This is a genomic window from Arthrobacter sp. R4-81, assembly GCF_054792365.1.
In genome coordinates, this window is sequence record NZ_CP096445.1 from 2061305 (window position 1) to 2117568 (window position 56264).

A 56264-nucleotide genomic window follows, 5' to 3' on the forward strand; every position below is an offset into this window, starting at 1 on the left:
CCGGTGCCGGCACCGGTGCCGGTGTTGGTGGTGGTGAGGGTGTCGGCGTGGCGGGTGAGGGCGGCGTGGACGGCGACGCCTGCGGTGACGGGGAGCAGGGCGGTGAGGTAGGTCATGGTGTCCGGGGCCGGGCGGAGGCTGACGTGCCGGTCGGTGTGGGCGTTCGCGGCGCGGGTGACCAGGGAGCGGGGATCGGTCCGGTAGGCGGCGGTGCGGGCCGCGGCGATGAGGGCGCGGTCCCCGAGCCCGGAGAGCGCTCCGGTGTCTGCGGCGAGTTCTTCATCGACCGCGCACCTGTCCTGGGCGGTGAGGCAGGCTGTTTCCCTGGCCAGGAGGGTGGCGCGCCATTCGTTGAGCTGTCCGGTCTGCAGGGCGGCGAGGGTGTGGGGCATTTCGGTGGCGAGGGCTTTGGCCAGGCCGAGGAGCCGGCCGCCGCGGGCGGGGGACTCGCGCCGGGCCAGGGCGATCTGCGCGGCCACGCCCTTGCCCAGTTCGGCAGCAGGCACCCCGGCCGCCCGCTGGGTGCGGCGCTGGTCGGCGTCGAAAGCCACGGCGATGCGGGCCTGCAGCGCTGCCGCGGCGGACTTCAGGTCCTCCAGGTCCCGCAACTGCCCAATGAGCCCGGCACCGTCACCGCAGGGACGCACCCCCGCCAAGGCCGACAGCACATCGCCCACAGACGTGCCGCGGCTGCCCGCCAAAGCGAGTACCGCCGTCGACCCCTGAATATCCCCCATGGACAGAGTCTTCCAGGAGGCTCTGACATTAAAGCGGTGTCCCGTGAGCATTAACAGTGCTACGCCACCTCAAACTCAAGGAGTACGCCATGCGTCATGCTAATTGGCTCCCCGATCAGAGGATCACGGAGCCAGCGGAGGGCGTGTTCTTCGTCGAGGGCCCGGCGTCGAATTGGATCATTGTTCGTGAGGGGAGTGACTTCATCCTCATCGACGGCGGCTACCCTCGGGATCTCGAGCACGTTCTGGCCTCGCTCAGATACGTCGGTCTCGAGTCTGCAGAGGCCAAGGCGATGCTGATCACTCACGGCCATGTTGACCACACAGGTTCGGCTGCCCATTTCTCCAGGGAGTACGGCACCCCGATCCTCTGCAGTCCGGAGGAGGAGGCGCATGTTCGCGGTCAGGAAAAACACCAGGTGACGCTGGGCCAGGTCCTGCGACGGGTATGGCGGCCCCGGGTCTTCCGCTGGATGCTGCACGTTATCAGGGCCGGCGCCTTGTCCGCAGAGCCTGCGACCAGGGCACGAGCATGGGCCGCCGATGAGCTCCTGGCGCTTCCCGGCTCGCCGCGGGCCGTACTTGTTCCTAGCCACACACCGGGCCACACTGTTTTCTGGCTGCCCAGCGCCCAGGCGGTGGCTACGGGTGATGCCCTGGTGACGGGCCATCCGGTGAGCAAGGAGACAGGTGTGGTTCAGATGCTGCATCCCATGTTCCATAGCCGGCCCGGCGACGTTCGGGAGGCACTAAGGCGCCTGTCCGACGTCGATGCCTCCTTGATTTTGCCGGGGCACGGGCCGGCGTTGCGGATGCGTCCGGCGGACGCCGTCGTCGAGCTCTTAGGACGCCGAAGGTAGTCTTTATAGATGAGTTCTGTAGCCCAGACAAACGTCGCTTTTGACGGCCGCTTCGCCCGTGAGTTGCCTGAAATGGCCATTCCCTGGCAGGCGGAGGAAGTCTCTGACCCGAAGCTCCTCGTACTCAATGAGCCCCTCGCCATTGAGCTGGGCCTCGATCCCACCAGCCTGCGGAGTTCCGACGGGTTGCTTCTGCTGATCGGTAACAGCCTTCCCGAGGATGCCACTCCCGTAGCGCAGGCTTATGCAGGCCACCAGTTTGGCGGGTACAGCCCCCGTCTCGGCGACGGACGGGCACTCCTGCTCGGGGAGGTAGTGGACGCCAACGGCCGGCTTCGCGACCTCCACCTCAAAGGCTCGGGGCGCACACCGTTCGCCCGCGGTGGTGACGGATTGGCAGCAGTCGGTCCCATGCTGCGCGAGTACGTCGTGAGTGAGGCCATGAATGCCCTTGGCATCCCCACAACCCGGTCCCTCGCCGTGGTGGCAACGGGACGGCCGGTTCAGCGCGAAAAGCAGTTGCCAGGGGCTTTGCTCACACGCGTAGCGAGCAGTCACCTGCGCGTGGGCAGCTTCCAGTATGCCCGGGCAACGGACGACGTCGACCTGCTCCGCCGCCTGGCCGATCATGCCATCGCGCGTCATTACCCTGAGGCGGCCGAGGCCGAGAACCCGTACCTCGCGCTGTTCCAGGCCGTGACAGCGGCACAGGCGTCCCTCGTCGCCCAGTGGATGCTCGTGGGGTTCATCCATGGAGTGATGAACACCGACAACGTGACAATCTCAGGCGAGACCATCGACTATGGCCCCTGCGCCTTCATGGAGGGGTTCGACCCCGCCACGGTTTACAGCTCCATCGACCAGACCGGACGCTATGCCTACGGCAACCAGCCGCTTGTGGCCGAGTGGAACCTGGCGCGCCTTGCGGAGGCCCTGCTGCCCCTTCTGCACGACAATCAGGACCAGGCCGTCGCCCTGGCGGTGGAGTCACTTGAGGCGTTCCGTTCACAGTACAGCGCCGCCTGGTTGGCTGGCATGAAGGCCAAGTTGGGCCTGCACAAGGAGGTGGACGACGACGTGACGTCGCCTCTCGTCGATGAGCTCCTGGCTCTCCTTCAGGAGGGGCGCGTCGACTACACATCGTTTTTCCGGAACCTCGGCAAGAGCGCCCGCGGCCAGGCTGAGCCGGCGCGGGGCATGGTTCTGGACTTGGCGGCATTCGATGCCTGGGTAGAGCGTTGGCGTGCCTTGCACCCGGACGCTGACGCGATGGACCGGGTCAATCCTGTGTATATTCCCCGCAACCATCTCGTTGAAGAAGCCCTCGGGGCTGCGACGCTGGGCGACTTGGGTCCGCTCGAACAGCTCCTGGATGCGGTGACCGACCCGTACGACGAGCGGCCTGGTCTGGAGCGCTACGCAGCCCCCGCCCCCGTGGACTTCGGCCCCTACCGGACCTTCTGCGGAACCTGAGCCAGCCTGGGCCTGCGGCCCTTCAGTGGCTATTCCAGAGGTGTGGCCCTTGGCGCAAGGACTCGGACGAAGACGATGACCAGCAGGCCTGCGACGGGGACAACAACCAGGCCGAGGCGCAGGGAAGAGGCATCTGCAATGGCACCGACGAGGGGAGGTGCAAAGAGGAAACCGAGGCGGAGCAACCAGCTGACGATGGCGAGTCCCGCGCCCGGACGGAACCCGGGCAGTTCGTCGGCAGCGTGCATCGCCGCCGGGATAAGGGTGGCAACACCGAATCCCGCAAGGCCGAATCCTATGACGCTCCCAACAACTGTGGGGAACATGAGTGCGCAGCCCATTCCCAGCAAGACGATGAAGCCCCCGGTGCGCGCAACGGCGCGCTGACCGAAGCGGTCCACCATCCGGTCACCCAGTATCCGGCCCACAAACTGCATTCCCTGCAAGGCCACAAAACCAGCGCCTGCCATAAAGGCAGAGGCTTCAAGGGAACCTGCGAGGTAAATGGCAGACCAGGTGCTGCCCGAGTCCTCTACGAGCGCCCCGGCTGAGGCGATCATCACCAGCGCAAGAAGGACTCCGTACTTGGCCATGGATTGACCTGAGGCACCATCCGATCGCTTCGCGTCCCCGCCGGGCGGGCCTTCGCCCGTATCCCCTTCGCGGACATCCCCTTCCGCGGCGGGCTCGGCTGGTTCCTGCCCGGGAAGCAGCAGCCGGTAGGAAAGAACAGCCATGAGGCTGAAAATCACGGCCGCCAGGGCGAGGTGAAGGGGACGGGGTAGGGCCATCCCTGCTGCAGCGGCACCCAGGAGGCCTCCCATTACAGCCCCCACACTCCAGACCGCATGGAAGGAGTTAAGAATCGATCTTCCGTAGAGCCTCTGGACTCGAAGGCCGTGGGAGTTCTGCGCAACATCCGTGATGGAGTCCATCGCGCCGGCGACGAAAAGACCGACGGCAAGGGCCACCCAGGCTGGAGCGTTTCCCGCGAGGAGGATCCCCAGCGAGGACAGCACTGTTGCGACGATTGCCACTCTGGAAGAACGAAACCGGCGAACCAGCGGGCCTGCACTCAGGCCAGCCAGGACCGCGCCCACCGGAAAAGCAGCAATGGCGAAGCCAAAGGCAGCGTTCGTCAGCCCGAGATCGGCTTTGATCTCCGGATACCTCGGCAGAAGGCTGGCGAAGATGGCGCCGTTGGTGAAGAACAGTACGTTGACTCCAAGGCGGGCATGACGCAGGGCCTTGGTAGGGAGTTGATCCAGAAGCGGAGCAAGCGACATAGGTTTCGATTCTTCTTTTCGGCTTGGCGGTTTCAACGGCATTTGGGATCGGATTGCAGTTTTTGAATCCCGCCGTGCGGGCGAAACGTGAACGTTCACGAACTTGTTGCAACGGTACGCGAGCAAGCATCTATCTGCAATGCTGTTCAGCATGACCACCTTGGAATGGCGCGGCACGTTTCAGAACGAAGAGATCAACCAACTGCACGCAGAGGGCTTCAACCATGAACCCGGCGACGACGATTGGACTGGCATGCTCGCGCGCTTCAGCCTGGGTTGGGTTACAGCACGCGACGAGCAAGGTCTGGTGGGGTTCGTCAATGTGATCTGGGATGGACAGGTGCACGCGTTCATTGAAGACACGTTGGTCGCGGATCGAGCGCGCCGCCAAGGCATTGGCAAGAAACTCGTCTCCGTGGCAACGGAGCAAGCTAAGGCGGCCGGCTGTGAATGGCTACATGTTGACTTCGACGATCATCTCAAGAGCTTCTACTTCGAGGCCTGCGGTTTCCGCCCTACGAATGCGGGGCTGATCCAGCTCCGCTAGACGCAGTGCTCCGCTAGCCGGCCATGCCCCGCTGCCTCTTGGGAAATGGGATCCGGTCGAGGTCGTTCGCGGCTAGGACGGTGGTCCGGCCTGCGCGGGCTTTGGCCTGCCCGGCCAGTGGCGCGACGTCCTCGTAGCGGGCTGAGAAGTGCGTCAAAATGAGAGTGCCAACGTCCCCGCCGGCCGCCAGATCACCAGCTTGGCCGGCTGTGAGGTGACGGTATTGCTCAGCGAGCGCGGCGTCGTCGTCACTGAACGTGCACTCCGCCACCAGCAGATCGACGCCGTCGGCAAGCTCCTCCGCCCCAGCGCACGCTGCCGTGTCCATCACAAAAGCAAAGCGCTGCCCGGGCCGCGGCACGCTGACGTCCTCCAGACGCACGCCGGCCAGGCGTCCTTCCCGTTGGAGCCGGCCGACCTCGGGTCCTGAAATCCCAGCCGCGGCCAGCCGCTCAGGAAGGAGGGTGCGGCCGTCGGGTTCCACGAGCCGGTAGCCGTATGTCTCGATCCTGTGGTTGAGCGGCCGCACCTCCAGGCCAGGAGCCACCATTGCGTTGGCGCCGTGCGGACGCAGCCGAAGATCAAGGCCGGGGGAGGCGAGGATACCAGGGCCCGGACCACGTCCTCGCCGGAAGCGGGAAAGTGCAGATGAACCGGGTGCTGGACGCCGTCCAGGACCATCCGGGAAAGCACTCCCGGCAGGCCGTAGCAGTGGTCGCCATGGACGTGGGTGAGGCAGATGCGGGTGATTTGGGTGGCCGAAACGCCTGCGAGCATCATTTGGCGCTGTGTACCCTCGCCGGGGTCGAAGAGCAGGCCCTCACCGTCCCACAGCAGCAGATAGCCGTTATGATTGCGGGTCCGGGTGGGGACCTGGGAGGCGGTGCCGAGGACCACGAATTCACGCATGGAACCGAGTGTGCCACGGCTCCGCCAACAAGCGAGAATGGACGCGTGACTGATCCGGGCGAATTCGTGGACGCCGCCCTGCAACGGGAGGGCTCTTGGTACCGGGCGCAGGATGCACAGGACCGCTTAGGTGGTGACCTGCGTTTCTATGGCGCCTCTGTTGGCGCTGTCCGAGGCGCGATCCGCGATGCTTCCCGCCGATACCGTGGCCTGACCCATGACGAGATCACTGCGCTGAGCTCCGAACTATGGGAAGTCCCGGTCTTCGAGCGTCGGCTGGCTGCGATAGTCCTCCTGCAATCCCATGTCCGTCTTTTGAAGAATACCGATCTGACACGGCTTGAGGGCTTTGTGCGGGACTCACGCCTGCCTGAACTGGTGGATCCGCTTGCAGTCGACGTGATTGGCCCGTTGGTGACAGGGTTGGACGTACTGGGACGCGTGCGGGCCGACAGCGTCCTGGACCGCTGGGCACGGGACCCCGACAAGTGGCTACGGCGGGCGGCCATACTCTCCCAACTTCGCGAGCTTCGACGGAGCGCGGACAGTTGGACCGCCTTTGTCCGGAGGGCGAGCCTGGCGCTTGAAAACGCTGAGGAGATGTCCGACGGCGGACTGGCAGTCAGGGCGGCTATCTCACGTGTTGTTGGGGAAACTGCGAAAAACGGACCAGGACTTGAATTCTCGTTCCACGACGGTTGATCCTCCTATTCGCGGCTTCTTGACCCTGTTCCGGTGTCCGGCCACCATGAGGTATGAGTGATTCTGCAGCCGATACCGGAGATGTTCCTTCAGGCGTAACAGAGGGCCTGGACGTGGGGAATCCCGCCCGCCCTGCTCGTGAAGACAGCGCTGAAACCGTGGAAAGAATCGCCGAGGATATTCGCGACGATGTCAGGCTGGGCCATGTCCAGGATGACGTGAGCCATGTTCTTGAAGAGCGTCTGGATGAGGCAGGCATAGAGATGCGCCCCGAAGACGTCGATGATCTCGCCGAGGAGATCGAGAAGGACGCCTCGAGTTGAGCAGCAAGTAAAACGGTAGTATCCTGCCGATTAGCGCTTGGGATATGTTCCAGCGTCACCCGATCCTCTAATTCGGCAAAATATTGCCGAAATGCCCTCTTTAGGGAACGATGGGAGTACAAGATGCCCTAACCGGCAAAATTCTGCCCCTATCGGAGGCCTTTGAGGAGCGAAACCATGGAGGACGTTCAGTCCATCGCGTCAAGCATTCGTGCTGCGCGGAAAGAAGCGGGCCTCACTCAGGAAGACCTCGCGCATCTGGCCGGAACGTCTGAACGGACCGTGCGTGGCCTGGAAACGGCAACGGGAAACCCGTCATTGCGGGCCGTCGTAGCGATCGCCAATGTGCTTGGGCTCCATCTGGCGGCAGAATGACGGCGCCGCTCATGCCGCAGGATCTGCAGCAGCTCAAGTTCGTCAGGACGGCCGATGTCTACAAGAACGGCGTTCTTGCCGGTCAACTCGCAAGGACTGATCACGGCGGCGTGAGGTTCTCCTACGAGCGGAAGTACCTGAACGGACAGGGACTGCCAGTTGCCATCTCGTTGCCATTGTCGGAAACGCCTGTAGAAACCCCTGCCGGCGCCCTGCCTCCCTTCTTCGCGGGGCTGCTGCCCGAAGGGCACCGACTGACCGTGCTGAAGAACGCCGCCAAGACCAGCTTCGACGACGAACTGACCCTCCTGCTTGCAGTGGGAGCAGATGTCCCCGGCGATGTGCAGGTGGTTCCGGCTGGTGCATTGCCGGAGGAACCTCCGCCCCTGGCCGATACCACCCGGCCCGAGGAGCTCGATTTCTCCGCCTTGGCGGATGTTGTGGATCTTCACGGACTCCCAGGGGTGCAGCGGAAGACCAGTGCCTCCATGCTCACCACGCCGTTGGCTTTGAGGGGCCAGCGGTATCTGCTCAAGCTTGATCCGCCGGAACATCCGCATCTAGTGGTGAACGAGTCAATGCACCTGTCAGCCGCGAGGGCACTGAAGATTCCGGTGGCGGTGAGCTCGGTGATCTCGGACAGGAACGGGCTTCCGGGTTTGCTCGTGCAACGCTTTGACAGGGTCAAGAGTGCGGACGGGAGCTGGGTCCGGTTGCCGTTTGAGGACGGAACCCAGGTTCTAGGCCTCCCGCCCGCTTCCAAGTACGCCGTCAACTCCGAAGACGTGGCAACGGCCCTGATGCGGATCTGCCAGGCACCGATGGTGGCGGGACGTAACCTGTATCTGCAGTTCGTCTTCGCCTGGCTCACTGGCAACGGAGACCTCCACGCCAAGAACCTCGCGATCCTGGGCGGAAGCAGGGGCTTTGTGATGGCTCCCATCTATGACATCCCCTGCACCTTGGTTTATGGGGATGACAGCCTTGCCCTTCCGGTCGCCGGGAAGACGAAGAACCTTAAGGCCAAGCACTGGGCGGAGTTTGCTGCATCCATCGGCTTGCCGGACAAGGCAGCAGCGTCAGCCAACCGTCTGGCGATAACGGCCGCGACTGCCATCGATCTGGATTCCTTGCCATTTTCCGGGTCCCCGCTGCGTGGTGCCCAGCGTGAACTGCGGTTTCGCCGCAGCCAGCTGCAGGACTAGCGGGAGGCTTCCCGTTCACACATTGCCTTAAGCTTGTCCAGAGCCTTAGGCCACAGGTCGTTGAGCATCTGAACGAACTCGTCGTCGCTGTCCGCGTCCACATCGATCTCAACGTCGAGAACAGTCATCCCGTCGGACTGCCTCAACGTGTAGTTCTCGTGCGTTCCGGCGAAGCTCTTCGCTGCACCTCCACCAGTTCCACGTTCCAGAGCGTTCCGTCAGCCACGGTTGCGGCCATGTAGGTGCACACTGGTTGGCGACGGCGGTCTGTTGGCGACCCTGGATTCAGCAAGCGCAGGCCACGTTGCGACGTTGTGTCCCAGGGAATGTGGCTGTGTCCGAAGACGAGGACATCCGCTTCCGGAAACAATGCTTCGCATCGCTGCTCACGGCCCGCGGCCTGCCCCGTTTCATGGATCATGGCGAAGTGGACGCCTTCAAGAGTGACTGCTGCGGTTTCCGGCAGCCTGAGGCGGAGGTCCTCGCCGTCGTTGTTGCCGTAGACGCCAACGAGCCGGCGGCTGCGCTTCTCAAACTCGTCCAGCAACTCCACTGACACCCAATCGCCGGCATGAAAAACCACATCGGCGGAGGCTACCGCGGCCCACACCTGCTCCGGAAGCTTCCGTGCACGTACAGGGACATGGGTGTCTGAAACCAACAAAAGCCGGACGGTCATAGGGCATATTCCCATGGGCCGCGATTCCCTGTCAGCATCCTGTTCCCCCGGCACATGGGCGCGAAGTACTCTATGGCTGGGAGGTAAATTGCCATGAAAGCAACCCAAGGCGACCGCATCACCATCCGCGGCAAGACCGTCGAGTTAGCGGACCGGCACGGCCAAATCATCGAAGTCCGCGGGGCAGACGGCGCTCCACCGTACCAGGTGAGGTTCGACGACGGTCACGAGACTATCGTCTTTCCCGGCGGGGATTTCGTCGTCGACCGTAAACAGCCACCTGCTGAATGAACGGATCCATTCACCAGCCATCAGAAGGTCCGCCCCGACGTCCTGGTCCCCGTGACCCCGGCGACGCCTGGGTGGAAGGGGAGCACGGCAGATATTGGGGCCGTTTCGGTGCTGCCGGCGTACTGGTCCATGACGTTGCGCGCGGCATCCTGCTGCAGCACAGAGCGGTCTGGAGCGACCGCGGCGGTACCTGGGGCCTGCCCGGCGGAGCCCTGCATCAAGGCGAGGATGCGGTGGAGGGTGCGCTCCGTGAGGCGTTCGAGGAAGCCGCCGTTCCCCCTGACGGTGTGGAGGTTCTGTTCACATCAGTGCTCGACATCGGCTACTGGTCCTACACAACAGTGGTAGCCCGCGCGCTGGAGCCCTTCGAACCCGCCATCAACGATCCCGAGAGTATTGCCCTCGAATGGGTTCCACTCGATACGGTCCACCAAAAGGAGCTTCACCCGGGCTTCGCTTCATCCTGGCCTGAACTTCGGGCGAGGCTGCTGGAGGACGCCCGTCAGGACTCAGTTATCCCCTGGATGGGCCCGTAGTCTTCGCCGTACTGCGCCGTGACGAGGATGGGCAGGTGATCCGAAGCGCCCCGGGGCAGGGTCTCAACACTTTCGATGTTGAGCCCCAGCGACGTCGCAAAGTCGAAGTGACCCTTGAAGACCTTGTACCGCGTGTACGTTCGACGGTCGCTGAGTGACAACTCATACCCGGAGTTCTTCATGTGTTCGGTGAGGTTCTTGGTGAAGAACGGGTAATTGAAATCGCCGACCATCAGGGTCATCAGGCCGGCCCCCATGCCGAGCAGTTCGGCGTGGGCGGCATGAATCTGGTTGCGCCGCAAGGAATTTGACGCCGTCAGGGGAGCCGCATGGAACGAAGCAATCACCAGTTCGTGGTCGGTCTCCTTGTCCGTGACGCGGATGCCGATCAGCCGCTCGTGGGCAGGCGCCAGCACGAGGTCGTGAAGGGACTTCTTCAGCGCAAACGTCTTCGTTTCATGCGAGGCGAAGCGGTCCATCCTGTAATAGATGGCGAGGCCCAGGCGGTTGCCCTTGGTTGCATCGGCCAGATGCAGAGGCCCCAGGATTTCGGGCAGGTCTGTCGTGTCGCACTCCTGCAGGCAGAGGATGTCGATCTCGAAGTCCTGGGTCAGGTTGAGCAGTTCACCGCTGGCCTTGTGCTTCCGGAGGTTGTAGCTGATGACTCGTATCAGGGTGAGCACCTCTTCGGAGGGAAGTTGGATAGGAAACCAGTCACCGAGTCTACCCAGTCAAAAGCGTGCGTGCCGGAAATGTCTTCAGCGCGTCCGGGTGTGCAAGGCCTGTCCCGGCGGTCACGGCGATCCCCATCGGCCACCGACGGCGGAAGGACGCCGCGGAAAGAGATAGTGTGTTCTGGAATCTGCAACAGCGAGGCGAAAGGGTCACCGTTGACTGCTGCTCTCCCGGAACTTGCCGAAGGCGACTTTTACTACCAGTCCTTGGGTGGCGGACGCTTCCGCTCCACCATTCACGCCCAGGGTGCCTGGAATGAGCATGAACAGCACATGGCTCCGGCGTCCGGGCTGATGGCGGAATGCCTGGAACGTCACGAGCCGCGGACCGGATTGAGGATGGCCCGTCTCAGCTACGAGATCCTGGGACTGATTCCCGGCGGCGAATTCAGCATCGTTACAACAACCCTGCGCCCGGGACGGACCATTGAGCTGGTCCAGGCCGAGCTGGTGGCAGGCGGCCGCGTTGCAATCCGGGCCACGGCCTGGCGGATGATGACAAGCGACACCTCAGCTGTAGCGGCCATCGAGGAGACCCCGATCCCCGCGTTAGAGGATTGCAAGCCTTACGACGGCGCCAGCGTTTGGCCGGGCGGCTTTATCGCTTCACTGGAAATGCGGGTGGCGGAGGGGCATCGTCCCGGGTCCGGCAAGGTGTGGCTCCGCACGTCCCATCCGCTGACCAATGCAGTGGACAGCGGCGATGTCGCACGGCTCATTGGCCTGGTAGACACAGCCAATGGCATCGCCGCACGGGTGCCCCCCGGCGCCGGTAGCTATGCCTTTCCCAATGTGGACCTGCAGATTCATATGTACCGCGAACCGTCGGGTGAGTGGCTGGGGCTGGATAACGCCGTCTCCTTCGGTGCCGACGGTATTGGGCTGACCTCAACGGTGTTGCACGATCTCCAGGGTCCCTTCGGCCGGGCAGAACAGATCCTGACCTTGCGTAAAACCCCATGACAGACGGGCCGCCGCCGACGCTCACAGTGTTCCGGCAGGAGGAGTCGCTTGGGGCGGCGCGGGACCTGGAGTTTGGCATCGAGCTCCTTGGCAAGGTCAAGACCGGGGAGGTCGGCCCAAGCCTCAGGCTCTACCGCCCCGCACCGACAGTTGCGTTCGGCCAACGGGATGCCAACCTCCCCGGATTCGAGGCCGCCGCTGAGGCCTGCCGGAAACTTGGATTCGAACCGCTGGTCCGCCGGGCCGGGGGGCGGGCCGCTGCCTATCACGAGGGCACCCTGATTATTGATCACGTGGAACCGCACCGGGACGCCATTGCCGGGGCAAAGGGAAGGTTTGCATTTTTTGGTGAGCTTCTGGCCGAGGCTCTGCGCAGCGTCGGCGTGCAGGCCGCGGTCGGAGAGATACCAGGGGAGTACTGCCCCGGGGAGTTCAGTGTTCACGGACAGGCTGCCGATGATCCTGGCAGGCAGGTCAAGCTGATCGGCACAGCACAGCGTGTTGTGTCGGGCGGGTGGCTGTTCAGCTCGGTGATCGTGGTGGAGAATTCAGAGCCGATCCGCGAGGTCCTCACGGCCAGTTACGCCGCCCTGGGGCTCGACTGGGATCCCAGGACGGCGGGAGCTGTGAACGATCTGGTACCCGGCCTTGATGTGCCTGCCATCGAGGCAGCTGTCATCAATACCTATGGCGGCTACACAGGCCTGAACCTCGGGGCCTTCGCAAGCGTCCACCCCTAACGTCCGGCCTTAACGTTCAGGCGGACACTTTCCTAGAGCGCCGCCAGGGCCCCGAGCCGGCTCTTGACCTCTGCAAGTGAGGGGTTGGTGGCCGCGGTGCCGTCCGGGAACAGGACGGTGGGGACCGTCTGGTTGCCGCCGTTGAGTTGCTCCACGAGTTCGGCGGTGCCTGCTACTTCCTCGATGTTGATTTCGGTGTAGCCGATGCCTTGACCATCAAGCTGCTTCTTCAGCCGGTTGCAGTAACCGCACCAGGTGGTCGAAAACATGGTGATGGTGCCGTCTTCCGGGGTAAAGTCCACGGGTTTCTCCTTCAATCAGGGGGTTCCTTTGCTTCAACGGTAACCTGCAGGCCGGTATTCCTTTGCTCTTGAGGGCCCTACATGACACCGGACGGGCAGTGATGGCATGCTGATCGGATGTGTGGACGCTATGTGATGGCCCGGGCCGTGGGAGACCTTCTTGCCAGGTTTGATGCTGAGCTGGACCAGGAACTTACGGTGCGGCCCTCGTGGAACATTGCTCCTACCACTGACGTTCCCGTTGTGCTGGAAAGGCTTATTGATGGCGGCGTGGCACGGCAGTTGCATTTGGCGCGCTGGGGTCTGGTTCCCTCGTGGGCGAAAGATCCGGGCATCGGCGCCAAGATGATCAACGCCCGCAGCGAAACAGTCCTGGAGAAGCCCGCCTTCCGGGAAGCTGTTACCTCCAGGCGCTGCGCGTTACCGGCCGACGGTTACTACGAATGGAAAGGCTCCGGCAAGGGCAAGCAGCCGTACTACGTGCGAGCGGCCGACGACGGCGGAATGGTCTTCGCCGGGGTGTACGAATGGTGGAGGGACCTTTCCAAGGCCGCGGGTGATCCGGCTCGCTGGATCCTCTCGACCTCCATCCTGACAACGTCCTCCAAGACGGAAGGATCACGGCGGGAAGGATCCGAAGAGCCGGTTTTGGGGGAGCTGGCCGCGCTTCATGATCGGGTTCCCGTGGCCATGAGCGCCGCGGCCATGGCTGAATGGCTGAGCCCCGGAGCTGTTGATCCGGCGGCGCTGGTCCACTCGGTTCGTTCCCAGGCCCACCGGGTGGCGGAGGGCTGGAGAATCGATCCGGTGGGCGCCCCCGTGGGAAGTGTGCGCAACGATTCCGCCGAACTCATCCAGCGAGTGGAACCGATCGAGACGGCGGAGGCTCTGTTCTAGCTGCTCTGCCGCCGCCCGCTGAATGATTGACTGCACGAGTAAGGCGTTCTAAAGTCAAAGTAACTTGTTTTAGAAGAGTCGATGTCAGTGGAGGCGACTGAGATGGACTGGCAAGGCTGGGCGCTGTTCGGTCTGCTCGCAACCACCGCGCTGACCGTCGTCATGATCGTCGCGCAAATGGCTGGTTGGACGCGGCTTGACCTGCCGCTGGTGCTCGGCTCCTTGCTTACACCTGATCCGGACCGCGCGCGGATCGCTGGTTTCTTCATCCACCTCGCCGCGGGCCAGGTCTTCGCCTTGGGCTACGCCGCAGTATTCACCCTCCTTGGCCAGGCAACCTGGTGGCTCGGAGCAGTGCTTGGACTTCTGCATGTAGCGGTTGCCCTGACCGTGATCCTGCCGCTCCTGCCGGCAATCCACCCCCGTATGGCTTCCACGAGGGCAGGCCCGTCCAGTACCGCTGTGCTGGAACCGCCCGGCTTGCTGGGCCTTAATTACGGCATTCAGACGCCGGCTGTCGCCATAGTCGCCCATGTGATCTACGGCGCTGTGCTCGGACTCCTGCTGAGGGCATCGTGAAGCCGGCAAACAGAGTTCCGGAAGGACTGAACTACCCGCCCATTGGAGATTACGGGCTGCTGGGCGATACACGCACGGCGGCCCTTGTCTCGGCAGACGGTGCCATAGATTGGTTTTGCGTCCCCTCATTCGACGGGGAACCTGTATTCGGCGTACTCCTCGGTGGGGCCGAAGCAGGAACCTTTCTGGCCGGACCCGTCCTGCCTGCACGGCGGGTGACGCGCCAATACCGCCACAACAGTGCAACCCTGGAAACGGTATGGAGCCGTGGAGAAGGTCGCCTTGTTCTCACTGAGGCAATGGTGTCCGAGGTGTCCGGCCAATTGCTGCCCACGACTATTCTGGTCAGGCGTCTCCGGGCAGAAGGTTCGCCCATGCCGGCAGTGGTGAACTTCGACCCCCGGCTTGGCGAAAAACACCGCCGCCCGCGCGTCCGCCCCGGACCGCATCTCGTCTGCGAATGGGGCCCCCTGGCTCTGTCCCTGGGCTGCAGCCAAGAGCTGCAGCTGGAACCAGGCAAGCCCGCGTCACTGACCGTCACACCTGGCCAGCCGGTGACACTCGTCATGGCTGTGGCATACGGCGAGCCGCTTATCTATGTCAACCCGGCAACAGCCTGGGATCTGGTCGAAGCCGACGAACTCCGTTGGCGCGACTGGATGGACGGGATCGATAGCGGCAACACGGTTCCCTTCCGCGAGGCTGTCCTCAGGAGCCTGCTCACGCTTCGGCTGCTGACGTATTCTCCCTCAGGGGCGCCTGTTGCGGCCCCCACCACGTCACTGCCTGAAGCGGTGGGCGGGATACGCAACTGGGATTACAGATACGCGTGGCCACGGGATGCGAGCATTGGGGTCGGTTCCTTCCTAGGCGTAGGAAAGTCAGCTGAAGCTGTGAACTTCCTCGGCTGGCTGTTGCACGCCAGCAGGCTCCAGCGGCCACGGCTGCCTGCCCTGCTGACTTTGGCCGGGGGTCGAGTCCCTCGTGAACGCATCCTCGAGGAGTGGCCCGGATATGCGGGCAGCGCGCCGGTCCGCACAGGCAATGCGGCTGCAAGCCAACACCAGCTGGACGGCTACGGCTGGGTCCTGGATGCCGCCTGGCTTTTTGTGGAAAGCGGTCAGCGGCTCTATTCGGAAACCTGGAGGGCAATGCGGGGATTCACCGATCTTGTAGCCTCACACTGGCGGGATCCGGATGCCGGCATATGGGAGATCCGGGCGGACGCATCCCACCATGTGCACTCCAAGATGATGGGATGGCTGACGCTGGACCGCGCCCTCCGGATCGCTGAAACCCATCCTCTTCGCCGGTCGCAACGACTGCGATGGGAAAAGGCCAGGGACGATGTTGCCGCCGAGATCAGGAGTAAGGGTTTCGACCCCATCTTGAACTCCTACACCCGTACCTTCGGATCCTCTGACCTGGACGCCGCGCTGCTGGTTCTTCCGGTCATCGGTCTTGAAGAAAGAGACTCGCCCCGCGTCAACGGAACAGTCGACGCCGTTCGGAAGGAACTGTCTGCAGGTTACCCGCTCCTCTACCGTTATCCGCCAGGCCGGGATGGTCTTCCGGGAACGGAGGGTGCCTTTTTGCCTTGTTCATTCTGGCTTGTTCAGGCCCTGGCATTCACCGACAGACGGTCCGAAGCCACTGAACTCTTCGAAGCGCTTTTGGGTGTGGCCAACCCGCTGGGCCTGTACAGCGAAGAAATCGATCCTTCTACTGGAGCCATGCTCGGCAACTTTCCCCAGGCCCTCACCCATGCCGCGCTTGTCCAGGCAGCCCTGGCGCTTCGCGACGCGTGATTACCGGCGTCGTGCCTGATTAAAAAACCTGATTAAAAAGTGGGGGCGCGGGTGTTATGCCCGCGCCCCCCAGTGTTTCAGCTACTCCTTTACGGTGAAGCCCTGCTCGGAGCCGTACTTGACCGTGGCCTCTTGCCAGGCCGTCAGCCCCTCCGTGAGTTTCGTGTCGGAGACGTAGGCCTGGCCAACGGTGTCGTTGAAAATGCTGTTGGCGTACACCTGGAACGGCAGGTAGGACCAGCCCTGGACCACGTCCTGAGCGGATTCGGCAAAGACCTTGTTGGCCTGCTGGCCGCCGAAGTACTTGAATTCCGCGTTGAGGAACTCGGGGGAAGAGATTTCCTTTGCCGTGGCGGGGAACGAGCCGCCGTCAATGCGGGTCTTCACGCCGTCATCGACGTTGGAGTATTTGAGGAAGCCGTAGGCAAGGGCAGCCTGGCTGCCGGCGGCCGGGATGGCCAGTGAGCTTCCGCCGTTTTCGGAGCTGCTCTTGCCGCCTTCCTCCCACAGGGGAAGGGGCGCCGCGCGCCATTTGCCTTCTCCCTCGGCCACACCGGAGGAGAGGTTGCCGGGCATCCAGGCACCGATGGGCAAGGTGGCGATAGTGCCGCTGCCAAGGCCCTTGTACCACTCATCGCTCCAGGAACCGACGGGAGCCAGGAGTTCCTCGTCGATAAGCTTCTGCCAGGTTTCGGTGAATTTTTTGGAGCCTTCATCGGAGAAGTCGACAGTGACGTTGCTGCCGTCCACCTTGTACGGCTTTCCGCCGGCCTGCCAGATCATGCTCGTCGTAAAGCCCGCATCGCCGGTGTCGTTGGCGATGTACGCGTTTGGATCCGCCTTTTTCAAGGCGCGGCCGGCTTCCAGGAATTCGTCCCAGGTCTTGGGCACGGCTATCCCGTGTTTGTCGAACACCTCTTTGTTGTAGAACAGTGCCATGGGACCTGAGTCCATCGGCAGCCCGTAAACCCCGCCTGCGGCCTGCACCGAAGCCCACGGGCCGGGCGTGAAGGTGTCCTTCAATTCCGAGGCGCCGAACTGGGAGAGATCAGTCACAGACTTGGCAAGCGAAAACTGGGGGAGTGCGTAGTACTCGATCTGCGCAACGTCAGGGACGCCGGATCCTGCTGAGATGGCGTTCTGAAGGGCGGTGTACTGGTCATTGCCCGTACCGGCGTTGACGAGTTCAACGTCCACGTTGGGGTACTTGGCTTCGAAGCCCTCTACGACTTTCTTAAGCGTCGGCTCCCAGGCCCATACAGTGAGCTTGCCGCCCTTTTGAAGGGCTTCTTCGACGGCGTTGCTGCTGACGGTCTGTTGGGCTGCGGGGGCGCCGCCCCCGCAGCCGGTCAGGCCCAGTGCGAGTGCTGCTGCGACTGCCGAACCTTGCAGCAGGCCGCGACGGGTCAAAGTTTTATTCATGGTCTTCCTTCTACTTGCGTTAGTGGTGCATGTACGGAGCGCGGTGGTGCCGAGTGCGTTCTGGGGAGCCCGCTGCGACGGACCCATGGTGGGAGGAGGACGTTATTCTTTGACGCTTCCGGCCGAAAGTCCGGACTGCCAATAGCGCTGCAGGAGCAGGAAGGCGGCGATGAGGGGCAGGATGGTGAGCAGCGATCCGGTAATGACGAGGTTGAAGATTGATTCACCTCCGGCGGTGGCGGCCTGGGCGTTCCACGCGTTCAGGCCAAGGGTGAGGGGGTACCAGTCCGGGTTCTTCAGCATGATCAGCGGGAGGAAATAGTTGTTCCACGTCGCGACCATCGTGAACAGCAGCACAGTGACAATGCCCGGCGTCAGCAGCGGCAGGCAGACCTGGAAAAACGTGCGCACTTCACTGGCTCCATCAATGCGGGCGGACTCCAGGATCTCGGTGGGGATCGCTTCAGAGGCGAACGTCCACATCAGGTAGAGGCCGAACGGGGAGATGAGGGAGGGAATGATCACGGCCCAGGGAGTGTTCGTCAGGCCCATTTGGCTGAACATGAGGAAGGTCGGAACAGCCAGCGCTGTACCTGGTACGGCGACTGCGCCGATGACTACGGCGAAAACACCCCTCTTGCCAGGGAAGTCGAACTTCGCGAGCGCGTAGCCGCCAAGCACGGCAAGGAAGGTGGCACCGCCGGCGCCGAGGACCACGTACAGGACGGTGTTGGCGAGCCAGCGGAGGAATATTCCGCCGTCATACGTGGCAGTACGGGCAATGTTGTCCCACAGGGCGAAGTCGTTGTCGAACCAGAGGCCGAAGGAGCTGAAGAGCCCTTCCTGGGTCTTGGTGGAGTTGACGAGCAGCCAGAACAGCGGCGCAAGGCTGTAGAGGAGAACCAGGCCCATGGCGAGAGTCAGCCCTATGCTTCTCCGCGGTCGGCGCTTCGGGGAAGTACGGGAGGACCGGAGGCGCACTGGGGAGGCGGATCGTCCGGACGGGGGGATGGTGCCGGGGCGGGTGGCCGTGGGGGCGCTCATGGTCAGTGTTCCTTTCGCATGCCGCGAACCTGAACGGCGAAGGCGATTGCCATCGTGAGCAGGCCCATGATGATGGCAACTGTGGCGGAGTAGTTGTACTGCTGGCCCGAGAAGGAGAGGGAGTAGGCGTACAGGTTGGGGGTGAAGTATGTGGAAATGGTGTTTGGCGACAGGCTTTTGAGGATGCTCGGTTCGTTGAAGAGCTGGAAGCTCCCGATGACGGAGAAAATCGTCGCAACCACAATGGCGCCCCGGATGGCCGGCAGTTTGATGGCTGTAATGACCCTGACCTGCCCCGCCCCGTCGATTTCGGCTGCCTCGTAGAGTGACTTCGGAATCACCGTAAGCGCGGAGAAGAAGATCAGCATGTTGTAGCCGATGAACTCCCACGTCACGATGTTCCCGATGGAGAGAAGGACGAGTTCGGCGGACAGCGGGCTCGGCAGGGACAGTCCGAGTGCCTGGTTGATGTTCCCGACCAACCCGAAGCGTGTTCCGTACATGAATCCCCACATAAGGGCAGCCACCACAGCGGGTACTGCGTAGGGCAGGAAGATCGAGATGCGGAAGAAGGACTTCCCGTACAAGCGGCCGCTGTCCAGCGCCAGGGCCACAAGCAGGGCGATAAAGAGCATCACCGGTACCTGGACGGTGAGGAACAGTGAGACCCGCCCCAGGGCAGACCAGAACTGCGGATCAGTCAGGGCGCGGACGTAATTGTCCAGGCCGACGAAGGTGGTCCCGCCGATGAGCTGGTTCCGGAAGACGCTCAGGTAGATCGAGTAAGTGATTGGCGCGAGGAATACCAGGGCAAACACCGCCATAAAAGGGCCAATAAACCACCATCCTGCCCAAGATCTCCGGCGGGGTTTCCGCTCGAATGCAGCGGAGGCCGCGGGCGCGGCCAGCGTAGGGGACGCCGTTGTCATGAAAGGTCCTTTGCGTTCTCAAATGAGTGGAAGCAGGGCTTTGGTTACGTAAACATGCGTTGGCTCGTAATGTGGTGTTTACGTAAACATGATTGGGTACGATGTTGGCATGCTCACAAAGTCTGGTCAACCTCGCCCTGCTGCCACGGAAGTCCAGCAGGGATCTCCGGCCGGTGACCGGAAGCGGCGGGTATCCATGGCCGATGTGGCAGAGCTTGCCGGTGTGTCGTCGCAGACAGTCTCCAGGGTCTCCAACGGCAGCCCGGATGTCATTGAGGCGACCCGCCAGCAGGTCATCTCCGCTATGAACGAGCTCGGATACCGGCCCAACAGCGCTGCCCGTGCCCTGAAACGCGGCAGCTTCCGCACCATCGGGGTTATCCTCTTCTCCCTCTCCTCGATCGGTAACGTCAGGACGTTGGAGGCCATCGCCGTTCATGCCGCCAAAAAGGACTACGCCATCACGCTTATCCCGGTGACAGCACCAACTCAGGCAGAGGTTCAGGGGGCTTTCTCACGAATGGGGGAGTTGGCCGTCGACGGCGTTATCGCCATCATGGAGATCCATCTCCTGGATGCCGCCACAGTCTCGGTGCCCCCGGGAGTCAAGGTGGTCGTCGTGGATTCCAATGCCGGTGAGTCGTACAGCGTGGTGGATACGGATCAGGCTGACGGCGCGCACAAGGCCGTGGAGCACCTCCTTGGCCTGGGACATCAGACTGTCTGGCATGTGGCAGGACCGGAGGAATCATTCGCGAGCGGCCGGCGCCAGCAGGCCTGGCGGGAAACCCTGCTGGCTCACGGAAAGGACCTCCCGCCGGTAGTGCGGGGAGACTGGTCGGCCGAGTCGGGGTACCAAGCCGGACTCTGGCTCGCCGGGCAGGAGGGCTGCACGGCTGTTTTCACCGCCAACGATCACATGGCTCTTGGCGTCCTCCGGGCGTTCCGGGAGAAGGGCAAGGCAGTCCCTGGGGACATCAGTCTGGTGGGATTCGACGACGTGCCGGAAGCGTCGTCCTACAGCCCGCCGCTGACTACAGTTCACCAGGACTTCGCGCAGGTGGGGCACCGCTGCGTGGACGACATCCTCCACCAGATCCGGAGTAATTCCACTGAACCCGGCATGGTCCTCGTCCCCACGAGCCTGGTGGTCCGCGAGAGCACGGCAGCCCCGCGGGACCTCGACGTCAATGCGTGAGTATTTTTAGGTACTCATCTTCGGCACCGTAGTCGAAGCGGCCTTCAAAGAAGGGCAGGCCCTGGGCTCCTGTACCATCCTTGCGGAAGGCGCCAGCGAGCCAATCGAGGGTTTCGGACACGGTTTGCCCGTACGTTCCCACGGGAACATAACCGAGTTTGGCGGCGGCGCTCATATCCAGCACGATTGGCGAGGCGGTATCCCAAGGCGTCCGTCCGACGTCGGACGTGGAGTCCTCTTCCAATAGCACTTCCGCCCAGGAGTGCCGGAAATGTCCGGCAGCGGTGCGCGCAATCTCCAGGACAGTGGGCGCATCAGGATCTGCTCCATTGAGCACGCGGGATCCAGGCAGCCCTGCGACAGTTTCGATCAGTGCTGCGAGGTTTACGGCAGCGCTGGTGTGATCGATTGACGTTCCGCCGTTGCGGAGGAAAATAGCGGATCGACCATCCAGGATCCGCTTCACGAAGAACCATTCGCGTCCGGGAGCGGCACCCTGGCCATGAACTTTTGAGGCGCTGATGACGGTAACCGGACTCCCGCTGGCGAGGAAGGCCTGTTCTGCCGCTACTTTGTTGGGGCCGTATCCCTCGGCGGTGTTGTAGTCACCGCTCCCTGCAGCCAGCGTCGGGTTCGTCTCAGAGATGGGGCTGTTGAATTGCGGGCGCACCTCAGAGTTGACGTGCCTGCCGTCGCCGTCGACGTAAACAGCCTTGCTTGAGATCATTACCGTCGACCCGACGGACCCAAGGAACGGGATCACGAGCCGGGCGTCTGCGGCAGTAAAGGCAAGGCAATCGACCAGCAGATCGGCGCCATTGTTCAGGACTGACCGAAGTGATGAAGCATCGGCCCTGTCCAGGATCCTGTGCCGTGCACCGTTCGCCGCCAGATCCGCCGGCATCCGGTCAGGGTTCCGGCTGCACACATCGACCTGCCAGCCGGCGGCCAGAAACCGGCGCGCCGCAGCCTGTCCAATGACCCCGGTTCCTCCCAAAATCACAGCTTTTGACATACGCCGACTCTATCGGCTCAGCTGCTGCCTCCCGCCCCTCCCGTGCCCGACGGCGACGGCTCGGTTGTGTTGTCGGGTCCGGACCCTGTCGGGGACGGGGAGACAGTTACCGTACTGGTAGGTGAGCTTGTGGCTGTCGGTGAGGAACCGTCGTCGGCCTTGTCCAGGGCATCGTTAATGAGTTTCTCCAGTTCCTTCTGATCGGCGTCGCCAAGGGAGGCACCGCTCTTCGTAGCCACGACGAGCAGCCTGTCCTTCCCGGCTGAAACCTGCATCAGCATGTCCGATGTGCCTTCGCCACGGGTGCTGAGGGTGGCGAACGTTTCGTCCGCGTGAGTTTGGGCCTGGAGTTCTTCACTTTTGACATCGAGCCGTTGACCCGCGACGTCGACCGTGAATTGGGCGCATTCGCCCATCTTTCCCCGGATGTCCCTGACCAGTGACTCGGCGTCGGGTCCTCCCGGGCCGGACTGTGCTGACAGGGTGCGGGGTTCCTCGCTTTCGGAAACTGCCACGGCTACTTCGCCGTTTTCCACGCTTTCAAGCAACCCGGCGGTGGCAATGGACCTGCAGCCGCCGGGATTCACGGTTGCTGTACCCATCAGGAGCCGCGCAATCCTCTCACCCTGGTCGACCTGCTCCGGGGAGTAGAGCCGGAGCTCGTTCCCGTCGTCGTCCTTCATTCCTGACACCAGATCCCGGAGTTCTTCCTGGCTGTAGACCTTGCTTTGCGCCTCTGTCGGGGTAGGGCTGCCGGGGCTGGTGGTGCCGGAACCGCCACCTCCGGTGCAGGAGGACAGGGCGACGGCGGCAGCTGCGGCCAGGCTGAGCACGGACAAGTTTTTCACTTGAACCACCCCTAAATAATCGAAAGCATGCTTATGAATCCAAGATTAGGGCTGATCGTAGTGCCGGGATAGAACTTCCGGGGCTGTGGGAGTTTTTGTATTCAGACCGTGACGTTGGCGCCGGGCGGAAGGTGAGACTCAGGTCTCGCCTTCGACATCCTGGACGGATCGGGATAACAGACAGAACTCGTTTCCCTCGGGATCGCTGAGAACCACCCAACTGACGTCCGGCCCCTGACCCACGTCTGTGCGCCGGGCGCCGAGGGCGAGCAGGCGCTCAAGCTCCTCCGCGGTGGACACGCCGTCAGCCCGGAGGTCGAAATGCAGCCGGTTTTTGACGGTCTTGCCTTCGGGCACCGCGATGACGTCAATGGAAGGCGAGCTCCCATCCTGCGGTCCGATGCTGATGATGTCCGTATCCTCGTCAACAACATGCCAGTCAAGGACGGCACACCAGAATTCGGCCACCACCTGTGGGTGGATCGCGTCGATGGCGATAACAGCTAATCGGCTCGGCATGGCACCACGATAGCCGACTGCGGGAGGGACATCACACAGCCCTTGCCCACCCCGCCGGATCGTCGCCGGGGGGGATTGCATTGATTCCCTGCCATAGTGCGAGAATGTGTAGCCACTGGCGTTCAAGCTGTGTGAGTGGCCTCACTGTTTCGTATCCATGCAGAAGGGCCTCGCGGACCCTGGGCGGTGTTGGTTGCCAATTGGTGAACCGGGTTCCGAGGAAGACGAAAGCGTACGCGAGGTCGCTGACGCAGTAGTCCAGGGCGACCTCGTCGAAGTCGAGAACGGCGATGACCCCTGTACCAGAGGTGAGCAAATTGGAGGCCCTGTAGTCGTTGTGGATCAGCTGCGGATCGCTGTCGATCGGCGGCAGCGACGCTATCCGGTCACGAAGTCTTGCTGACGCTTCCGGCGCCCTCCCGATGTCCGCATGCTGCAGCCAGGTCCCTATCCGCCGCCGCAAATCCAGCGTTCCACCAGTGTGTCGCCCTAGCTTGGTCAACCGGCTGTCTCCCTGCGTTGCCAAAGCGCAGTGCAAGCGGGCCAGAGAGGCCCCGGCCTTTCGGACCGCTGTGTCAGCAGTGACGTCAAGCAGGTCGCCGTCTATATGAGGTTGCACCGTGACGGACGAGGAATCGAAGATCACTCGGTGCCTGCCGTCAGTGGCCGCCAGCGGGGGCGCCACTGGCAGCCCTTCTTTGTGCAGCGCAGCCAGCAGATCTGCGGTTCCGGAAAATTTGACGAACTGATCCTCATCACGGGACCACTTCGCCACCAAGCGTCCGCGGTCCGTGCTGATCCAGGCGATGGCGTTGTGGTCGCTGATGATGATTCGCTCGCAGGCCTTCACCTCAATCGCCCAGGATTCGGCGAGAACCTTGGTGAGCCAGCCGGCTGCTTCGTCGAAGCTGCCAAGGCCAAACCTGTTCTTCAGCGCGATTTGTGGTTCTGTCGATTCCCAAAGCATCGATAACCCAGGTGGAAACATCTTCAGAAGTCTAATACTGCCGAATTGATTGCCTTTGACGTCGCGTCTGAAGGAAGTCATGTCATCCCGCTTGACTGGACGGTATCCTCGTGGCCGTGAGTTACTACGTCAGAGCGTTTTGTACCCATGACGACCCTCCGCCGGTGTGGCCGGTCCTGTTGGAAGTCCATGGTGAAGATGGGGACGACGGGTCCCTCATGGGCGAAGAAATCGAGGAGTTTATGGATTTCCTCGAGGATGCGCCCAAGGGTAGGAACCGAAGACGCGTGGAGAAACATCTGCGGAAGACCCCTTTTCATCGTTGCGGCCCGGTTGCCGGTCTTCGACTTTGACTACGATGGATACACGCTGTGACGTCCCTGCGGCGGCTCGGCAGGGGAGAAGGACGCGACGAGGCGGGCGAGCGGCAGGGGTGCGTGGCCGGCTGGCAGTGCGTCGGCGAGCAGTCGCGCGTATCAGGCCTTGTTCCCACTGCGAACCAGTATGGCGAAAGCCAAACGGGAGGTCTGTCGAGCCGCCGTCGAAATCCGGATGCCGGTGTCAGTGCATAAAGCCGCTGCCGTCCCTGTCGCGGTCGTACTTACCGCACCGCGTGCAGCGCCTATAGCGGCCGCTGCCGTCCTCTGCGGATTCTATGTGCCACGCATGGCGCAAGTTCAGTTTGCACATGAGGATCTTGAGCATGGCGCTCTCCGTTCTGACGCACGCTTAATCCGCAAACCGCGATCGCCACGTGAACATCCCAAGTTTATGCCGTGCCTCTTGTGCCAGCCAGAGAAGCGCAGCGGCGCCACTCCAACCAGGGGGCGATAGAGTTCCGAATAATCATGAAAAACAAAAACTACGTCAGTTACCTGGTTCCTCTGGTCAAGAATTTCGATTCTTCGATGTTGACCAACGCAGAATGGGATCGGCACGTTCTAAGACGCCTTACCAGGACCTTTCGACGTCGTGGTGCAGTGCGCCCAAGGGGGGGTGCAGTCAATCTTCCGATTCTTACATGACATCCCAGCACAATGAGAGCGTTCCGCTCCACGGGAAAATTCGGCGCTGTGGGCAACCTCGAAAAGTGGCAGCTGCTCCTCCCTACAGGCGTACGAATTTCCCCGCGGAGAATTGGACATGAAGGGGCAGCGCCATCTGGATGTGAGCATGGCCGACCGGTTCGTCGAGCAGCTCGTTGATAGAGGTCTGCCCGTCCAGCTCGCCGGTATGTTCCTTGTCCATGTACCGACCCTATGTGCGTTCTGGTGGTAGTGAATCCAAGACACGCGTTTCAGACTTGGCCAGCCTGTTCTAAACCTGTACGCGGCCAGCGCCAAGGGAAATGTAGTCGACTCGGGTTGCATCCTTAGATACTGTCAGTCACATGCCCACAGAATACGGACTCGACAAAAACGCCCAGGCCGACAAAGAACAGCTCGCCGCCGTGCGCGTGGCCGTGGACGAAGTGGACGAGCAGATCGTCAGCCTCATCGCCCGCAGGGAACGTCTGATCCGCATCGCCGGGACGCTAAAAGGGGACAGTGCGGAAGTACGCGCACCGGGCCGGGTGGAGCGCATCATCGAGCACGTCCGGTTCGCGGCCGAAAAGAAGGGCATTGATCCCGGCCTGGTGGAAACGACCTACCGGACCATGATCTCCGAATTCATCGAACTGGAACTCAAAGTCCAGGAAAACAACGACTGATTCAGCTTCAGAGAGATTCCTGGACCTGAACGCCTGCCTGGAATTCCCGCCCGTCGGCTTCGCTGAAGGCTGATATCAGATGCCCCTTGCCGAGACCCATTATGGTGCTCAGGGGAAAATGCCCTGTGATGGTATTGCCTGAATGCTCCACTCCGTCGAGGTCGAAGTTCTCCTCGGTGCCGTCATGGTTGAAGGCATAGAACGAGACTGCCTCGCCATTCATGAACTCGATTCCAAGCCTTCGTTGATGTGACAGGTCAGGAGTGGACGCAACAAGCCCCACGACGTAGGCGCCCGACGACGGAATATTGCCATCAATATCGAAAGTCGCCACCAAATGTGAATTCTTGGCGGCGATGCTGGCGTTTCTCAGGAGTGCTTCATTGGAACTCATGGCTCCATCCTGCTCTCTGCTTCCCCTTCCGTCCACCCCCGACCTAGGTTTTGTCATGCCTCGGGCGTAGACTGAAAGTATTCGAAGATATATTCGAAGAAGGAAGTTGTTAGAAGTTGCAAGGAAGCTGTAAGAAAGTTGCACGGAGGCATCCATGGGGATATTCAGTGAGGGTGTAGAGGTGGAATGCGCTCCTGAAGGCCAGCCCTTGAACCTTTTCTGGGCAGGGTGCCGCTACACCGTGTGTGCAGAACCGGTGCGCTGGTTTGAACGCCGTCAATGGTGGGCAGAGGAAAAAAGGGCACCCCTGGGGGCAGGCAAGGGACTGGTAGACCATGAAATCTGGCGGGTGCAAGTCAAAGCTGAAGATCAGCGTTCACCGGGGGTGCCGCAGGAACCATTAACGCTGGACCTGTCGCGCGATATTGGCAGCGGGCGCTGGAGGCTGCTGCGCATCCATGATGCCCTCCAGCCAAGAACAGCACCAAAAACAGCATGAGCTTTACCCACCTTCACGTCTCCACTGCCTTCAGCGCACACTACGGAGTCTCCTGGCCGGAGGAACTTGCCAGTGCAGCCGCGGCTGACGGGGCAACAGCATTGGCGTGCACCGACAGGGACGGGCTGTACGGAACAGTCAAACATTTAAAGGCATGCATGGCTGCGGGCATCGATCCGGTAGTGGGAGTTGATCTCGCAGTATTTGACGACGACGGCGATCACCGCACCCAGCTTTCGGGCCGGGTTGTTGTCCTCGCCCATGGACACAACAACGGAGCCGGCTACCGTGCCCTTTGCCGGCTTATCTCCGACGCCCATGCAAGGACAACAGGCAAGGCAGGGGGAGTGGTCCCTGTCGCAGTGACCAGGGCGGAGCTGGCATCCAGAACACTGGATCCCGACACTTTGAAACCGGTCCTGACCGTTCTCATCGGACCTGATTCCGACGTCGGCCGGTCCATGGGAGGACGGAAATACCTACTTCCCCGCACCTTGTTCAAGCGCTGGCTGGAAGCAATGCCCCAGGGAACAGTAGTGGCCGAAGTCGTGTCACAGCTAAGCCCCCCAGGAGCCCCACTGAGCACTGCCCATGCTGTGCGCATGCTCAAACTCGCCGCCGAACACCATGTACCAGCCGTCCTGACCAACGCCGTCAGGTACTGCGAAGAGGATGGAGCTGCCACAGCAGATGTCCTCGATTCCGCCCGCACACTGAAATCACTTCCTGAACTCTCCTCAGCCCCCCTTCTGCAACCAACAGGACAAGGCTGGTTCAAGTCCAAGGCGCACATGGTGCAGCTGGCAAAAGAAATCATCCACTCAGCGGGGTACGGCACAGCTGACCTGAAAAGACTGCTGGCTCAAACGGAGGCGCTCGCGGATCGTTGCCGGATGGATCCAGTCTCCGACATGGGCTGGAAGCAACCGGTTGTTCCTGAAACTTCCGTCATCGGCATCGCCGGTGATCCTTTAGTGGAACTGATCCAGCGGTGTGAGGCCGGGATCGGCCGCCGCTTCCCGGGGATCTCCGGAAAGCAGGAAGTTGAAATGCGCTCCCGGTTGGAGCATGAACTAAGGATCATCGGAAACCTCGGCTTTGCTTCTTACTTCCTCACCGTTGCCGAAGTTTCCCGCATGATCCTGGATATGAACGTCAGGGCGGCGGCCAGGGGCTCCGGAGCCTCAAGCCTGGTCAACTACCTTATTGATATCAGCCAGGTGAATCCCCTCCAGCACGACCTCGTATTTGAACGGTTTCTTTCCGGCGACAGGGCGACCCTTCCCGATATTGACATCGACGTCGAAAGCGCCGAAAGGCACAACGTTTACCGGAAAATCTTTGACCGGTTCGGGGCTGAACGGGTCACTTTGATGAGCATGCAAAACGGGTACCGCGCTCGCGGTGCTGTCCGGGATGCAGGCATGGCACTTGGAATGGACGACGGCGAAATAGGCGAAATCGCGAAACAGCTGTGGCGCTTTTCCGCGCGTAAATTCCGCGAAGCCCTTGCTGAGAAGCCGGAACTACGGGAGTTCGCTGGCCGGGTTGAGCGGGATTTTTCTGAAAACCAGCAGCTTGATCTTTTGGTTGATCTCACTGAACGACTGGACCGGTTGCCTCGCCACATCTCCATGCACCCCTGCGGAGTGATCCTGGGCGATTCCACCCTTTTGGACCGGACCCCGGTCCAGCCCAGCGGACTGGGATTACCCATGAGCCAATTCGATAAACACGACATGGATCCCATGGGAATGCTGAAGCTCGATGTCCTGGGGGTCAGGATGCAAAGCGCCATGGCCTTTGCGGTCCGGGAAGTGATCCGGCTTCATCCCTCCAAGGCAGAGGTAACAGCAGCTGGTTCGCATCCTCCTGGCAATGACGGGAATGGTCCTGCCTACATCTCTGATGACGGGCATATAGACCTCAATGCAGTGCCCTTGGATGATGAACCAACCTATGAGCTGATACGCAGTACCCACACTCTTGGTTGCTTCCAGATCGAATCTCCGGGGCAGCGGGAACTGGTAGGCAAAATGGCCCCCCGGGATTTCAATGACCTCATCATCGACATTTCGCTTTTCCGGCCTGGGCCCATGAAGTCGGACATGGTCAGGCCTTTCCTGGAGCACCGGCATGGGTTTTCACCAGAGGTTTACCCCCATCCTGATCTGAAGCCTGTCCTGCAGGAAACCCATGGAGTCACGGTGTTCCATGAGCAGATCCTGAAGACCTTGGACGTGATGACAGGGTGCGGGCTTGCCAGGGCTGACGAGTTCCGCCGCGTGCTTGGAAATGAGGCCTTGGAATTCAAAGTGGAAGAGTTTTTCCGCCGCGAGGCCAAAGCCAAAGGCTATTCCCCCGAAGTGGTGGACAAGGTCTGGGGAACCCTGAAATCCTTTGCCAGCTTTGGTTTCTGCAAGGCTCACGGGGCGGCCTTTGCTGTACCCACCTACCAGTCGGCCTGGTTGAAAGCGCATCATCCGGAAGCGTTCCTTGCCGGGCTCTGGGAACATGATCCTGGCATGTACCCCAAGCGGCTTCTTGTTGCGGAAGCCCGGCGGCTGGGAATCCCCATCCTTCCCCTGGACATCAACAGGAGCAAAGCCGAATACCGGGTAGAACGGGTTGAGTCGGGGGAGCATGCCGGGAAGCTGGGGATCCGGCTAAGCCTCAAGGGCATCTTCGGATTGTCGGCCTCAGAGCTTAAGAGGATCGTTGCCGGACAACCGTACGAGTCCCTGGCGGATTTGCGGGCACGTTCACGCCTATCCAAACCTGGCATCAAGCGGCTCGCCCAACTGGGTGCTTTTGATTCCCTTCACCGTGAATCCGTAAATGATACGAACCGTGCTGACCTCGTCCTTCATCTGCAAAACCTTCAGAGCCGTCCTACCAAGAAAGGCGTTGATGTCATTGAAGGGCAACTTGCTCTGCCTTTAGGGGACGTGGAACTGAACAATCTCCAGCGGGGGCTACCGGCTCCCACCATGGTGGAGAATGTCCGTGCAGAACTTGACCTGATGGCCGTGGACGTCAGTGAGCACCTGATGGAGAGCCATCGGCCACTCCTGAACCGGCTGGGGGTAACAACCGCCGACAAGCTGCTTGGCCTTCGTAACGGTACTGAGGTGCTGGTGGCCGGTGTCCGGATCGCCACCCAGACACCGCCCATGAGGGGAGGCCGCCGTGTGGTTTTCATCAGTATCGATGACGGCACTGGATGCGTGGATTCTGTCTTTTTCCACGAGGCGCAGGAATTGGCCGGTCCTTTGCTCTTTGGAACACGCCTGCTCCTGATCCGGGGAACCACCCGCAGGACCGGACCCAGGGGGATCAGTTTGAGTGCCAGCATGGCATGGGACCTCAGCAGGATAGAAACCCTCCCCTTCCCGCCGGCGGATCAAAACCAGTACAGCTTGACTACAAGCACCGAGGAGGACCAGGTGACCTTTGGCCAGGCCGGGCCTTTGGACGGGATCGCCCGCAACCTGGCCATCACCGGGCTCGGCAGCTGAGCTGCGTCGGGGGCTGCCCAGAAACCGATACGATGGACGAGGCTGGCTGTGGTCCCCGTACGCCACAAGCTACGAAGCCTCAACATGAATAGGAGACACCCGTGTCAGATGCCCAGCAGATCACCCTCATCGTCGATGGCGAAGAGACCAAGGTGACTACCGGGACCACCGGCGCGGAACTCTTTTTTGAGCGCCGCGACGTCGTTGTAGCCCGCGTTGACGGCGAACTCAAGGACCTGGACCAGCCGCTGCCGGAAGGTGCGGTTATTGAAGGCGTCACCATCGATTCCCCTGATGGACTGAACGTCCTCCGGCATTCGACAGCCCACGTCATGGCCCAGGCCGTACAGCAGCTTCGCCCTGACGCCAAGCTCGGAATCGGCCCGTACATCACGGACGGTTTTTACTTCGACTTCGACGTTGAGGAGCCCTTCACGCCCGAAGACTTGCGTCAGCTTGAAAAGATGATGCTTAAGATCGTCAACCAGAACCAGAAGTTCGTCCGGCGCGTCGTCAGCGAGGACGAGGCCCGTGAAGCCATGAAGGATGAGCCCTACAAGCTCGAACTGCTGGGCAAGAAGAACAACGCCGCCGACGCTGGCGAGGGGGTTAATGTCGAGGTCGGTGCTGGCGACATCACCATCTACGACAACGTTGACCGCAAGAGCGGCGACAGCGTCTGGTGCGACCTTTGCCGCGGGCCCCACCTGCCAAACACCAAGCTGATCTCCAATGCCTTCGCCCTGACCCGGTCATCGGCCGCCTACTGGCTGGGCAACCAGAATAACCAGCAGTTGCAGCGGATCTACGGCACAGCCTGGCCCACCAAAGATGCCCTTAAGGCCTACCAGGAGCGCATCGCCGAGGCGGAGCGCCGCGACCACCGAAAGCTGGGCGCCGAACTGGATCTGTTCTCCTTCCCCGACGAGCTGGGTTCAGGCCTGCCGGTGTTCCACCCCAAGGGCGGCATCATCCGCAAGGCCATGGAGGACTACTCCCGCCAGCGCCACGTGGATGCGGGCTACGAGTTCGTCTACACCCCGCACATCACCAAAGGGCACCTCTACGAAGTCTCAGGCCACCTGGACTGGTACAGGGACGGCATGTTCCCGGCAATGCACGTTGACGCGGAACTCAACGAGGACGGCACGGTCCGCAAACCAGGCCAGGACTATTACCTGAAGCCGATGAACTGCCCCATGCACAACCTCATCTTCCGTTCCCGCGGGCGGTCCTACCGCGAGCTGCCACTGAGGCTCTTCGAATTCGGGTCTGTCTACCGGTATGAAAAGTCGGGTGTGGTGCACGGCCTGACCCGTGTGCGGGGTATGACACAGGACGACGCCCACATCTATTGCACCCGCGAGCAGATGAAAGACGAGCTCACCACCACGCTGAACTTCGTGCTGGGTCTCCTCAAGGACTACGGCCTGGATGATTTCTACCTGGAGCTGTCCACCAAGAACGAAGACAAGTTCGTCGGTGAGGACGCCGCCTGGGAAGAAGCCACCCGGACCCTCGCCGAAGTCGCCGAGGCCTCGGGGCTGGACCTCATTCCGGATCCGGGCGGAGCCGCGTTCTACGGTCCCAAGATCTCGGTACAGGCCAAAGACGCCCTCGGCCGGACCTGGCAGATGTCCACCATCCAGCTGGACTTCAACCTGCCCGAACGCTTCGAACTTGAGTTCCAGGCCGCTGATGGCACACGCCAGCGCCCCGTGATGATCCACCGTGCCCTGTTCGGCTCGGTTGAGCGGTTCATGGGTGTTTTGACCGAGCACTACGCCGGAGCGTTCCCGGCATGGCTGGCGCCCGTGCAGGTTGTTGGCATCCCGGTGGCGGAAGCGTTCAACGACTACATGTTCGACGTCGTGGATCAGCTTAAGGCGGCCGGCATCCGTGCCGAGGTGGACATTTCATCAGACCGGTTCCCCAAGAAAATCCGCACAGCAAGCAAGGACAAGATCCCGTTCGTCCTGATCGCCGGCGGCGAAGACGCTGAAGCCGGAGCAGTATCCTTCCGGTTCAGGGATGGCAGTCAGGATAACGGGGTGCCGGTTGCTGAGGCTGTCCGCCGCATTGTCGACGCTGTCCGCGACCGGACCAGGTAGCGGAAACCGGAAGGGTAGAGCGTGCAGGAGAACACAGGCGCGGACGCGGACTATTCCGGCGACGCCGGGGTGACTGACGACTTCGGCCTGGTCGGAGTTCCGGACGCGTTCCAGCGCCTGTGGACTCCGCACCGTATGGCCTACATCAAGGGTGGGCAGCACCAGTTCAAAAACCAGGATGATTGCCCGTTCTGCGTCGCACCAGGGCGCAGCGACGAGGAATCCCTGATCGTGTATCGGGGGAAGCGCAACTACGTGGTACTGAACTTGTTCCCCTACAATCCCGGACACCTGCTGATTTGCCCATACAGGCATGTCCCTGACTACACAGACCTCACTGAAGAGGAAACCGCCGAGTTCTCCGCCCTGACCCAAACGGCCATGCGGGTTCTGCGGAAAGTGGCCAACCCCGGAGGATTCAATCTTGGGATGAACCAGGGCGTGGTGGGAGGTGCCGGCATCGCGGGTCACCTGCATCAGCATGTAGTGCCGCGCTGGGGCGGGGACGGAAATTTCTTCCCGATCATCGCCCAGACCAAAGCCATCACGCAGACGCTGGACGAGGTGCGCCAACAGGTTGCCGAGGCATGGCCGGAGGACCAAGGTGCTTAACAGACACGCCCGTGGTTTCTTCACCAGGCTTTTCACCCCGCTGGCACGTTGGCTGCTGAAGCATGGAGTATCGCCGGACGCGGTCACCATCTTCGGCACAGCAGGCGCGGTGGTGGGAGCCCTCGTTTTCTATCCCATTGGCCAGCTGTGGTGGGGGACGATCTTCATCACAGCCTTCATCTTCTCCGATGTGGTTGACGGCATCATGGCCCGGATTGCGGACAAGGGCGGCCGGTGGGGAAACTTCCTTGACTCCACGCTGGACCGGATAGCCGACGGCGCGCTGTTCGCCGGACTTGCCATCTGGTTCTTTATGGGCGGAGCCAACACGGCAATCGGCATTGGCGCCCTGATCTGCCTTGTGCTGGGAATGGTGGTTTCCTATGTGCGGGCCAAAGCTGAGTCCTTGGGTTTCAACGCCAATGTCGGCATTGCCGAACGTGCGGAGCGGCTGGTGTCTGTGCTGGTTGTGACCGGATTTACCGGGCTCGGTCTGCCGCAGGCTGTGTTGCTGGTGACCCTGGCTGTGCTCGCCGCCGCAAGTTTTGTGACTATTGTGCAGCGCATTGTCACCGTCCGGCGGCAGTCCCTGGACGAGGCAGGCACCGCGTTCGAGCAGCCCGCCTAAAGCATCCCAACCCCGCCTGAACCTGCACCTAACCCGCACTGGACCAGCGGTCTGCCGCTGTCCGTCATAGGAATTAAGCCCCTCAGCCACGGGGGACTAGTATTAGGAATACCTGAATCAATGGATCCGGTAATCCGGTGTGGCGATGCTGGTTTTGCGTGCCGTCAGCACCGATCGGGAATCCGGATCAAAGTAACATCTATCTACCCATAGGGGTTTTTGTGTCTACACCTGATGTAAGCAGCGAAGCCGGCTCGTCGGCGAACGGCGTCACGGGCAGCAAGCGCGTCAAGCGCGGTATGGCTGAGATGCTCAAGGGCGGCGTCATTATGGACGTCGTTAACGTCGAGCAGGCCCGCATCGCCGAAGACGCCGGTGCCGTTGCAGTAATGGCGCTGGAACGTGTTCCGGCCGATATCCGTGCCCAGGGCGGCGTGTCCCGCATGTCCGATCCTGACATGATCGACAAGATCATCGAAGCTGTCTCCGTCCCGGTCATGGCCAAGGCCCGGATCGGCCACTTTGTTGAGGCGCAGGTCCTGCAGTCCCTCGGAGTGGACTACATTGACGAGTCCGAAGTCCTGACCCCGGCCGACTACACCAACCACATCGACAAATGGGAATTCACTGTTCCCTTCGTCTGTGGTGCCACCAACCTCGGTGAGGCGCTGCGGCGCATCAACGAAGGCGCGGCGATGATCCGGTCCAAGGGCGAGGCCGGCACCGGAGACGTCTCCAACGCCACCACCCACATGCGCCAGATCCGTGCCGAGCTCCGCCGGCTCTCCTCACTGCCCGAGGATGAGCTGTATGTGGCCGCCAAGGAACTGCAGGCACCGTATGAACTGGTCAAGGAAGTAGCGCTTTCGGGCAAGCTTCCTGTGGTCCTGTTCACCGCCGGTGGCATCGCCACCCCCGCTGACGCGGCCATGATGATGCAGCTTGGCGCCGACGGCGTGTTCGTCGGCTCGGGTATCTTCAAGTCCGGGAACCCGGCCCAGCGCGCCGCCGCCGTCGTGAAGGCCACCACCTTCTTCGATGACCCGGACGTCATCGCCAAGGCCTCCCGCGGCCTGGGCGAGGCAATGGTCGGCATCAACGTGGACGAGATCCCGCAGCCGCACCGCCTCGCCGAACGCGGCTGGTAGTCCTCTTCTTTGTGGGGCGCCTGGCGGCGCTGATCCTCTGCGTGCTATTCCCCGTGCCCTGCCAGGCCGCTTCGCGGTGAGCCTGGGCACGGGGCCCCTTTTACGCACGCTGCCGGATCACCCCCGCCTGTTGCATCGGCTCTTTTAGCCACGACGCCGGCCCGTCACTTTTGGTGGCGGGCCGGCGTCGTTGTTTAAGGGGGGACCGTTACTCGAGGCCGCGGCGCTTGAGGAGGGGTTCCAGTTGGGCGTCCCTGCCGCGGAATGCGCGGAACGATTCAAGGGGATCCCGGCTGTTTCCCCGGGCCAGCAGCTCAGTGCGGAAGAACTCACCGTTCTGCCGGTTGAATCCACCGTTCTCCTTGAACCACCCGACGGTGTCGGCGTCGAGCACTTCGCTCCAGATGTATGAGTAGTAGCCGGCCGAGTAGCCATCTCCGGCAAAGATGTGCTGGAAATAGCCGGTCCTGTAACGCGGCGGGATCAGCGTGTGGGCGACGCCGGCAGAAGCCAGTGCTTTCGCCTCGAATTCCAAGGGATCGGCAGGAACCTCAGAGGCGTCGAGTACATGCCAGGCGAGATCAAGCAGGGCGGCGCTCAGGTACTCCGTGGTGCCGAAACCCTCCCCCCAAAGCTCGGCGTCTTTAAGCCGGTCAACTAAATCCTGGGGAAGGGGCTCGCCCGTCTCGTGGTGCCGGGCGTAGTTGGCCAGGACTTCGGGCCACATGATCCACATTTCGTTGACCTGCGAGGGGTATTCAACGAAGTCCCGCGGCACTGACGTGCCTGAGAACCGGGGAAAGGTGACATTGGAGAACAGGCCGTGGAGCGCGTGGCCGAACTCGTGAAAAGCGGTACGCAGCTCGTCGAGGGTGAGGAGGGTCGGCTCGCCAGCGGGAGGCTTGGAGATATTGAGGTTGTTGATGACCACAGGCTTGCTCCCAAGCAGGGCCGATTGTTCAACCAGCGAGTTCATCCACGCGCCGCCCCGCTTGGATTCACGGCTGTAGTAGTCGCCCAGGAACAGGCCAAGCTCAGAGCCGTCTTCGTTCCGGACCTCCCACACCCTGACATCCTCGTGATAGCCCGGGAGATCGTTTCGTTCGTGGAATGTGACGCCGTAAAGGGTGGTGGCTGCAAAAAACACGCCGTCTGTCAGCACCCGGTCCAGTTCAAAGTAGGGCCGCAGTTGCTGGTCATCAACCGAATACCGGTCCTTCTTCACTTGGGCCGAATAGTACGCCCAATCCCATGCTTCCAACCGGTGGCCTGCGATCTCCGCCAGCGCAGCAGCCTCCTCGTCAGCGTTCCGCACAGCAGCCGGAGCCAGCCTTCTCATCATGGACTGCACGGCTTCGAAGTCCGGGGCTGTCTGACGGTCCACAGTCAGTTCTGCATAGTTTCCGAAGCCCAGCAGGGCAGCCTTTTCAGATCGCAGCCGCACCATGTCCTTGACGAGGTCCAGGACATCAAGGCTGCCGCCGCTGATCCCGCGGCTGACAGATGCCTCGTACAGCCGGCGGCGCACGGCCCGGTTTTCCAAGGCTGACATTGCCGGCTGATTGCTCGGCAGGATCAAGGTGAGGAGAAACTTGCCCTCATGTCCGGCCAGGCGCGCGGCTTCCGCTGCATTGGCAATGTCATCGGCGGGAAGCCCTGCCAGTTCACCTTCGTCCTCCAGCAGCAAGGCGGACTGCTTCATACCTTCCTTCACGCGTTGGCCGTACTCGGTGCCAAGGCGGGAGAGCTCCGCATTGACTTCTCTGAGCCTTTCCTGCCCGGCGTCGTCCAGCTGGATCCCTGACTCCCGGAATTCTTTGAGGTACTCCTGGACCAGCCGCGCCGATTCGTCGTCGAGTCCTTCTGTCTTCAACGCATCGAAGCGTTCGAACAGTGCTCTGTTCATGTAGATTGCGTCCTGGTGCGCCGCGAACAGGGGTGACACTTCTGTCTCCAGGGAGCGGATGGCATCTGATGCGTGTGCCGAAACCAGCGTGAAGAAGGAGGCCGCCGCGCGTTGAAGGAGGGCACCGCTGCGCTCCATCGCCAGAACCGTGTTCTCGAACGTTGGCGGCTCCGGGTTCGCGGCGATTTCCCCTATGTCTTCAAGCTGCTCCGCCAGACCGGCCCGGATCGCTTCCCCATAGTGGGTTTCCGCGATATCGGCAAAGGGCGGCAGGCCGAAGGGCAGAGGGCTGGGTGTCAGAAGGGGGTTCGTCATGAAGCAACAATTTCACGCGGCGGCATGGTTGACCAGCATCGGCGGCGTTCGCCGTAGGATGTCGAACATGTCAAGCAATTCCAGGAAACTTTCCCATGGGCTCGCCGCGGTCTCAGCCGCAGCGGCGCTCATGGTTTCGACGGCAGCCTGCGGAGTGATCGCCGACCAGGACCGTGAGGCAACGACGTCGGCAACGACGTCGGCAGCGGCGGCCCCGGCGACCCTGTCACCTTCCCCAACACCCACTCCGACGCCGACCCCCGGCAAAGGCCCGGAATGCCCCACGCTGCGCTGCGCCTCTGTTCTGGTCACAGGCGACATGCTTGTGCACACGCAATTGTGGCAACAAGCCCAGCAGGACGCAGCCGCAGCCGGAAAGCCAGGGCTGGACTTCGTTCCGCTCCTGGAAGGTCAGCGGCCGTATATCCAGCGGAGCGACCTCGCAATCTGCCATCAGGAGACTCCGGTAGCCGGTCCTGATGGCCCCTTCTCGGCCTACCCGTCGTTCAACGTTCCCCCGCAGATCATCTCCGCGTCCAAAGCGGTGGGCTATCAGGCGTGCACCACGGCCAGCAACCACACCATTGACCGCGGAACCGAGGGCCTGGTCCGCACTCTGGATGCCCTTGACGCTGCCGGGCTGAAGCACACCGGCTCGTACCGGACGGAGGCCGAGGCGCAGGGAATTCTCATCCTCCCTACACCGGCGGCGAACATTGCCGTCATCATCGGCACCTATGGGCTCAACGGCCAGATTCCGGAGCAGGAATGGCAGGTGGACATGCTCGACGCAGCCACCATGATCGCCAAGGCCAAGAAGGCCAAAACCATGGGTGCAGACATCGTGCTGGGAGTCATGCACGCAGGCGATGAATACGCCAGCGAGGCGAACGCCCAGCAGCAGGAGACCGCCCATGCACTGGTGGACAGCGGCGAATTCACTATGATCTACGGGCATCACACCCACTCCGTCCTGCCGATCGAGCAGTACAAAGGAACGTGGATTGTCTACGGTCTGGGCAACGGCGTTACGGAGTTGTCGCCCTGGTACCAAGTCAACAACGAGGGGTTGTTGGTCCGGGCGCAGTTCAGCCAGGACGCTGCCGGAAAATGGACTGCGGCAGATCTTGCCTGGGCCCCCTCGGTTATTGTCCGTGACCCTTACAGGTGGTGCTCGGTTGCTTCGGACGCGCCGCAAGGACCATGTGCAACACCGGCCGAGGACGCCGCAACACACCAGCGGACCAAGACGGTCGTGGAGTCGATGGGAGCGGCAACAGCGGGCGCTCACGAACTCCTCATCAGCAAGGAGCCCTGAGCGCGAGGTGGTGAGCTAGCGGGGCCTGCGCCCGGCGTGTTCCCTCGCAAGGACTGCGAAACGGTCATCCGGTTCACCGGTTGTGAAGCTTCCGTATTTACGTTCGACGGCGGTGCGGATCAGGAAATCGGCGATGGCCGGATTCTTGGGCAGGAGTGAACCATGAAGGTAGCTGGCCACAATGTTCCTGTAGCGGGCCCCTTCCTGCCCATCGCTGCTGTTGTTTCCGGTGCCCTTGGCCGTGGTCCCCAGAGCGCGGACGCCGGGACCCAAGGTGGTTTGGCCGCTGTGATTCTCGTAGCCAAGGATTTCCCCGAACTCCTCGGATTCGACCTTCACGTTTCCGATAAGCCGTTCGTCTGTGCCGTGTGTTTCCACGTCCAGGACGCCGATGCCGGGAATGACTGAACCCGTGCGCGTCTTGAAGAAGCGGCCAAAGAGCTGGTACATGCCGCAGATCAGCAACATCGGCGTGCCATCCTCGGCAAGTTCCTGCAGCCTTGACCCCCGGCTCAGGAGATCGGCCTGAATAACCAGTTGCCCGCTGTCCTGCCCGCCGCCGCCAACGATGAGGTCCGCATCGTCCGGGAAGTCGTCGCCCACGTTGTATTCGAGCAGTTCCGGAGTGTAGCCGTGCCAGGCCAGGCGCCGTTTCAGGACAAGGGCGTTGCCCCAGTCGCCATAGATGTTCATGTCCCGCGGATACAGCTGCACGACACGAATGATGCCTTTGTTCTCCAAAGCCTCCTGCGTCAAGAGACCACCTCCACGGTCGTGATCTTGGACAGCTCCCGGCGGATGGCCAGCATCGCTGTATATGTGCAGAATATCCGTTTCGGCTGGTCCTTGGCGTCCCGGATAAAGGCTGCCAGAGCGGAAGTGATGTCGGTGTTGACCTCGCCGACAGGGACCTCGTCGTACTGAAGCCGGAGCGCCATGTCGTAGGCACGGGAGCCGCTCAATTGCTCGACGCCGCTGTTACGAAGGGAATCGAATTCGACGTCCCAGAGCCATGACATGTCGCGGCCGTCAGCGTAATTGTCGTTGATGGCAATCATGGTGGCGTACCCCCCTGCGGGGAACGACTTGAGACCCAGCCGGAAGCCGCTGGGATTCTTGACCAGGACCAGGTCAAGGGGGAGCCCGTCCACAATCAGGCTCTCGCCCCGACCAAAAGCAGGGGCCACGTTGGAAAGCGCCGACAGCAGCGACTCATGGTCCGTAGGACCGGACCCCTGCCCTGCGATGCAACGGGCCAGCGTGAGGGCAGCGGCAGCGTTGAAGATGTTGTACACGCCGCGAAGCTTCATATGCGTGGTGACGATCGCGCCGTCGTACTCAAAATCGGCGTCATCCACACCCACGCGGCGAAGCACGACGTCGGCATGCGGCCTTTCCGGTACAACCGGCACCGGGCTGCCGGGACCGGCACGCATGTCATCGTCATTGGGAAAGGTGCTCAAGAGTGAGTCATCAAGACCGAAATAGCGGACCTCGGGTCCGCCGGACCCCGGCTGGGCCAGTGCAGAAGCAATCCTGGCCACCCTCGGGTCCTCACGGTTGAGCACCACCGTGCCAGTGGTCTTGGAAGCAACGTGTTGCAGCAGCTCAGCTGTCTTGTCGATCTCTCCGAACCGGTCCAGCTGGTCGCGCAGCACGTTCAGGAGCAGGCTGTAACGCGGTGGAACCCTGTTCACAAAATGAACCGCATGGGCTTCGTCAAGCTCCAGCACAGCGATATCGGCATTAAGTCGTCCGCGCCAGTCCACTTCTCCCAGTAGGGCGGCCGCAACGCCACGGGTGAAGTTGCTGCCGGTGCGGTTCGTGAAGACCGTCAGCCCCTGGCTTTCCAGCAGTTCCACCACCATTTTGGTTGTGGTGGTTTTGCCGTTTGTGCCGCTGACGACGGCCACGCCGTGGGGGAGCGTGGTCAACGTCCGCGCCATAAAACCGGGGTCAATTTTTTCGACCACCAGGCCGGGAAAAGCCGAGCCGCCTCCCCTTAGCCGGGTGACCCGGCGCACGAGCTTTCCAAGGGGGACGCTGAAGAAAAACATGCTCCGAATATATCCCAGCACAGGCATGCACTCTTGCCGGGCCTTGTCCCTGCTGCGTCAGGAGCCGCTTGCGGGAGATTATGCTGGATGAATGACCAATCCCACTTCCCAGGAATTTTCGCTGGATTCCGCGCGGGGTTCATCGCTGTCCTCTTCATGGTCAGCAGAGGAATCATCAAGAGCAGGCGCAGGCCTTCGCATCGGCGTCCTGGCGCTGCAAGGTGACTTCCGGGAGCACCTTCACGCCGCCGAAGACGCCGGCGCCAAGGGCGTGGCAGTCCGGCGGCCGAAGGAACTCGACGATCTGGACGGCCTCATCATTCCAGGCGGCGAGTCCACCACGATTGACAAACTTGCCAGGATTTTCGAGCTGACTGAGCCGCTGCGGGAAAAGATTGCCAGCGGGCTCCCCGTGTACGGTTCCTGCGCCGGCATGATCCTGCTGGCGGACGAAATTGCCGATGCAGCAAAGGACTTGTCCGGGAATCCCCAGCAGACCTTTGGCGGGCTGGACATGACGGTCCGCCGCAACGCCTTTGGGCGCCAGCGCGAATCGTTTGAGACCGACCTTGAGTTCAAGGGACTCGAGTTCAGTGCCACAGGTACCGGCGTTGCTCCCGTGCATGCAGTGTTCATCCGTGGTCCGTGGGTTGAGCGGGTAGGCCCGGCCGTGGAGGTGCTGGCGCAGGTGGAACCGGCCAACGCCGCCCACTCCGAGGCCCTGCACGGGAAGGCTAGAATTGTTGCAGTGCGTTCAGGTCAACTGCTGGCCACCTCATTCCACCCGGAAGTGACGGGGGAGAAGCGTGTGCACGAACTGTTTATTCGAATGATCAGAGGAGAAGCGTAAAGCATGTCAGGCCACTCCAAATGGGCGACGACCAAGCACAAGAAGGCCATCCTCGACAGCCGGCGGGCCAAGTCGTTTGCCAAGCTGATCAAGAACATCGAAGTCGCAGCTCGTATGGGCGGGCCGGATCTTGCCGGAAACCCGAGCCTGGAACTCGCCGTTACAAAAGCAAAGAAGACCTCCGTCCCGGCTGACAACATTGACCGGGCCATCAAGCGCGGCGCCGGCCTCACCGGTGAAACGGTTGACTACACAGAGATCATGTACGAGGCCCGTGGCCCCCAAGGCTCGGCCCTGCTGATCGAGTGCCTGACGGACAACAAGAACCGTGCCGCCTCCGAAGTACGGCTTGCCATTTCCCGCAACGGCGGCACCATTGCCGATCCCGGTTCGGTCAGTTACCTCTTTTCCCGGAAGGGCGTTGTATCGCTGCCCAAGAACGGCCTCAGCGAGGACGATGTCCTGATGGCCGTGCTGGATGCCGGCGCCGAGGAAGTCAAGGACAACGGGGACACCTTCGAGGTCCACTCCGAGCCCACGGATCTGCAGGCCATCCGCGATGCCCTCACCGAGGCCGGAATCGAGTACGACACCGACGAAGCGGAGTTCGTGCCGTCCATGCAGGTTCCGCTGGACCTCGACGCCGCCAAGAAGTTCATGAAGCTCGTGGACGCGCTCGAAGAGCTCGACGACGTTCAGAACGTCTACAGCAACGCTGACCTCAGTGACGAAGTACAGGCCGCCCTGGAAGCCGAGTGATCTAGGGCTTTGCTCCGCGTACTGGGGGTAGATCCGGGGCTCACGCGATGCGGTATTGGCGTCGTGGATGTTGAAAAAAACCGCCGTGCAACCATGGTGGCCGTGGGTGTTGTGGGCACCTCGCCCAGTGAGACGCTGGACCAGCGACTGCTGCTGATCGCGACGTCGATCGATGATTGGCTGGACCGCTACGAACCTGATGTCCTGGCGGTGGAGCGTGTTTTTTCGCAACTGAACGTCAGTACCGTCATGGGTGTGGCACAGGCGTCCGGAGTGGTGATCGCCGCCGCGGCCCGGCGGGGAATACCGGTAGCCCTCCACACGCCGTCGGAGGTTAAGGCAGCCGTGACAGGCAGTGGCACCTCGAATAAGGAGGCCGTCACCAAACTGGTCACCAAGATCCTGCGGCTTGACGCTCCGCCCCGTCCTGCCGATGCCGCAGATGCGCTGGCCTTGGCCATAACCCACGCTTGGCGGGCGGGCAGCGGGGCTGCAGTGGCCACGACGGGTCCGGGAAGCCTGTCACTCACCCCGGCACAACGTGCATGGGCTGAAGCGGAGGCCAAGGCGCGCCGTGCACGGTGAATGGATGTTAGTCGTTCGGGTATTAGGGTATTCGTAAGTATGTTCGGATAACCGGTTAAGCCGGTGGTATTTCAGGAGCCCGGCCTTGATCAGTTTTCTCCGCGGAACAGTAGCTCACGTCGGACTGTCCAGTGCCGTCATCGACCTCAATGGCGCCGGCATGAGCGTCAACGCGACACCCCAGACACTCAGCAGGCTGCGCCAGGGCGAAGAAGGAAAGCTGTTCACATCGCTCATCGTCCGTGAGGACTCCCTGACCCTCTTCGGTTTCTCCAGCGATGATGAACGCGAAGTCTTCGACGTTTTACTGAGCGTCAGCGGTGTTGGTCCCAGGCTGGCGTTGGCGGTCCTGGCTGTCCACGACCCCGAGGCCGTCCGCGTGGCCGCGCACTCAGGCGACGGCAAGGCTTTCACCAAGGTGCCGGGCATCGGTCCGAAGGTTGCTGGCAGGATCGTGCTGGAGCTGGCCGGAAAACTCGTCCCGCACGGGACGCCCATTGGAGCTGCGCCTGCTGCCGTTACGGTCACCGCCTGGAAGGGCCAGGTGGTCGCAGCCATGACCAGCCTGGGATGGTCCGAAAAAGACGCCACCGCCAGCATCGAAAAGGCCCTGGCCGATTCACCGGAAATCGCGGAAAAGGGCAACGTGGCGGAAATTCTGCGAACCACGCTGCGCTGGTTGGGCCAGGACGGCGCCCGCGCTGGCAACAGAGTAGGCAGCCGTGGCTGAGCCCTCCCTGGTCACCGGGGGCGAAGAGCCGGAAGAGCGGGTCATTGAAGCCGCCCTCCGCCCGAGGAACCTTCACGATTTCGTGGGGCAGCACCGTGTCCGCAAGCAACTGTCGCTGGTCCTTGAAGCGTCGCGGATGCGAGGACGCAGCGCCGACCACGTACTCTTTTCCGGGCCGCCCGGACTCGGCAAGACCACCCTCGCCATGATCGTCGCGTCTGAAATGAACGCTCCGTTGCGGATCAGCAGCGGTCCGGCCATCCAACACGCCGGTGACCTCGCAGCAATATTGTCCTCGCTCTCGGAGGGGGAAGTACTGTTCCTGGACGAAATCCACCGCATGTCCAGGCCTGCTGAGGAAATGCTCTACATGGCCATGGAAGACTTCCGGGTTGACATCGTGGTGGGCAAGGGAGCCGGTGCCACAGCTATTCCACTGGAGCTGCCGCCGTTCACGCTGGTGGGCGCCACGACTCGCGCAGGCCTCCTTCCCGGCCCCCTTAGGGACCGCTTCGGCTTCACTGGCCACCTTGAGTTCTACTCCGTGGAGGAGCTGGAACTTGTACTTCGCCGTTCAGCCGGGCTCCTGGATCTGAAAGTAAATTCGGCGGGCTTCAGCGAAATCGCGGGCCGTTCACGGGGCACGCCGCGAATAGCCAACAGGCTCCTGCGCCGTGTCCGTGACTGGGCGCTCGTGCACGGCATTGACCAGATCGACGCGCGTGCAGCCTCGGCCGCACTGGACATGTATGAAGTGGATACGCGAGGCCTGGACAGGCTGGACCGCGCCGTCCTGGAAGCACTGATCACCAAATTCGGCGGAGGACCGGTGGGCCTCTCAACTCTGGCTATCGCCGTGGGGGAGGAACCCGAGACTGTGGAAACGGTCGCCGAACCCTTTCTTGTGCGTGAAGGGCTGCTCGGGCGTACACCCCGGGGCCGAATCGCCATGGGACCGGCGTGGACGCACTTGGGGTTTGCCATCCCTCCCGGGGCCTTCGGCCAGGAGCCCCTGGATCTCTTCGACGGCGCCCAGGTTGGCCAGGATCCAACTGACGAGTGGATTCGGAACGGTCAATAGCACCGCTGCCGCGTGTTTCCCTTTAGACTGGTATGACGCTCGGCACGTTCGGGTCTTTATTTCTGTGCGCCGGCTCCAATGAGTCGCCCGCCGGCATGGTCTCCTGCCGGGCAGATGGAAGTGAAGCGGACGTTGCTGAAAAACAGTGACGCAAGTACAGAACGGAATTTTCCTGTGTTCGGAAATATCTCTGCCCAGGCCCAGCCGCAGGCCGGCGGCGGCATCGACTTCATGACCATCCTGCTGTTCGCGATGCTCGGTCTCTTCATCTTCATGATGTTCCGCCGCAACAAGAAGACGCAGCAGCAGCAGGCCAAGCTGCAGTCGCAGTTCGAACCGGGGGTTGAGGTCATGACGAGCTTCGGTCTCTTCGGCCGTATTGTCTCGATCGACGATGCCGAAAACAAGGTTGTCCTGGAGCTGTCTCCGGGCCACCTGGCAACAGTGCACCGCCAGGCCGTGACCAAAATCGTTGAGCCTCCCGTTACGGATGAAGAGCCCACAGCTGTTCCCGATGACGCTTCCTCCCTCACCGCCCAGGAAACTGATGCCGCTCCCAACCCGGTTGTGGAGACTCCTGACGAGGCCGGGAAGCGCCTCAATGACGAGGGCAAGAAGGACATTTAGTCCAACGTTCCGTCAGCTCCCGCAAAGTAACGATCCTACGGCTGCGGGCCGCCGCCGGTAAGTGTGCTGCAAAGCACCTGCCGGCGGCTCCTCCGTAATTAATAGAAAGATCCACAATGGCACGAACTGGCCCCAAAAACTCAGCACTCCGGGTGCTGGTCTGGCTTGGCGTTATCCTGGCAGTCCTCACGGCTGTCCTGGCTGGCGGCACCATGGCCGGCCAAGCGAGCTGGGCTCCAAAACTTGCACTGGACCTCGAGGGCGGCACCCAGATGATCCTGGCGCCCAAGGTTGAGGGCGGTTCGGACATCAATGAAGAGCAGCTGAACCAGGCTGTAGCCATCATTCGCCAACGCGTGGACGGCTCCGGTGTCGCGGAAGCGGAAATCAGCACGCAGTCGGGCCGGAACGTTGTGGTCAGCCTTCCCGGCACGCCGTCCTCCCAGACCCGCGCACTGATCCAGGCTTCCGCAGACATGAACTTCCGTCCTGTACTGCAGGCTGGTCCGGGTGCTCCGGTTCCTGCCGAACAGCAGACACCGGAGGACAAGCTGCCCAAGCCCACTGCCGAGCCCGCCAACGGCAGTGACATCAACTGGGTAACCCCGGAGATCTACAAGCAGTTCGAGGCGCTTGACTGCGACAACCCCGCACAGGACAAGCAAGAGCGCTCTGATCCTGCGAAGCCTCTCGTCACGTGTGAGCCCGCGACGGCAGCCCAGCCTGCCATCAAGTACATCCTCGGACCGGTCGAAGTGAAGGGCTCCAACATCGAGTCCTCCTCCTTCCAGCTCCAGCAGGGTGCCCAGGGTGCCGTCACCAACGAGTGGGCTGTCAACATCCAGTTCGACGCCGAAGGCACTGCAAAGTTCAAGGAAGTTACCGAGCGCCTCTTCCAGTTCTATACGGCGGCAGGCGGCGAAGCCGGTTCAGATCCCAAGTCCCAGTTCGCCATTGTGCTGGACGACCAGGTCATCTCCGCTCCGCGATCCCTGGCCGTAATCACTGATGGTCGCCCGCAGATCACCGGTGGCTTCACTGAACAGACGGCAAAAGCACTCTCGGACCAGCTGCGTTTCGGTGCACTGCCGATCAGCTTTGAAATCCAGAGTGAACAGCAGATTTCCGCGACCCTTGGCGGTGAGCAGCTACGAATGGGCCTCTTGGCAGGTGTCATCGGGCTGCTCCTGGTGGTGGTCTACTCCCTCTTCCAATACAGGGCACTGGGCCTCGTGACCATCGCCTCGTTGGTAGTGGCGGGTGCACTCACTTACCTGGCCATAGCCATCCTGGGCTGGACAGAAAACTACCGCCTGTCCCTTGCAGGCGTCGCCGGTATCATCGTGGCCATCGGTCAGACAGCCGACTCCTTTATTGTCTACTTTGAACGAATCCGTGATGAGCTTCGTGAAGGCCGGGGACTTGTCTCGGCCGTGGAAAACGGATGGAAGCGTGCCAAGCGGACAGTGCTTGCGTCCAAGGCAGTGAACCTGCTGGCGGCTCTGGTGCTCTACTTCGTGGCAGTCGGCAACGTACGTGGGTTCGCCTTCACGCTCGGCCTGACCGCCATTGCTGACCTCATCGTGGTCTTCATGTTCACGCACCCCACCCTGCGGCTCCTCGCGCGGACCAAGTTCTTTGGCGAGGGCCACAGATTCTCGGGTCTTGACCCGGAGCGGCTGGGCGCTGTTCCCCTGTATCGCGGTGCCGGACGGGTACGGAGCCCCGAGGACAGGCCTGCAGCTGTTCGTGCCAAGAACGCCGGCGCTGCTGCGGAAGCAGAGCGCAGAATGACCATTGCAGAACGCCGCCACGCGGAAAAGCAGGAGCAGCTCGCCGGTTCCTCCAAGAGCTCGGCCAAGGAGGGCAAGTAAATGTCCAATACTTTCGCAAATTTCGGCAATGAGCTCTACACGGGCAAACGCTCGTACGACTTTGTCGGTTCCAAGAAGATTTGGTTCCTCATAGCTGCTGTTGCAGTTGCCCTGTCCATCCTGCTTCCGGCGGTCAAGGGCGGCTTCAATCTGGGTATCGAATTCCGCGGGGGGTCCGAGTTCACGGTATCCAACGTGCAGAACACCGACACCACGCTGGGAACCAAGGCGGTCCAGGACGTCGTCGAGGGTAGCGTTCCCCGTGTAGCGAACGTTGCCGGTACCACCATGCGCATCCAGACAGACAAACTGACCGATGAAGAGACGCTGGCCATCAAGGAGGGGTTGACCACCGCCTACGGCGTCACGGACAACGAAGTTACCTCCACGTTCGTCGGTCCCACCTGGGGCGCTGACGTCACGCGCCAGGCATTGGTGGGCCTGCTGGTGTTTGTCGCCTTCGCGTCTGTCCTGATGGCGTTGTACTTCCGCACCTGGAAGATGTCATTGTCGGCCATCGCAGGCATGTTGGTGACGATGTTCATCACGGCGGGCGTCTACTCCCTCAGTGACTTCGAAGTGACCCCTTCGGCTATCATCGGGTTCCTCACGGTCCTCAGCTACTCGCTGTATGACACCGTGGTGGTATTCGACAAGATCCGCGAGAACACTGCCGACCTTGATGCCTCCACCCGCCGGACCTTCGCTGAGGAGGTCAATCTTGCCGTCAACCAGACGCTGGTAAGGTCCATCAACACCATGATGGTGGCGATCCTCCCTGTGGGTGCCATCCTCTTCATCGGTGCGGGCTTGCTTGGGGCCGGAACCCTGCGCGACCTTTCCCTGGCATTGTTTGTCGGGATCCTGATCGGCACTGCGGCAACCATCTTCATAGCCGCGCCGCTGTACGCATGGCTGCGGGAGAGGGAGCCACAGCTCGTCAGCCAGGCCAAGAGGGTGGAACACCGCCGCCACGATGCTGCCGCCAGGGCTGCTGCTTCCGCTTCCTCGGAAACAGCTTCCGCCTGATTGTTGTTTTTTGGATGGGCCGGGCTGCGTCACAATGACGCTGCCCGGCCCATTGGCGTTTGCACCTGGTTATCGAAGTGTCCTGCTGCGGGAATAGACTGGAATAATTAAACAGGTCGTGAGGGGTGCTTCATTGGAAGAACGTTCGACGTCGGCGGCAATGGCAGACGGAAATGCCGATCCGGGCCAGGCTCCACAGGCTGGCGTGGTGGCCTCAGTGCGCCCCGGACCGGGCGTACCCGTCGATAATCCCGGCCTGCGCCAGACGTTCCCGGGACGACGGGAGCGTACGCGTTCCCGTCTCGCCCGGCTGACGGGAAGGGGCGCCATCACGTATTCGCCCATCCTCGAACCGCTGCTGCGAACCGTGCGGGTGAACAATCCCAAAGAAGATTTTGACCTTATCCAGCGGGCGTTCATCGTGGCCGAGCGCAGTCACCGCGGCCAAAAGCGCAAAAGCGGGGATCCGTACATCACCCATCCCGTAGCCGTGGCAACCATCCTGGCCGAGCTTGGCCTCAGCGGTGCTACCCTCGCCGCAGCGCTGCTCCACGACACTGTAGAAGACACGCCCTACACCCTGGCTGATCTCAAGGCGGATTTCGGGCCGGAAGTGGCGATGCTGGTAGACGGCGTCACCAAGTTGGACAAAGTCAGCTTCGGCGAGGCCGCCCAGTCCGAGACAGTCCGCAAGATGGTTGTGGCCATGGCCAAGGACATCAGGGTCCTGATGATCAAGCTGGCAGACCGCCTGCATAACGCCCGCACCTGGCGGTTCGTTTCGGCCGAATCCTCGGCACGGAAAGCCCGGGAAACCCTGGAAATCTTCGCGCCGCTTGCGCATCGGCTCGGCATGAACACCATCAAGTGGGAACTTGAGGACCTTTCCTTCGCTGCCCTCTACCCCAAGGTGTACGAGGAAATCGTCCGCATGGTGGGGGACAGGACCCCGGAACGTGAAAAGAGCCTGAGCGTCATCCGAAACCAGATCACTGAGGATCTGCGGACGGCGAAGATCAAGGCCACTATTACAGGCAGGCCCAAGCATTACTACTCGATTTATCAGAAGATGATTGTCCGCGACAAAGACTTCGACGACATCAACGACCTCATGGGCGTCCGGGTCCTTGTGGACTCGGTCCGCGACTGTTATGCGGCACTCGGCACGTTGCACTCCCGATGGAACCCCCTGCCCGGCCGGTTCAAAGACTACATAGCCATGCCGAAGTTCAACATGTACCAGTCTTTGCACACCACAGTGATCGGTCCCGGCGGGAAGCCTGTCGAAATCCAGATCCGTACCCACGAGATGCACCGCCGGGCAGAATACGGCGTCGCGGCTCACTGGAAGTACAAGGACCAGCCGAACAGGACGGCAGCAGGGCCTGGAAGCCCGCGCGACGGCGACATGGGCTGGCTTCGTTCCCTGGTCGACTGGCAACAGGAAACATCAGATCCGGGCGAGTTCCTCGATTCACTGCGGTTTGAAATCAACGCCCGGGAAGTGTTCGTTTTCACTCCCAAAGGTGAGGTCATGGCGTTGCCGGCCGGCTCAACCCCCGTGGACTTCGCCTACGCAGTGCACACAGAAGTGGGCCATCGCACCATCGGCGCCAGGGTCAACGGCAAGCTGGTGCCGCTCAACAGTGAACTGAATCACGGCGACTGGGTGGAGATCTTCACCTCCAAGGCTGAGGGGGCAGGTCCCAGCCAGGACTGGCAGCATTTCGTCAAGAGCGCGCGGGCACGGAACAAGATCCGTCAATGGTTCAGCAAGGAACGCCGGGAAGAAGCCATCGACCGTGGAAAGGACCTTCTTACCAAGGCGATGCGGAAGCAAAACCTTCCCCTGCAGCGGCTCATGACCCATGACGCCTTGGCAGCCGTCGCCGAGGACTTGAAATACGCTGACATTTCCGGGCTTTACGCCGGGGTGGGGGATGGGCATACGTCGGCCCAGTCCGTGATGGAAAAGCTTGTTGAGAGCCTGGGCGGGAAAGAAAGCCCCGACGATGACCTCGCCGAAGTCAGCATCCCCACTCAGGTCACGAAGGCCCGGTTCTCCGATTCCGGTGTCATTGTCCGCGGCGTGGGGGATGTCTGGGTGAAGCTGGCGCGCTGCTGTACGCCAGTTCCACCGGATCCGATCCTCGGTTTTGTGACCCGCGGTTCCGGTGTATCGGTGCACCGGACCGACTGCACCAACGTCTCGGATTTGAAGGACCAGCCCGACCGGATCGTGGAAGTGGACTGGGCTCCGACCCAGTCCAGCGTCTTCCTCGTGGAGATCCAGGTGGAAGCGCTGGACCGGAAGTCGCTGCTTTCGGACGTTACCCGGGTCCTGTCTGAGAATCACGTCAACATCCTGGCGGCCAGCGTGCATACTTCAACTGACCGGGTGGCCATTTCCAAGTTCGCCTTCGAAATGGGTGACCCCAAGTACCTCAGCCACGTGCTGAGTGCCGTGCGGCGAATCGACGGCGTCTTCGACGTTTACAGGACCACGGGCAACAGGCGCCGCAACTAGCCCGGCCCTGCCTTGCCCTGACCTGCCGGTGAGCTGGCTGAGCTTCTCCAAGGCCGCCTTTTTGTGAGGAACTCTTGGTGTTGCCTCAATGGCCAGGACCAGCAGGCGCAGCCGTACGTTCAGTTCGGGACGATCCAGCAGTTCCTGGAGGGCCGGGATTGCCCGAACCGGTTCCACGTGCAGTGCTATATCCAGCGCTGTGCGCAGGGGAGTGGAGACCAGTAATCCGCCAAGACTGACCACATCGCACGGGCCCAACCGGACTTCGTGCAAGGTGCATCCCCGAGTGGATCGAAGGCTGGACACGCGACGTTTTGCATCCACAAGCAGTGCCAGGCGATCCGGTTCGGGAGCGCACCCATAGATCCAGGCAGCAGTCATGCGGCCCGCCACCACCCGTTGCCTGATTGCCTGGGGCACTGCGAACGCCGCAGCCCTTGCCCTCAACTGCGGTGTTTCAGGTGTCCCGGGCAAAAGGTAACCGCGCTGGAAAAGCTGCGTCAGCACGCCGTCGGACGCCATGGCCTGCAGCTCAGGCCAGGAGAACAGCCGGCCGGGAAAAAGCAGCTCCGCGGATACGGTTGCGGCAGCGTCCACGGAAGGCGGCGTAGCTGCACTCCCCAAGGAGCCTGCCAGGGGCGAAAAACGGGAGGTGGTGGCCATTGAGCAATCTTCCCGTGCCCTGCTTGAACGGGACAGTCCCGGCAGCGGTTATGTGGAAAACCCGGATTGAGGCTCTGAGGAGACTTCCACGGAGGCATATCCTGTCTCAATGACTCGATTCAGTATGCCCGCTACGGCTGAGCTGCCCACCAAGGGCAAAGTTGCGATGTATGTTTTCAATCAGCAGCTTGATCACTACATCACGTTTATCCAGCCCCGTCATTCCGAAGCGGGCAGGCAGGTACCGGCCGGGACGATTGAACCGGGAGAAACCCCTCCTCAGGCGGCCGTTAGAGAGCTTCAGGAAGAGACAGGTCGAGGCCGCGGGCTGCCCCTTTTCCATTTCGCGGACAGCGTTTACGACATGCGCCAGTATAAGCCCGAGATTCACCTGCGCAGCTGGTTCTTGGGAGTAGCGACCGCCGATGATTTCCCGCCAAGGCCGTGGACCCACGTAGAACGCCGGGGCGGGGAAGCGGACATCATTGCGGAATTTTCATGGACAAGAACGTCCCGCCAGGACGAACTGGTTGCCGGCCATGCCGACCTTTTGCCGGTCGCACTACACCTGGCGCGTACCTGGGGCCTTGGTCATCATTGAAGATTTGGGGGGCGGAGCCGGGGGGAGACCCGAGCCGGGTTGAAGACAAGAGCCCCGTCCAGAATCTGAACTGGTCCCTTAAAGGCAGTTCAATCTGAGCGGGGCGCTCCGATGTTTGAGAACGTTAGGCGAGTTCGTTCGCGGAACGCTCAAGCTGGTCCAGCCAGGCCTGACGCGCCTCAAGGGCTTCCTTGGCCTGTTTGATCTTGCGCTGGTCACCGGCCTTCTCGGCTTTCGCGAGGTCCTCTTTGAGGGAGGCGATGGCGGACTCCAGCTGTGACAGGGCACTGTTGGTGCGTGCCTTTGTCTCCGGGTTGGATCGTTTCCAGTTCTCGTCCTCGGCGTGGCGGACGGCGTCCTCCACCTTGCGGAGCCCGGCCTCGATCCGGCCCATGTCGCCACGGGGAACCTTGCCGGCTTCTTCCCAACGGTCACGGATCGACTGGAGCGCCTTCTTGGCAGCTGCCAGGTCCGTGATGGGGAGCAAGGCGTTGGCTTCGACCAGGAGGCTTTCCTTCACGGCGAGGTTGGCGTTGTATTCCTGGTCGATCTCGTCGTTTGCAGCCTGACGTGAGGAGAAGAAGACATCCTGGGCGGCGCGGAAGCGTGCCCACAGAGCGTCATCATCTTTACGGCTGGCCCGCGGGGAAGCTTTCCACTCATCCATCAGTCGGCGGTATTCCCCAGCAGCGAAGCCCCAATCGGTGGAAGAGGACAGAGCCTCAGCCTCTGCAATGAGTTTTTCCTTGACCGACTTGGCAGCGGAATTGTTGCTGTCCAACTGGGAGAAGTAGGCGCGCCGGTGACGATCAAAGACCGTACGTGCTGCACGGAACCTCTTCCAGAGCGCGTCCTCGTTGCTGCGGCCAAGCCGGACACCACTCTTCTGCGCGGCCTTCCAGCTTTCGAACAGCTCGTTCATCCGGGCACTGGACGTCTTCCACTGGATCTGGGAAGGATCGTGTCCTGCGATTTCCTCGGCCTCGGCAACGATGGCCTCCCGTGCGGCCAACTCTGCAGCGCGGACGGCGTCATGCTCTGCTTTCTCGGACTTTTCCAAGGCAGCAATCTGCTCGGACAGGGCGTCAAGACGCTTCTCGGCTGACCTGATGTCGCCCACCATGTTGCGCTCTGCCAAGAGCTCGCGCAGGTGTGACACGGTTTTCTGCATGTCCGCGGTAGGAGCCTTGGAACTGACGCGCTGTTCCAGGAGAACGATCTGCGCCACGATGTCGTCGTACTTCTTGGCGAAGTAGGCCAGTGCTGCGTCGTCGGTCGCACCGGGAAACTGCCCGACCGGATGCTCGACGCCGTCGACGGTCAGGAAAACCTGTCCGTCGCCTTCCACCCGGCCCCACCGCGCAGCCTCCGCCAGCGACGTCGCTGGGGGAGCGGGTGCGGGGGCAGGCGCAACGGCTGACGGAGCCGTCTTGGGCCGGGCTGCAAACGCCGCCGGCGAAGGCGCAGGCCGGGGAGCAGGACGCGGCGTGGGACTTGGTGTTGGTACCGCAGCTGCAGGAGAAGCGTCGGCCGCCGGAGCAGCATCGACCGCAGGTGCGGGCTCAGCGGGAGTCTTGTCTGCGGAAGCTTCCTCAACCGAGGCGGTCTCTACGGGAACTTCCTCAGCAGGAGCTTCCTCTGCCGGAGCCGCGTCAACTGAGGCGGTTGCAGCAGGAGCTTCCTCAACTGGAGCTTCCTCGACTGAGGCAATCTCGGCTGGGGTGGTGTCGGCGGCGTCGCTGATGGCATCGACGGTTACGGGAACCGTGGATTCGCTTGCGTCGGCAGCTGATGTTTCGTCGGATTTCTGACTGTCTGTCACCGCTAAAAGTCTTTCGCTTGGAGGGAACTGCTCAGGTAATGCTGCCCCGGCCGCTGGCCGGAGTTGGTTACTTCAGAGAAAACGAGTCTATCGTGACTGGTTCCACAGGTGCGCCGTCGGTTGGGTTGCCACCAGGCTTGAGGCCGGCCGCAGCAATGTTCGACACTACGTCCAACCCGGACGTAACCTTGCCGACCACGGTGTAGCCGCCTGCCGAGTCTGCCGGAATTTCGGTGTCCTTGTAGACGATGAAGAACTGGCGGCCGTTGCTGTAGGCGTTATCCCCGCCTCGGGCTACGGCAATGGTTCCAGCCGGGTACTTGTTGTCGGCCGGGGTGTTTTCAAGCGGACCCCACTTGAAATCGGGATCCGCCTGGCCGTCGCCGGTGGAGGAGCCGCACTGCAGGACGCCGAAGTTCTCGGCTGTGGTAAGCCGGTGGCAGCTGGTCCCGGCAAAGTAGTTCTCGTCAGCCATGGACTTGAACACGGCTGCCGCCTGGGGCGCCTTGGTGCCGTCGAATTCAACACCCAGCGTGCCGCGGTTAAGCGCGAGCTCTCCCGTAAACACCTTGCCGGCCGCCGTCTCTGGCTTGGGGATGTTCTCGGCATTGGTGGGAGCTGCTGAAGGAGTGGCGGAGGCAGTAGCCGAGGGGCTGGTGAGGCCGGCCTGGGCCGCGGCGTATTCCTCTTCCGTGGGATTGCTGGAAAAGACCGTCAGCTGGAGGACGACGGCGAGGATCAGCACCGCGGTACCGGCGCCTGCCGCAAGGATATTGTCCCGTTTGCGGCGTTTTTCCTGCTCCCGGCGCAACTCTCGCTTCGCTTCCATCTGCTGGATGCGTCGCTTGGTTTCGCGGGCACTGCGTGAACTGGCCGCCAAAAGTCCTCCTGGGTGTCGTGCTGGCGTCAGGCGTGCCAATGGCAAGCGTCCCTAGACCAGGTGCAGAGTGGCCAGCCGAATAGCAGGCACCTGCCGCATTAGAGTTGCAGGCGCCGGAAGCATAAACTGACTGCCGCACATAGTTTATGCATGTCTGACCGGACTCCCGCCCTTTCCCGCCCGTTTCGGGAGGAATACTGCGCCGGGGGTACCGGCCGCCCTGCTTACCTAAGGAGAAAATCCCCCATGGCACGCACCGCCTCCCTGTCCGGATTCCCCGAGTGGCTTCCCGAGGAGCGGCTGGTCGAGATGCATGTGCTGGATACCCTGCGGCGGGTCTTTGAGCTTCATGGCTTCTCCTCGATCGAGACCCGCGCCGTGGAAACTGTCGGGCAGTTGCTGCGCAAGGGAGAGATCGACAAAGAAGTCTACGGGCTGAGCAGGCTCCAGGAAGAAGAAGGCGACGAGGCAAAAGCGGGCAAAGCTGATCCGCATGCCCTGGCACTGCACTTCGACCTGACGGTTCCCTTTGCCCGCTACGTGGTGGAGAACGCCGGATACCTTGCTTTCCCCTTCCGCCGCTACCAGATCCAAAAAGTGTGGCGCGGTGAGCGCCCCCAGGAGGGGCGCGCCCGTGAGTTCACCCAGGCGGACATCGATATAGTGGGCGACGGCGACCTGCCGTTCCGCTACGACGTCGAGATAGCACTGGTCATTGCAGAGGCACTGAACGCATTGCCCATCCCCGACTTCCGCTTGCGTATCAACAACCGCAAACTGGCGGAGGGCTTCTACCGCGGTATTGGCCTGACAGATACCGCGGGGGTGCTGCGCAGCATCGACAAGCTGGAGAAGATCGGTCCGGACAAGGTCTCAGAGTTGCTCCAAAACGAGCTTGGTGCCACCAAGGAGCAGGCCGAAGCAGCGCTGAAGCTGGCTGGCATCCGCACGGAAGACACATCGTTTGTGGAACAGGTTCGGGCGTTGGGCGTCACCGATGACCTGCTGGAGGAAGGCCTTAGCGAGCTTGAGCAGGTCATAGATGCTGCCGTCCAGCGCGCACCGGGGAAGGTAGTGGCAGACCTCAGCATTGCCCGCGGGCTCGACTACTACACAGGAACAGTGGTGGAAACGGTCCTTGTTGGCCACGAGCAGCTTGGTTCCATTTGCTCCGGAGGGCGTTACGACGCCTTGGCCAGCAAGGGCAGCCGGAAGTTCCCCGGCGTCGGACTTTCCATCGGTGTGACGCGCCTGGTTTCCCGCATCCTCAGCCAGGATCTGGCCAAGGCATCCCGGTCCGTCCCAACGGCTGTGCTGGTGACCCTGAACAACGATGAGAGCTGGGACACGGCCCAGGACGTTGCCGCGTTGCTGCGCAGCCGCGGTATCTCCACTGAGGTAGCGGCGAAGGCGGAGAAGTTCGGCAAACAGATCAAATTTGCGGACCGTCGGGGAATCCCGTTTGTCTGGTTCACGGACGACGACGGCAAGCACCAGGTCAAGGACATCCGCACGGGCGAACAGGTCAGTGTTGCCCCCGAGACCTGGATGCCCCCGGAAGAGGATCTCCAGGTCCAGGTGGACCGCACGTAACTGGCAGGACCTAGCTGGAGGGGTTGCTCACGGCTCTGCGCTTGCGGAGCCGGAGCACCCCATACCGGCCAGCAAGGCCAACAGCAAGGACCACAACCATGACCAGCACTGAGGCCGGCGGGAGCGTCACTGCCAGGATGAGGCAGCCGGCGAACCCCACGGCGTTCAGCCATTTGGGTCCATACGCCGGACGGTTGGCCATGGTGAAGGCTGATGCATTGGTGACGGCGTAGTAAATCAAAACTCCGAAACTTGAGAACCCGACCACCGTCAGCACATTGGTGGTCAGCAGCAGGACAATAACAGCGCCCGCGACAGCAAGTTCAGCGACGTAAGGGACTGTGTGACTCCCGCCAATACGTGCAAGCGGTCGGGGCAGGTCCCGCTCCCGTGCCATCGCGAGGGCTGTCCTGCCCACCCCGGTGATTAAGGCCAGCAAGGCGCCAAGGCTGGCCGCTGCCGCTCCTGCCTGCACTAACGGTGCACCGGCGTTCAGCCCCGAATCAGTGACCGCGTCAAGCAGCGGCGACGTGGATTC

Annotated in this window: 57 protein-coding genes and 1 pseudogene (2 of these 58 running past the window's edge); 34 read left to right on the top strand and 24 right to left on the bottom strand. The window is 61.9% G+C overall.

Annotated elements, in window-relative coordinates:
- On the bottom strand, positions 1 to 737 hold the start of the coding sequence (locus M1E05_RS09715) for an HNH endonuclease (protein ID WP_461165115.1). 817 nt of this gene lie to the left of the window's left edge; the window shows 737 of its 1554 coding nt (coding positions 1–737); its start codon is at positions 735 to 737; its stop codon lies beyond the left edge, outside the window.
- A gap of 89 nt (positions 738 to 826) precedes the next feature.
- Between M1E05_RS09715 and M1E05_RS09720 the strand changes: the two genes are divergently transcribed.
- Together M1E05_RS09720 and M1E05_RS09725 are read left to right on the top strand one after the other, a co-directional pair.
- Positions 827 to 1597 (top strand): MBL fold metallo-hydrolase, encoded by a 771-nt coding sequence (locus tag M1E05_RS09720; protein WP_461165116.1) that lies wholly within the window; start codon positions 827 to 829, stop codon positions 1595 to 1597.
- 9 nt (positions 1598 to 1606) lie between these two features.
- Complete coding sequence (locus M1E05_RS09725) at positions 1607 to 3070, top strand: protein adenylyltransferase SelO (RefSeq protein WP_461165117.1); 1464 nt, start codon at positions 1607 to 1609, stop codon at positions 3068 to 3070.
- 29 nt (positions 3071 to 3099) lie between these two features.
- On the opposite strand, the gene M1E05_RS09730 is transcribed toward M1E05_RS09725, so the two are convergent.
- On the bottom strand, positions 3100 to 4356 hold the full coding sequence (locus M1E05_RS09730) for an MFS transporter (RefSeq protein WP_461165118.1): 1257 nt from the start codon (positions 4354 to 4356) through the stop codon (positions 3100 to 3102).
- Between the two features lie 151 nt (positions 4357 to 4507).
- On the opposite strand from M1E05_RS09730, the gene M1E05_RS09735 reads away from it, so the two are divergent.
- A complete protein-coding gene (locus M1E05_RS09735; protein WP_458111082.1) occupies positions 4508 to 4903 on the top strand; it encodes a GNAT family N-acetyltransferase in 396 nt (131 codons plus the stop codon).
- A 13-nt stretch (positions 4904 to 4916) separates the two neighbouring features.
- Here M1E05_RS09735 and M1E05_RS09740 read toward each other — a convergent pair.
- Positions 4917 to 5812: pseudogene (locus M1E05_RS09740) on the bottom strand (ribonuclease Z).
- On the opposite strand from M1E05_RS09740, the gene M1E05_RS09745 reads away from it, so the two are divergent.
- The 4 genes from M1E05_RS09745 (at position 5753) to M1E05_RS09760 (ending at position 8417) form a co-directional block, all read left to right on the top strand.
- Positions 5753 to 6514, top strand: a complete 762-nt coding sequence (locus M1E05_RS09745) for a DNA alkylation repair protein (protein ID WP_461165119.1) — start codon at positions 5753 to 5755, stop codon at positions 6512 to 6514. The pseudogene M1E05_RS09740 and the gene M1E05_RS09745 sit on opposite strands and share 60 nt — an antisense overlap.
- Before the next feature lie 53 nt (positions 6515 to 6567).
- Entirely contained in the window at positions 6568 to 6837 is a 270-nt protein-coding gene (locus M1E05_RS09750) for a hypothetical protein (RefSeq protein ID WP_458111079.1), read from the top strand.
- 177 nt (positions 6838 to 7014) lie between these two features.
- Positions 7015 to 7212, top strand: a complete 198-nt coding sequence (locus tag M1E05_RS09755; RefSeq protein ID WP_309105318.1) for a helix-turn-helix transcriptional regulator — start codon at positions 7015 to 7017, stop codon at positions 7210 to 7212.
- 11 nt (positions 7213 to 7223) lie between these two features.
- The gene (locus M1E05_RS09760; protein WP_461165120.1) at positions 7224 to 8417 is read left to right on the top strand and encodes a type II toxin-antitoxin system HipA family toxin; all 1194 of its coding nucleotides are present in this window, start codon (positions 7224 to 7226) and stop codon (positions 8415 to 8417) included.
- Here the strand turns inward: M1E05_RS09760 and M1E05_RS09765 are convergent.
- Positions 8414 to 8545 (bottom strand): hypothetical protein, encoded by a 132-nt coding sequence (locus tag M1E05_RS09765; protein WP_461165121.1) that lies wholly within the window; start codon positions 8543 to 8545, stop codon positions 8414 to 8416. The two genes, M1E05_RS09760 and M1E05_RS09765, sit on opposite strands and share 4 nt — an antisense overlap.
- A gap of 14 nt (positions 8546 to 8559) precedes the next feature.
- The gene (locus M1E05_RS09770; RefSeq protein ID WP_461165122.1) at positions 8560 to 9096 is read right to left on the bottom strand and encodes a metallophosphoesterase family protein; all 537 of its coding nucleotides are present in this window, start codon (positions 9094 to 9096) and stop codon (positions 8560 to 8562) included.
- 93 nt (positions 9097 to 9189) lie between these two features.
- Between M1E05_RS09770 and M1E05_RS09775 the strand changes: the two genes are divergently transcribed.
- Together M1E05_RS09775 and M1E05_RS09780 are read left to right on the top strand one after the other, a co-directional pair.
- Positions 9190 to 9387 (top strand): DUF1918 domain-containing protein, encoded by a 198-nt coding sequence (locus tag M1E05_RS09775; RefSeq protein ID WP_461165123.1) that lies wholly within the window; start codon positions 9190 to 9192, stop codon positions 9385 to 9387.
- Entirely contained in the window at positions 9384 to 9923 is a 540-nt protein-coding gene (locus tag M1E05_RS09780) for an NUDIX domain-containing protein (RefSeq protein ID WP_458111075.1), read from the top strand. The genes M1E05_RS09775 and M1E05_RS09780 overlap by 4 nt, the downstream gene beginning before the upstream one ends.
- On the opposite strand, the gene M1E05_RS09785 is transcribed toward M1E05_RS09780, so the two are convergent.
- Positions 9890 to 10594 (bottom strand): endonuclease/exonuclease/phosphatase family protein, encoded by a 705-nt coding sequence (locus M1E05_RS09785; RefSeq protein WP_458114510.1) that lies wholly within the window; start codon positions 10592 to 10594, stop codon positions 9890 to 9892. The two genes, M1E05_RS09780 and M1E05_RS09785, sit on opposite strands and share 34 nt — an antisense overlap.
- Positions 10595 to 10813: 219 nt before the next feature.
- Between M1E05_RS09785 and M1E05_RS09790 the strand changes: the two genes are divergently transcribed.
- Together M1E05_RS09790 and M1E05_RS09795 are read left to right on the top strand one after the other, a co-directional pair.
- The gene (locus M1E05_RS09790) at positions 10814 to 11620 is read left to right on the top strand and encodes a thioesterase family protein (RefSeq protein ID WP_461165124.1); all 807 of its coding nucleotides are present in this window, start codon (positions 10814 to 10816) and stop codon (positions 11618 to 11620) included.
- Positions 11617 to 12360 carry a lipoate--protein ligase family protein gene (locus tag M1E05_RS09795; RefSeq protein ID WP_461165125.1) on the top strand — a complete coding sequence of 248 codons (744 nt, stop codon included), beginning with the start codon at positions 11617 to 11619 and terminating at the stop codon, positions 12358 to 12360. Before M1E05_RS09790 ends, M1E05_RS09795 begins: the two co-directional genes overlap by 4 nt.
- A gap of 32 nt (positions 12361 to 12392) precedes the next feature.
- Here M1E05_RS09795 and M1E05_RS09800 read toward each other — a convergent pair whose 3' ends face one another.
- On the bottom strand, positions 12393 to 12662 hold the full coding sequence (locus M1E05_RS09800) for a mycoredoxin (RefSeq protein WP_309105310.1): 270 nt from the start codon (positions 12660 to 12662) through the stop codon (positions 12393 to 12395).
- 135 nt (positions 12663 to 12797) lie between these two features.
- Between M1E05_RS09800 and M1E05_RS09805 the strand changes: the two genes are divergently transcribed.
- The 3 genes from M1E05_RS09805 (at position 12798) to M1E05_RS09815 (ending at position 15946) form a co-directional block, all read left to right on the top strand.
- Positions 12798 to 13559 carry an SOS response-associated peptidase gene (locus tag M1E05_RS09805; protein WP_461165223.1) on the top strand — a complete coding sequence of 254 codons (762 nt, stop codon included), beginning with the start codon at positions 12798 to 12800 and terminating at the stop codon, positions 13557 to 13559.
- A gap of 81 nt (positions 13560 to 13640) precedes the next feature.
- Complete coding sequence (locus M1E05_RS09810) at positions 13641 to 14138, top strand: hypothetical protein (RefSeq protein WP_461165126.1); 498 nt, start codon at positions 13641 to 13643, stop codon at positions 14136 to 14138.
- Entirely contained in the window at positions 14135 to 15946 is a 1812-nt protein-coding gene (locus tag M1E05_RS09815; protein ID WP_461165127.1) for a glycoside hydrolase family 15 protein, read from the top strand. The genes M1E05_RS09810 and M1E05_RS09815 overlap by 4 nt, the downstream gene beginning before the upstream one ends.
- Positions 15947 to 16027: 81 nt before the next feature.
- Here M1E05_RS09815 and M1E05_RS09820 read toward each other — a convergent pair whose 3' ends face one another.
- From M1E05_RS09820 to M1E05_RS09830, 3 genes are all read right to left on the bottom strand, one after another.
- Complete coding sequence (locus M1E05_RS09820; protein WP_461165128.1) at positions 16028 to 17368, bottom strand: ABC transporter substrate-binding protein; 1341 nt, start codon at positions 17366 to 17368, stop codon at positions 16028 to 16030.
- 102 nt (positions 17369 to 17470) lie between these two features.
- On the bottom strand, positions 17471 to 18412 hold the full coding sequence (locus M1E05_RS09825; RefSeq protein ID WP_461165129.1) for a carbohydrate ABC transporter permease: 942 nt from the start codon (positions 18410 to 18412) through the stop codon (positions 17471 to 17473).
- Between the two features lie 2 nt (positions 18413 to 18414).
- On the bottom strand, positions 18415 to 19341 hold the full coding sequence (locus tag M1E05_RS09830; protein WP_461165130.1) for a carbohydrate ABC transporter permease: 927 nt from the start codon (positions 19339 to 19341) through the stop codon (positions 18415 to 18417).
- 109 nt (positions 19342 to 19450) lie between these two features.
- On the opposite strand from M1E05_RS09830, the gene M1E05_RS09835 reads away from it, so the two are divergent.
- On the top strand, positions 19451 to 20539 hold the full coding sequence (locus M1E05_RS09835) for a LacI family DNA-binding transcriptional regulator (RefSeq protein WP_461165131.1): 1089 nt from the start codon (positions 19451 to 19453) through the stop codon (positions 20537 to 20539).
- On the opposite strand, the gene M1E05_RS09840 is transcribed toward M1E05_RS09835, so the two are convergent.
- The 6 genes from M1E05_RS09840 to M1E05_RS09865 form a co-directional block, all read right to left on the bottom strand.
- The gene (locus M1E05_RS09840; protein WP_461165132.1) at positions 20529 to 21554 is read right to left on the bottom strand and encodes an NAD-dependent epimerase/dehydratase family protein; all 1026 of its coding nucleotides are present in this window, start codon (positions 21552 to 21554) and stop codon (positions 20529 to 20531) included. The two genes, M1E05_RS09835 and M1E05_RS09840, sit on opposite strands and share 11 nt — an antisense overlap.
- Positions 21555 to 21571: 17 nt before the next feature.
- Positions 21572 to 22402 (bottom strand): hypothetical protein, encoded by an 831-nt coding sequence (locus M1E05_RS09845; RefSeq protein WP_458111065.1) that lies wholly within the window; start codon positions 22400 to 22402, stop codon positions 21572 to 21574.
- Between the two features lie 138 nt (positions 22403 to 22540).
- Positions 22541 to 22921 (bottom strand): VOC family protein, encoded by a 381-nt coding sequence (locus M1E05_RS09850; protein ID WP_458111064.1) that lies wholly within the window; start codon positions 22919 to 22921, stop codon positions 22541 to 22543.
- A gap of 31 nt (positions 22922 to 22952) precedes the next feature.
- Positions 22953 to 23909 carry a phosphotransferase enzyme family protein gene (locus M1E05_RS09855; protein ID WP_461165133.1) on the bottom strand — a complete coding sequence of 319 codons (957 nt, stop codon included), beginning with the start codon at positions 23907 to 23909 and terminating at the stop codon, positions 22953 to 22955.
- Positions 23910 to 23965: 56 nt separating this feature from the next.
- Complete coding sequence (locus M1E05_RS09860) at positions 23966 to 24187, bottom strand: hypothetical protein (RefSeq protein WP_461165134.1); 222 nt, start codon at positions 24185 to 24187, stop codon at positions 23966 to 23968.
- 808 nt (positions 24188 to 24995) lie between these two features.
- Positions 24996 to 25136 carry a hypothetical protein gene (locus M1E05_RS09865; protein ID WP_458111061.1) on the bottom strand — a complete coding sequence of 47 codons (141 nt, stop codon included), beginning with the start codon at positions 25134 to 25136 and terminating at the stop codon, positions 24996 to 24998.
- A gap of 142 nt (positions 25137 to 25278) precedes the next feature.
- Between M1E05_RS09865 and M1E05_RS09870 the strand changes: the two genes are divergently transcribed.
- A complete protein-coding gene (locus M1E05_RS09870; protein WP_458111060.1) occupies positions 25279 to 25599 on the top strand; it encodes a chorismate mutase in 321 nt (106 codons plus the stop codon).
- Positions 25600 to 25606: 7 nt separating this feature from the next.
- On the opposite strand, the gene M1E05_RS09875 is transcribed toward M1E05_RS09870, so the two are convergent.
- A complete protein-coding gene (locus tag M1E05_RS09875; RefSeq protein WP_309105296.1) occupies positions 25607 to 25993 on the bottom strand; it encodes a hypothetical protein in 387 nt (128 codons plus the stop codon).
- A 154-nt stretch (positions 25994 to 26147) separates the two neighbouring features.
- Between M1E05_RS09875 and M1E05_RS09880 the strand changes: the two genes are divergently transcribed.
- From M1E05_RS09880 to pdxS, 6 genes are all read left to right on the top strand, one after another.
- The gene (locus M1E05_RS09880) at positions 26148 to 26492 is read left to right on the top strand and encodes a DUF6504 family protein (RefSeq protein WP_458111059.1); all 345 of its coding nucleotides are present in this window, start codon (positions 26148 to 26150) and stop codon (positions 26490 to 26492) included.
- Positions 26489 to 30010, top strand: a complete 3522-nt coding sequence (locus tag M1E05_RS09885; RefSeq protein WP_461165135.1) for a DNA polymerase III subunit alpha — start codon at positions 26489 to 26491, stop codon at positions 30008 to 30010. The genes M1E05_RS09880 and M1E05_RS09885 overlap by 4 nt, the downstream gene beginning before the upstream one ends.
- Before the next feature lie 101 nt (positions 30011 to 30111).
- Positions 30112 to 32121, top strand: coding sequence for a threonine--tRNA ligase (gene thrS, locus M1E05_RS09890; RefSeq protein ID WP_458111057.1), 2010 nt, complete (start codon positions 30112 to 30114; stop codon positions 32119 to 32121).
- A 21-nt stretch (positions 32122 to 32142) separates the two neighbouring features.
- Positions 32143 to 32733, top strand: coding sequence for an HIT family protein (locus tag M1E05_RS09895; RefSeq protein ID WP_461165136.1), 591 nt, complete (start codon positions 32143 to 32145; stop codon positions 32731 to 32733).
- Positions 32726 to 33361 (top strand): phosphatidylinositol phosphate synthase, encoded by a 636-nt coding sequence (gene pgsA / locus M1E05_RS09900; RefSeq protein WP_458111055.1) that lies wholly within the window; start codon positions 32726 to 32728, stop codon positions 33359 to 33361. The genes M1E05_RS09895 and pgsA overlap by 8 nt, the downstream gene beginning before the upstream one ends.
- A 221-nt stretch (positions 33362 to 33582) precedes the next feature.
- Positions 33583 to 34509, top strand: a complete 927-nt coding sequence (pdxS, locus tag M1E05_RS09905) for a pyridoxal 5'-phosphate synthase lyase subunit PdxS (protein ID WP_308198279.1) — start codon at positions 33583 to 33585, stop codon at positions 34507 to 34509.
- 208 nt (positions 34510 to 34717) lie between these two features.
- Here the strand turns inward: pdxS and M1E05_RS09910 are convergent, their stop codons facing one another.
- A complete protein-coding gene (locus M1E05_RS09910; RefSeq protein WP_461165137.1) occupies positions 34718 to 36730 on the bottom strand; it encodes a M3 family metallopeptidase in 2013 nt (670 codons plus the stop codon).
- 12 nt (positions 36731 to 36742) lie between these two features.
- Positions 36743 to 37042, bottom strand: a complete 300-nt coding sequence (locus M1E05_RS09915) for a hypothetical protein (RefSeq protein ID WP_461165138.1) — start codon at positions 37040 to 37042, stop codon at positions 36743 to 36745.
- Positions 37043 to 37049: 7 nt separating this feature from the next.
- Between M1E05_RS09915 and M1E05_RS09920 the strand changes: the two genes are divergently transcribed.
- Positions 37050 to 38048 (top strand): CapA family protein, encoded by a 999-nt coding sequence (locus M1E05_RS09920; RefSeq protein WP_461165139.1) that lies wholly within the window; start codon positions 37050 to 37052, stop codon positions 38046 to 38048.
- Positions 38049 to 38063: 15 nt separating this feature from the next.
- Here the strand turns inward: M1E05_RS09920 and M1E05_RS09925 are convergent, their stop codons facing one another.
- Positions 38064 to 38741 (bottom strand): type 1 glutamine amidotransferase, encoded by a 678-nt coding sequence (locus tag M1E05_RS09925; RefSeq protein ID WP_461165224.1) that lies wholly within the window; start codon positions 38739 to 38741, stop codon positions 38064 to 38066.
- A 59-nt stretch (positions 38742 to 38800) separates the two neighbouring features.
- Positions 38801 to 40105, bottom strand: a complete 1305-nt coding sequence (locus tag M1E05_RS09930; RefSeq protein ID WP_461165140.1) for a MurT ligase domain-containing protein — start codon at positions 40103 to 40105, stop codon at positions 38801 to 38803.
- A gap of 91 nt (positions 40106 to 40196) precedes the next feature.
- Here M1E05_RS09930 and pdxT point away from each other — a divergent pair, with 91 nt between their 5' ends.
- The 10 genes from pdxT to M1E05_RS09980 all read left to right on the top strand — a co-directional run bounded on the left by pdxT (position 40197) and on the right by M1E05_RS09980 (position 51431).
- Complete coding sequence (gene pdxT, locus M1E05_RS09935; RefSeq protein ID WP_461165141.1) at positions 40197 to 40955, top strand: pyridoxal 5'-phosphate synthase glutaminase subunit PdxT; 759 nt, start codon at positions 40197 to 40199, stop codon at positions 40953 to 40955.
- A 3-nt stretch (positions 40956 to 40958) separates the two neighbouring features.
- Complete coding sequence (locus M1E05_RS09940; protein ID WP_458111050.1) at positions 40959 to 41714, top strand: YebC/PmpR family DNA-binding transcriptional regulator; 756 nt, start codon at positions 40959 to 40961, stop codon at positions 41712 to 41714.
- A gap of 9 nt (positions 41715 to 41723) precedes the next feature.
- Positions 41724 to 42299, top strand: coding sequence for a crossover junction endodeoxyribonuclease RuvC (ruvC, locus tag M1E05_RS09945; RefSeq protein ID WP_247040160.1), 576 nt, complete (start codon positions 41724 to 41726; stop codon positions 42297 to 42299).
- 85 nt (positions 42300 to 42384) lie between these two features.
- Positions 42385 to 43029 (top strand): Holliday junction branch migration protein RuvA, encoded by a 645-nt coding sequence (gene ruvA / locus M1E05_RS09950; RefSeq protein WP_461165142.1) that lies wholly within the window; start codon positions 42385 to 42387, stop codon positions 43027 to 43029.
- Positions 43022 to 44110 carry a Holliday junction branch migration DNA helicase RuvB gene (gene ruvB / locus M1E05_RS09955; RefSeq protein ID WP_458111048.1) on the top strand — a complete coding sequence of 363 codons (1089 nt, stop codon included), beginning with the start codon at positions 43022 to 43024 and terminating at the stop codon, positions 44108 to 44110. The genes ruvA and ruvB overlap by 8 nt, the downstream gene beginning before the upstream one ends.
- Before the next feature lie 231 nt (positions 44111 to 44341).
- The gene (yajC, locus tag M1E05_RS09960) at positions 44342 to 44737 is read left to right on the top strand and encodes a preprotein translocase subunit YajC (RefSeq protein WP_458114508.1); all 396 of its coding nucleotides are present in this window, start codon (positions 44342 to 44344) and stop codon (positions 44735 to 44737) included.
- 116 nt (positions 44738 to 44853) lie between these two features.
- Entirely contained in the window at positions 44854 to 46611 is a 1758-nt protein-coding gene (gene secD / locus M1E05_RS09965) for a protein translocase subunit SecD (protein ID WP_461165143.1), read from the top strand.
- Positions 46612 to 47640, top strand: coding sequence for a protein translocase subunit SecF (gene secF, locus M1E05_RS09970; protein ID WP_309107142.1), 1029 nt, complete (start codon positions 46612 to 46614; stop codon positions 47638 to 47640).
- Positions 47641 to 47773: 133 nt separating this feature from the next.
- Positions 47774 to 50167: a RelA/SpoT family protein gene (locus M1E05_RS09975; RefSeq protein ID WP_375164755.1), complete on the top strand. Its 2394-nt coding sequence runs from the start codon at positions 47774 to 47776 to the stop codon at positions 50165 to 50167.
- Positions 50168 to 50939: 772 nt separating this feature from the next.
- A complete protein-coding gene (locus M1E05_RS09980) occupies positions 50940 to 51431 on the top strand; it encodes an NUDIX domain-containing protein (RefSeq protein WP_458111046.1) in 492 nt (163 codons plus the stop codon).
- 124 nt (positions 51432 to 51555) lie between these two features.
- Here the strand turns inward: M1E05_RS09980 and M1E05_RS09985 are convergent, their stop codons facing one another.
- Together M1E05_RS09985 and M1E05_RS09990 are read right to left on the bottom strand one after the other, a co-directional pair.
- Positions 51556 to 53253: a DUF349 domain-containing protein gene (locus M1E05_RS09985; protein ID WP_461165144.1), complete on the bottom strand. Its 1698-nt coding sequence runs from the start codon at positions 53251 to 53253 to the stop codon at positions 51556 to 51558.
- Between the two features lie 67 nt (positions 53254 to 53320).
- A complete protein-coding gene (locus M1E05_RS09990) occupies positions 53321 to 54133 on the bottom strand; it encodes a peptidylprolyl isomerase (RefSeq protein ID WP_458111044.1) in 813 nt (270 codons plus the stop codon).
- A 246-nt stretch (positions 54134 to 54379) separates the two neighbouring features.
- Here M1E05_RS09990 and hisS point away from each other — a divergent pair, with 246 nt between their 5' ends.
- Positions 54380 to 55726 (top strand): histidine--tRNA ligase, encoded by a 1347-nt coding sequence (gene hisS, locus M1E05_RS09995; RefSeq protein WP_458111043.1) that lies wholly within the window; start codon positions 54380 to 54382, stop codon positions 55724 to 55726.
- Positions 55727 to 55736: 10 nt separating this feature from the next.
- Here hisS and M1E05_RS10000 read toward each other — a convergent pair whose 3' ends face one another.
- Positions 55737 to 56264 carry the final stretch of an APC family permease gene (locus M1E05_RS10000; RefSeq protein ID WP_461165225.1) on the bottom strand. Its footprint extends 744 nt past the window's final position, so the window shows 528 of its 1272 coding nt (coding positions 745–1272); its start codon lies beyond the right edge, outside the window; its stop codon occupies positions 55737 to 55739.

Bases quoted from the DNA above. Each gene is read 5' to 3' on its own strand.
- M1E05_RS09720 (WP_461165116.1), top strand. From the start codon at position 827: ATGCGTCATGCTAATTGGCTCCCCGATCAGAGGATCACGGAGCCAGCG.
- M1E05_RS09725 (WP_461165117.1), top strand. From the start codon at position 1,607: ATGAGTTCTGTAGCCCAGACAAACGTCGCTTTTGACGGCCGCTTCGCC.
- M1E05_RS09730 (WP_461165118.1), bottom strand. From the start codon at position 4,356: ATGTCGCTTGCTCCGCTTCTGGATCAACTCCCTACCAAGGCCCTGCGT.
- M1E05_RS09735 (WP_458111082.1), top strand. From the start codon at position 4,508: ATGACCACCTTGGAATGGCGCGGCACGTTTCAGAACGAAGAGATCAAC.
- M1E05_RS09745 (WP_461165119.1), top strand. From the start codon at position 5,753: ATGATTGCGGGTCCGGGTGGGGACCTGGGAGGCGGTGCCGAGGACCAC.
- M1E05_RS09750 (WP_458111079.1), top strand. From the start codon at position 6,568: ATGAGTGATTCTGCAGCCGATACCGGAGATGTTCCTTCAGGCGTAACA.
- M1E05_RS09755 (WP_309105318.1), top strand. From the start codon at position 7,015: ATGGAGGACGTTCAGTCCATCGCGTCAAGCATTCGTGCTGCGCGGAAA.
- M1E05_RS09760 (WP_461165120.1), top strand. From the start codon at position 7,224: ATGCCGCAGGATCTGCAGCAGCTCAAGTTCGTCAGGACGGCCGATGTC.
- M1E05_RS09765 (WP_461165121.1), bottom strand. From the start codon at position 8,545: ATGACTGTTCTCGACGTTGAGATCGATGTGGACGCGGACAGCGACGAC.
- M1E05_RS09770 (WP_461165122.1), bottom strand. From the start codon at position 9,096: ATGACCGTCCGGCTTTTGTTGGTTTCAGACACCCATGTCCCTGTACGT.
- M1E05_RS09775 (WP_461165123.1), top strand. From the start codon at position 9,190: ATGAAAGCAACCCAAGGCGACCGCATCACCATCCGCGGCAAGACCGTC.
- M1E05_RS09780 (WP_458111075.1), top strand. From the start codon at position 9,384: ATGAACGGATCCATTCACCAGCCATCAGAAGGTCCGCCCCGACGTCCT.
- M1E05_RS09795 (WP_461165125.1), top strand. From the start codon at position 11,617: ATGACAGACGGGCCGCCGCCGACGCTCACAGTGTTCCGGCAGGAGGAG.
- M1E05_RS09805 (WP_461165223.1), top strand. From the start codon at position 12,798: ATGGCCCGGGCCGTGGGAGACCTTCTTGCCAGGTTTGATGCTGAGCTG.
- M1E05_RS09810 (WP_461165126.1), top strand. From the start codon at position 13,641: ATGTCAGTGGAGGCGACTGAGATGGACTGGCAAGGCTGGGCGCTGTTC.
- M1E05_RS09820 (WP_461165128.1), bottom strand. From the start codon at position 17,368: ATGAATAAAACTTTGACCCGTCGCGGCCTGCTGCAAGGTTCGGCAGTC.
- M1E05_RS09825 (WP_461165129.1), bottom strand. From the start codon at position 18,412: ATGAGCGCCCCCACGGCCACCCGCCCCGGCACCATCCCCCCGTCCGGA.
- M1E05_RS09830 (WP_461165130.1), bottom strand. From the start codon at position 19,341: ATGACAACGGCGTCCCCTACGCTGGCCGCGCCCGCGGCCTCCGCTGCA.
- M1E05_RS09835 (WP_461165131.1), top strand. From the start codon at position 19,451: ATGCTCACAAAGTCTGGTCAACCTCGCCCTGCTGCCACGGAAGTCCAG.
- M1E05_RS09840 (WP_461165132.1), bottom strand. From the start codon at position 21,554: ATGTCAAAAGCTGTGATTTTGGGAGGAACCGGGGTCATTGGACAGGCT.
- M1E05_RS09850 (WP_458111064.1), bottom strand. From the start codon at position 22,921: ATGCCGAGCCGATTAGCTGTTATCGCCATCGACGCGATCCACCCACAG.
- M1E05_RS09855 (WP_461165133.1), bottom strand. From the start codon at position 23,909: ATGTTTCCACCTGGGTTATCGATGCTTTGGGAATCGACAGAACCACAA.
- M1E05_RS09860 (WP_461165134.1), bottom strand. From the start codon at position 24,187: ATGTTTCTCCACGCGTCTTCGGTTCCTACCCTTGGGCGCATCCTCGAG.
- M1E05_RS09865 (WP_458111061.1), bottom strand. From the start codon at position 25,136: ATGGACAAGGAACATACCGGCGAGCTGGACGGGCAGACCTCTATCAAC.
- M1E05_RS09870 (WP_458111060.1), top strand. From the start codon at position 25,279: ATGCCCACAGAATACGGACTCGACAAAAACGCCCAGGCCGACAAAGAA.
- M1E05_RS09875 (WP_309105296.1), bottom strand. From the start codon at position 25,993: ATGAGTTCCAATGAAGCACTCCTGAGAAACGCCAGCATCGCCGCCAAG.
- M1E05_RS09880 (WP_458111059.1), top strand. From the start codon at position 26,148: ATGGGGATATTCAGTGAGGGTGTAGAGGTGGAATGCGCTCCTGAAGGC.
- M1E05_RS09885 (WP_461165135.1), top strand. From the start codon at position 26,489: ATGAGCTTTACCCACCTTCACGTCTCCACTGCCTTCAGCGCACACTAC.
- M1E05_RS09910 (WP_461165137.1), bottom strand. From the start codon at position 36,730: ATGACGAACCCCCTTCTGACACCCAGCCCTCTGCCCTTCGGCCTGCCG.
- M1E05_RS09920 (WP_461165139.1), top strand. From the start codon at position 37,050: ATGCTTGTGCACACGCAATTGTGGCAACAAGCCCAGCAGGACGCAGCC.
- M1E05_RS09925 (WP_461165224.1), bottom strand. From the start codon at position 38,741: ATGAACATCTATGGCGACTGGGGCAACGCCCTTGTCCTGAAACGGCGC.
- M1E05_RS09930 (WP_461165140.1), bottom strand. From the start codon at position 40,105: ATGTTTTTCTTCAGCGTCCCCCTTGGAAAGCTCGTGCGCCGGGTCACC.
- pdxT (WP_461165141.1), top strand. From the start codon at position 40,197: ATGACCAATCCCACTTCCCAGGAATTTTCGCTGGATTCCGCGCGGGGT.
- M1E05_RS09940 (WP_458111050.1), top strand. From the start codon at position 40,959: ATGTCAGGCCACTCCAAATGGGCGACGACCAAGCACAAGAAGGCCATC.
- yajC (WP_458114508.1), top strand. From the start codon at position 44,342: ATGACCATCCTGCTGTTCGCGATGCTCGGTCTCTTCATCTTCATGATG.
- secD (WP_461165143.1), top strand. From the start codon at position 44,854: ATGGCACGAACTGGCCCCAAAAACTCAGCACTCCGGGTGCTGGTCTGG.
- secF (WP_309107142.1), top strand. From the start codon at position 46,612: ATGTCCAATACTTTCGCAAATTTCGGCAATGAGCTCTACACGGGCAAA.
- M1E05_RS09980 (WP_458111046.1), top strand. From the start codon at position 50,940: ATGACTCGATTCAGTATGCCCGCTACGGCTGAGCTGCCCACCAAGGGC.
- hisS (WP_458111043.1), top strand. From the start codon at position 54,380: ATGGCACGCACCGCCTCCCTGTCCGGATTCCCCGAGTGGCTTCCCGAG.